We start from the raw sequence: 55615 nt of genomic DNA, 5'->3' as shown, positions 1-55615 counted from the left end.
GCTGCGGGTCGACGTCGTGTGCCGGGATGCCGCCCGCGTGCTCTGCCTCGAAGGCCGCGAACGCCACGGCCATCGCGTGGCGTTCCTCGCGGTCCACGTGCCGGCGGAAGTCGGTCAGGCCCTGACGCTCTTCTTCGGCCATGTGGTCGCCGTTGACCTCGTTGACCTCGGCGACGGCGCGGAGCCATTCGACCGAGCCCACCGGGTGTTCGTCGACTGCGGCGACCGCATCGCGGATCTCGTTGTGGTCGTGGACGGCGTCCTCGGTCTCCTCATCGGGCGACTCCTGGGCGATGCGGTCCTTCTGGAGCTTCAGCAGGCGCGGGTAGAAGAGCTTCTCCTCCGCAGCCGCGTGCACCTCGAGCAGGATGCGGAGGCGCTTCCACACCGACCCGAGGGCTTCGGCATCGTCTGGGGAGATTTCTTCGAGCATGCCGAACATGCGGCGCTGCTCGTGGTGATCATTCAGGATGACCTCGGTGATGTCCACATGCTCTCCTTCTGTCACGGCCACTCTGCCAGTCGTGCCCGCGTCCGGCAATCGGGAATCTACGGTCGGCGCCCCTGCGGGCAGAGGCCGGACGACCGTCCGCAGCGTCCTGCGGGCGCGCCGTTCCGCGGCCTCCTCGGAGGCTCCGTCTTCAGCGATCGAGCACTGAGTCCGCAATCTGCTGCGCGGCTTGGTCCGCCGTCAGGTGGGTGGTGTCGACGACCTCTGCTTCAGCGTGCAGCCAGGCGCGGGCCGCCTCGGCGTACGGCTCCAGGTAGGCGAAGCGGAACGTTGAGGGGCCGAGGACCTTGTCGTTCTGTATGCGGTCGCGGAGCGTCGCCCGATCTGCGTGCAGCACGAAGTGGCGGATAGGTATGCCATGCTCGGCAAGGCCGCCGCTGATCTCCCGCCAGTAGCTCTCGACAAGGACGGTCATCGGCATCACGAGGGTGCCTCCGGTGAACTCGAGCACGCGCCGGGCGGTTTCGACGACGAGTGGCCGCCACGGCTCCCAGTGCTGGAAGTTCTCCGTGGCAGGAAGTCCAGGCGTGATGTCCATCAGCACCTCACCGACCTTCTCAGCATCGAGCACGCGCGCACCGGGCAGCAGTTCCTGCACCAGCTTGCTCGTCGTGGTCTTTCCCGCCCCGTGGGTCCCGTTGATCCAGACGATCATGGCTTCCTCTCTGCAGGGGCCGGCGGAGGTCCAGCGTTGACCCTGTAGCTGTTCTGGGCGCCCCCGATGAACCCGCGGCCCGTGGCCGAGCGCCCAGCGCCTGCCGGCGCGACGGTCCCATCCAACGGAGTCTAGAGTCACCGGCCTCGGCGCGCCGGTCCCACGCTCCACGGAGCGAGCCGTACCGGGAGGGGCCGAAGATCACCTCCCAGGTCCCCTCGAGCTCGGCCCGCAGCTCGTCAGGCCAGCCGTCGAAGGAGAGCTGGGAGCAGTTCCGGGACAGCATCCTCAGGCGCCGCATCCAGGCGGGCATCGAGGGCGGATTCACCTCGTCCCCGGAGGAGACCGTCATCGACCTGTACAAGATCATGCCCTGACACTCCGGACGGCCGCGTCATGCAGGCCCCGAACGGTCCACGGGGCAGCAGAGTCCGCCCATCCCGTTGGGCGCGCACACCCCCGGCAGGGCCGAAGGCGCTGGGAAGGACGAGGCCTCCTACGCTTCCCCGGGCAGAAGGCCCGGCAGCCCGACCGCCAGCCCTCACCTGCGCGGGCCCTGCCTGCCCCGCTCGGCCTGAGCAATGTACAGGGCTGCCTGCGTCCTGTTGTCAAGGCCGAGCTTGGACAGGACCATAGAGACGTAGTTCTTCGCTGTCTTCTCCGCCAGAGCCATGTCGTCGGCGATCTGCCGGTTCGTCATGCCCTGGCCGAGCAGCTCCAGCACCCGGGACTCCTTCCGCGTCAGGTGGTCGTAGACCCGCGGTGGCGGGGCCGACTCGATCGCCCCTGAAAGGATCCTGTCCTCCTCCTGGGGGTCGAAGAGCACCTCGCCCGCCGCGACGCGCCGGACCGCGGCGGCGATGTCCTGCCCCCGGAGCTCCTTGAGGAGGTAGCCGGACGCCCCGGCCAGGACCGCGTTGCGGAACCCCTGATCGTCGTGGTCCTCGGCCAGGATCAGACACCTGATGCCCGGGTCGACGGACCGGACACGCCGGCAGACGTCGATCCCCGGCCCGCCCGTCGGCCGCTCATCGAGCACGGCCACCTGGGGGCGCGCGGCGGGAATCCTCGCCGCCGCTTCTGCGGCGGTGCCGCTCTCTCCCACGACGACCATGCCCTGGTCTTCGAGCAGCTCCCTCAGGCCCCGCCTTGCCACCTCGTGGCCGTCCAGGATGTACACCCGGATCGCCTCGTCACTGCTGTCCACGTTGCGCGCCTCTGGCTCAGCCCTGCTTGGAACGGGCGGCAGCCGCCGTGGCGGCGTGAGGGGTGCGGCACACGCCAGGAGTTCCCGTTCAAGGGGTCTCACGGAAGGGGAGCCAGTCTGGTTCAAAGCTCCCCCGTGGGCGCGATTCTTGACCCGCGGCCATGCTAGGGACCGCCCGTCTTGACGGGCGAGTACAAGACGTCAGACCACCGCTCCCACCGGAATTCGCCCGCATCCGGCACCGTCTTGGGCGTGGTCCCGCAGCCGATGGAATCCTGCCGAGGCCCCGGATTCCTTGGGGTCTGCCGCCTCTTGACGGCGGCGCATGCCGGGAGGACAGTGCCGACCGTAAGGGGTTCGGTCCGGGGAGGTCCTTCGGCGAAAGGAGCCCGCAATGGCATGGCGGCTCGAAGGCACGTACTTCGAAAACTGCAACTGCGACATGGTGTGCCCGTGTACGGCCTCGGGCCTCACAGCCCCCGCCGACAACGACCGGTGCGATGTGCTGCTGGCCTTCCACATCGACACAGGCGAAATTGACGGAGTCGATGTCGGCGGCCTGACCGTCGTCGTCGTGGCGGACACCCCTGCCCTGATGGGCGAGGGCGGCTGGCGGATGGGGGTGCTGATGGATGCCGCGGCATCGCCGCGGCAGGCTGAGGCGCTCGGCGCCGTCTTCGGCGGCCAGCGCGGCGGACCGATGGAAGGCCTCGGCCCGCTGGTCGGCGAGATGCTGGGCATGGAGTCCCGCGAGATCGCCTACGCAGACGACGGCCGCGAGCACCGGGTGAAAGTCGGAGACGCCGTCGACATCACAGCGGAGGACTTCGTCTCCCCGCTCGACCCCACCGGCGCGGGAGTAAAGGTCAGCGGCGTCGGCTTCCCCGCCGACACCCTGGCCGCCGGGCGCGCCACCGCGTCCACCGTGGACGTCTTCGGGCTCACGTGGGACAACACCGGGAAGAACTCCTTCTCGGCACCCTTCGCCTGGTCAGCCTGACATGGCGGGGCAGGCACACCTGGCCGCCCGCAACCGCTCGGCTCTTCTCGTGCTGCTCGGCTGCGCGGCCATCGCCTGGTACTTCACCGTCCTCGGGACCGGGGAGATGCCCCCGGGTCCCGGGACGATGGGCCTGGACCTCGCGGGCTTCCTGCTCGTGTGGTCCCTCATGATGGCCGCGATGATGCTCCCGGCGCTGGCCCCGCTTGCCACCGCCTACCTCCGATCTCTCCGGGCGGTACCCGAGGTTCCTCTGCGGGCGGCGCGGACGGCCGCGCTCGTGGCAGGCTACCTGGTGTCCTGGGCCGTCTTCGGAGCAGGCGCCTTCGTGCTGGCGCTGCTCGCCGCAGAGCTGGCGACGGCGGCCCCCGAGGCCGCAGCCTGGACCGGAGCGGGAGTCGTGGCAGGCGCCGGGGTCTACCAGCTGACTCCGCTGAAGGACTTCTGTCTGCGCCACTGCCGCTCCCCCATCGCCTTCCTCCTCCACGTCGCCGGCTTCAAGGGCCCCCTCCGCGACCTCCGCGTCGGCATCTACCACGGCGTCTACTGCATCGGATGCTGCTGGGGCCTGATGGTCGTGCTGACCGCGGTCGGCCTGACGAACCTTGCATGGATGGCGGCCATCGCCGCGACCGTGCTGCTGGAGAAGACCTGGGGCCACGGCCGAGGACTGAGCAGGACCGTCGGCGTTGCACTCATCGTCTTCGCATTCTTTGTGCCCGCGAACCCTGCCCTGCTGCCCGGCCTGCACGCACCCGCCCAGATGCAGGCCGCGGCTTCCGTGGCCCGAGAGGCCTGACGCCACTCCCGCCCTGGCAGCCGCGCGCGAACACAGCTCCGGGGACGCGGGATCGGCCCGCGGAACTGGAGCAGGACGGCTGTTCCATGGAGCGGTGCTTTCGGGTCTTTGTACGGGGACACTCTCCGCCCTCAGGCCATGTGGACGTGTTCGTCGAGCAGATCCGCCACGATTCGCGGGTTCAAGGCGTCGGGGGATCCCGGCGTTCGGGTTGGGCGAGGCCGAGCCGCTGGTTGCGGTCAGCTCTGGGGTTCTGCGGCCTGTTCGGGTTGCAGGAAGCCCTTGGTGGGGCGTCTCCCTTGCCGGTGGACTGCTCCTTCTTCTGCACCCGGCGGGCCCATGCGACGGTGACGATGGGCAGAGCACGGCCGAGACCACGACCGAGGCGGCGACGAGGACCGTGGCATGCTGTGCGGCGGGGGCGTAGACGGGGTTGGCGGCGGCCACGACGGCGGCGGCGAGCCCGGCGATCCCGTCGCCGCCGGTGACTTTGTCGGCCAGGAGCAGCACTGCGCCGCCGACGAAGACGACGAACAGGCCCAGGGCGATGCCGAGCAGTCCTGCGTCGAGGACTGCGGTGAGGTTGATGGTCAGGCCGAGGGCGAGCGCACCGGTCCTCCGCCTCGAGGCCGCGGCCCCGCCCGCCGCGGGCACGGAGGCGCTGAACGCGCAGAACACGTGGGAGAGAGAACGGACCCGTTACTCGGAAGAGGTCCCGGTGGCCTTCATGCGGACATGGGTCCCGCCCGGGCTCTTCCCGCACCTCGCCCAAGGGCTGCTCGAGGACGCCTCCCTGCTGGCCCTCATGCGCGAGCACGGATACCACCCGGCAGGAGGCCCCAGACAGGTCCAGGCCGTAACCGCAGATCCCGGCCTGTCCCAGAAGCTGAACACGAGCCCGCGCTAGCCCTTCTCCTGCTCGAGGGTGTCACCCGCGAGGCGCTCGGCTACGGCCCCGAATGGTTCAACGTCTGGCACGCCCCGAACACCGTCTTCGATGTCGACGCACAGGTGACCTCCCAGCCCGCATCCATCTCCCAAGAGCATCTCCGGCGGCTGCGCACCCTGACTCAGCAACTGGAAACGGAGCTGGCAGCGCTCGACCAGACAGCCCGTTGGCCCCCTCTCGGGCAGATGGGCCCCCGGGGCGATTTTGTGGGGAGGGCCAGCCGCCGGTCCTGTCAGGATGCCTTGACGAGGGCCGTCCGGGCCGTGACCCTGACACTATGGCCAGGTACAGCGGCTGCACCGTCACCCACCGAGCCCTCACCGGACCAGGCCACGCTCCTCCCAAATGACCGATCAGGCGTGGCAGCAGGAGCTGCTGCGCTGCGACCAGGAGATCCAGCAGGAGTGTGACCACACCGAGCTGGAGACGGCCAGTGAGGCCCGCAAGGCCGGTCTCTCGTGGCCTGCCACGCTGCATGGGAGCACTGGCGCGAGCTCGACGAGACGCTCAAGCGCGACTGAGGAACCGCCCATCGCGCGGCGCACCCAGCCTTCCGGGCCGGCTGCCTCCCGGCGGCTAGCTTGGCGACGTCGGACGGCCCTGCGGGCCGGTTCAAGAGGGGGATGGGACATGGACAGCTACAGGCCGCGCAGCGCGGTCGCCGCGATCGTCACCGGGCTCTTCCTGTCCTGGCTCGTGGCGCCGGTGGTCGGGGCATTCGGGTTCCTCATCGCCAGCACCCCGAACCCCAACGCGCTCCAAGTCGCCCTCCCGATCTACTCCCTCGCCGGAGGGTTAGCCTTCATCGGGTTCATCTGCATCCTGGTGGGCATCCTCCGCGCGCTGCGGACCATCGACTTCCTCGGCCGCCGCGAAGCCGCCCGAATGGAGGACGAGGACTACGGCGCCGGCTACGCCGACCGCTGACCCGGGGAAACCGCGACGCCTCAGAGCCTCAGTCCGTGAAGCGCACAGCCTCCACGACGTCCTCAGCGCGCAGCTCGTGCACGCTGGCCTGCCAGGCCAACTATGCCGCCGACGGGGCCGCCGCAGCCCACTTCAAGCGCGCCGAGCACGCCCACGAGCCAACGCCCTCATCACGCCGCACGCGGGCGGGAACGCCTCGGCCTTGGAGGCCCGCATCCGCGGGCTCCCGTCCCGCTACGGCGCGGCCCTCGCCAGAACAGGACCTTCCCTGCGGACCGGGCTTCGTTGCGCCGCCGCTGGAGTCGTGGGCAATCAGCGCGGACCAATGAAGGACAGGTAGGTGTTCCAGCTATGCGTCGAACGTGCTGGTGCTCCTGATGCGGGTCCTCACTCGTGCCAGTTGGTAGCGTTCGAACTGGTTCTGGACCAGCTGAGGATGGCCTTTGGAGGTCGGAACGGATCAATTCAGTGCTGGGCGGTCACTGCGAGGAAGATGCCCGGACCCCACCACGCTGCACCATCGGGGAAGGGGTATTGCGGGAACATGGTGTAGCCAGAACGATGACTTCCAGGACCGGAATAACAGCGCAAGGGCGTCCCAGTCTCCCGAGGCGTACGCTGCCTCTACAACCAGAGAACACCCAAACGAAATGGAGACCGCCCATGCACGCCGTGCTCGAGTACACCTACGCGGACAACTACCTCGAGAGCCGTGAGCAGCACCGCGCAGACCATCTCCGTGCCGGGTGGGAGTCGGCCGAGCGTGGCGAGCTTCTGCTGGGCGGAGCCGTGGGCGAACCGCCCTTCAAAGGGTTGCTGATCTTCACCGGCGAGAACGCGCTGGATGCGGCGAAAGCTTTTGCCTCAGCAGACCCCTACGTCATCAACGGCGTGGTCACGTCGTGGACCGCCAGCCCGTGGACAACCGTCATCGGAGACGAAGCGGCCACACCCTTGCGCCCCTAACGGGTCCCGCGCCTCGCCGCAGGGCATATCGCGCCCAGGGCGGTCCGACCACGGAGGGCGTGTCACAAAGCGCTTTGCTTGGAATACGCCAGAATTCGGTGTTCGGCACTCGTTGTCATTGAGCGAAGAAAAGGTCCACGCACCTACCTTTGGCCGAAAGCAAGGACGGCTGGGCACAGCTACGGGGTCCTGACCGCGCCGGGGGTCAAGGCCGGGGCGGAACCTGGCCAGTCGGGACGGAGCGGCGGAAGGCGACCCCCGAGCGGGCGGCATCGACAGAGCCTTCCACGACGAGAGTCAGCCGGACCGGCCCCTTTCCCGAGCGAAGCGGTCGAAGGCCGCTGCAGGCACTTCCTCGGGCCACGGATGCCCCACCTCAGGAGGGTAGAGGAAGCGGGAGCAGCGACCGGGGCTGTGCAGGGGTGAGAGGTGCTGTGCGGCCGATGGAGCGCAGCCCCCCTTCGGCGTCCCAGGCTCCGAGGACGAACTGCCGGTCCCCAATAACAGCGGCGCAGACGGCGTCGATGTTCTCGCGGCGTTTGACCGTGGACCAGGTTCTCCTCTCCCCTCCCCTGTGGGCCGGGCGAGATCTTTGGCCAACGGTGTGGGCGAGTTCGTCCCACGACCGCCCCAGATGAGGGCTTCTCCGTCGAGCACGCGCCCGAACGGGATCTGAGCGGCGGCTGGGCCCAAGAGTCCAGGGAACCGTGTGCCGAGGCCGCGACCGTGGCGAAGGCAGGTCTCAAGGTATAACGCTCCCGCTCCCCGAACCTAGCTGCCTTGTCCGGGCTCATTGGCCACGTTGCCTTTCCTGCTTCGCACCGATGCCGCCGCCGGCTCTGCATAAAGCACAGGCCCTGCGTCGCGCCAGCGGGTGACGACCAGGCGACATCGCGTTGCGGTGGATCGCGGACCGCAGTGGGCTTGCGCAGTCTGGGCGCCAGTCAGAATTGGGGTTAGCATGATTGACATGAAATCCGGGGCGCCAGCCCGCAGCTATGTGATGACGAAGCGGGCTCAGTCCGCAGCGGCCACCGCCGAGCGCATCCTCGACGCGGCAGCGGGCGAGTTCGAGGACGGCACCCCCATCGTCGGCATCACACTCGAGGCCGTGGCCGCCCGCGCCGGCGTGAGCGTGCAGACCGTCCTGCGCCGCTTCGGCGACAAGGACGGCCTCTTCGCTGCCTCCGCGGAGCGGCAGGCGGCCCGGGTGGCAGCGGAGCGGGACCCGGCCGTGGCGGGCGACCTGGCCGGCGCCGTCGTCAATCTGGCCGGGCACTACGAGCGGGACGGCCGCTTGGCCCTGCGCCTGCTGGCCGAGGAGTCCTCCTCGCCGTTCATGGCAGCGGTCACGGGCGCCGGCCGGGCCTTCCACCGGTCCTGGTGCGAGCGGGTGTTCGCGCCCTTCCTCGACGGGCTGGAGGGTGCCGGCCGCCGGCGCCGCCTGGCCCAGATCGTCGCCGTGTGCGACGTTTACGTCTGGAAGCTGCTCCGGCTGGACGCCGGACTGAGCCCGCAGGCGTATCGCGAGGCGCTCCTCGAGCTCCTCGAGCCCCTCACCCGGAGGCCATGATGTCCCGCATCCTCGCCTACACCTCTCCCGCCATCGGCCACCTCTTCCCCATGGCGCCGCTGCTCCTCGAGCTCAAGCGGCGCGGGCACGAGGTGCATGTGCGCACCCTCGCTGACCAGGTCGACCTCATGCGCGGCCTCGGGCTCGCCGCCGAACCGATCGACGCCCGGATCGAGGCGATCGGCCACCACGACTTCGGCGCCCGGACCACCTTGGAGGCCTTGTCGGCATCCGTTGACGTCTTCGTCCGCCGGGCCGCGGTCGACGGCGGCGACCTCGCCACGGCGGCCGCCTCGATCGGCCCGGACCTGACGATTGTCGATTTCAACTCCTGGGGCGCCCGCGCAGCCGCCCAGGCCCGGGGCTGGCCGTGGGCCGCCTTCTGTCCCTACACCCCGCCGGTCACCTCGAGCGGCACACCTCCGTTCGGTCCAGGGCTCCCTCCCCTCGCCGGTCCAGTGGGATTCCTCCGGGACCGCCTGCTGCGCCCTCTCATCATGGGCCAGCTCGAGAAGCGGTTCCTCCCCGGCATCAACGCAGTCCTCGCCGCCAACGGAGTCCCGACCGTCACGAGCGCCGACCAGTTCTTCCGGTCCGCACCCCTGACCCTGGTCGCGACCTCCGAGCCCTTCGAGTACCCCCATCCCGACTGGGCGCCCGACCTACGCCTTATCGGAGCCCTCCCGTGGGAGCCCCCAGCGGAGGCACCGGAATGGGTCGAGGAGCCGGGTGCCCCCTTCGTCCTCGTCACCACCTCCTCCGAGTACCAGGCCGACGAGGCCCTGGCCCGGGCCGCAGTCGAGGGTCTGGCCGGCGAACCCTACCGGGTCGTCGTGACGATGCCCGCCGGCGTGCCGGACCTCAGGCCGCTGCCGGCCAACGTGCGGGTCGAACGATTCATCCCACACGGGCCAGTCCTCGCCCGCTCGGCCGTGGCAGTGACCCATGGCGGAATGGGCGCCACCCAGAAGGCACTCGCCGCCGGCGTCCCCTGCGTCGTCGTGCCCTTCGGACGCGACCAGCTCGAGGTCGCCGCCCGAGTCAAACACGCCGGCGCGGGGATCCGCGTCCCCAAGGGCAGGCTGACCCCATCGCGGCTGCGCGAGGCCGTGCACCGCGCTGCCGGGATGGCGGAGGGCGCCCGCCGCACCGCCGCAGGCTACCGGGCAGCAGGAGGAGCTGCGGCAGGGGCGCAGGCAGTCGAGGCACTCATCGCCCGGCATCCGCAGCCCAGAACAGCGCTGAAGCGCCCCGACCTCACATGACTCCTCCTTGGCGTGCACAGCACAGGATGCCGCTGATCGGGAATCCGGACCGAATCTCACGAAGGTCCGTATTTCGCTGGCCCTCGGGAGAGCCGTTCCACGAGGTCGGCCAGAGGCTTTGCGGTCCAGCGGGGAGATAAGGCCGGAGTCAGCGTTATGACAGCTGGTGGTTGTCCCGGTCCTCTTCCTCACCTCGCGCCGGATGACGTCCAGCACGGCCTCCGAGAGGACGAGACCCTGTAGTCGGCGAAGTCCTGGCGGACCATGTACTCGGTGGTGAGGTCCGCGTACTTGTCGTACCCAAGGCCCTCGCCCAGCAGATCGGTGATCAGTAGGCGCGTGTCCCCCTTGGCCTGCATGGGGGAAGCAGGCGCGTCCTCACGCGGGTCCTCAGCTACAGCGTCCTCAGCACGGGGTGCCGCCGCGACGGCTTCCTCCCCCGTCACGGCCTCCTCTGCGAGGATTGCGGCGGTGCCGATCGCGGCCTCGGCAGGCTTCCCGGCCCTGGACGGGGCCTGGGTGGGGTCCGCAGCCTCCTCGGCTCGGGACGGGCTCGGCCAGTTCCGGTGGGAGCTGCGAGTACGGGCCCACGACCCCCATTGAGGCCTGGGCGATGATCCACCGGATCGTGGCGGCCCAAGGCTCTACGGCTGGGTGGTCCGCCCCCGGTGCGTCCAGAGTGCTCACCACGGCGAGAACCTCCAGGACCTCGACGGTCGGCACCTCGTGCCCGTTCTCGGCCACCGCATCGGCACGCACCGGACCGCCAGAGCGTGGACCGCGGATCGCTCGAGTGAGACGAGGCCAATTTCGCCCATGAAACAGCGGCCTACCTGGAAGTCATCCAAATAGGCCGCTTGTCTCTTGCGTATAAGGTCCGGTTCTTTCACCTAGACCTGTTCTTCCCAACAGGAGGAACTCAGAACTCCCAGTCCTCGTCCTCCGTGTTGACGGCCTTGCCGATCACGTAGCTCGAACCCGAGCCGGAGAAGAAGTCGTGGTTCTCGTCGGCGTTCGGGGAGAGTGCCGAGAGGATCGCCGGGTTCACGTCCGTGACGGACGACGGGAACATGGCCTCGTAGCCGAGGTTCATGAGCGCCTTGTTGGCGTTGTAGTGGAGGAACTTCTTGACGTCCTCGGCCAGGCCCACCGGGTCGTAGAGGTCGTGCGTGTACTGGACTTCGTTCTCGTACAGCTCGAAGAGCAGCTCGAACGTGTAGTCCTTGATCTCCTGGCGCTTCTCCTCCGAGACCTTCTCGAGGCCCTTCTGGAACTTGTAGCCGATGTAGTAGCCGTGCACGGCCTCGTCGCGGATGATGAGGCGGATGAGGTCGGCCGTGTTCGTCAGCTTGGCGCGCGAGGACCAGTACATGGGCAGGTAGAAGCCGGAGTAGAACAGGAAGCTCTCGAGCAGGGTCGAGGCGACCTTGCGCTTGAGCGGCTCGTCGCCCCGGTAGTAGTCCATGACGATGTGCGCCTTGCGCTGGAGGTTCTCGTTCTCGAGGCTCCAGCGGAACGCGTCGTCGATCTCCTTGGTCGAGCACAGGGTCGAGAAGATCGACGAGTAGCTCTTCGCATGGACCGACTCCATGAACGCGATGTTCGTGTAGACGGCCTCCTCGTGCGGAGTGATGGCGTCCGGGATGAGCGAGACGGCGCCGACGGTGCCCTGGATCGTGTCCAGGAGGGTGAGGCCCGTGAAGACCCGCATCGTGAGCTGCTGCTCCTGCGGCGTCAGGGTCGCCCAGGAGGGCACGTCGTTGGACAGCGGCACCTTCTCGGGAAGCCAGAAGTTGTTGACGAGGCGGTTCCACACCTCGACGTCCTTCTCGTCCTGGATGCGGTTCCAGTTGATCGCCTGGACGTGGTCGAGGAGCTTGAGCTTCTCGGGGGTCATCGCTGGTCCTTTCGAGCGGATCCGAACAGAGGGGGTGCCACCACTAGAGCATGCAGCTGACGCAACCCTCCACCTCCGTGCCCTCGAGCGCGAGCTGGCGGATGCGGATGTAGTAGAGCGTCTTGATCCCCTTGCGCCACGCGTAGATCTGGGCCTTGTTGATGTCCCGCGTCGTCGCCGTGTCCTTGAAGAACAGCGTGAGCGAGAGGCCCTGGTCCACGTGCTGGGTGGCGGCCGCGTAGGTGTCGATGATCTTCTCGTAGCCGATCTCGTACGCGTCCTGGTAGTAGTCGAGGTTCTCGTTCGTCAGGTAGGGGGCCGGGTAGTAGACGCGGCCGATCTTGCCTTCCTTGCGGATCTCGATCTTGGAGGCCACCGGGTGGATCGACGAGGTCGAGTTGTTGATGTAGCTGATCGATCCGGTCGGCGGGACGGCCTGGAGGTTCTGGTTGTAGATGCCGTGCTCCATGACCTCGGCCTTGAGCGCGCGCCAGTCCTCCTGGGTGGGCAGGTGGACCTTGGCGAACAGCTCCTTGACCTTCTCGGTCTGCGGGACCCACTCCTGCTCGGTGTACTTGTCGAAGAACTCCCCCGAGGCGTACTTGGAGTTCTCGAACCCGCCGAACGCCTGCCCGTGCTCCTTGGCGAGCAGGTTCGAGGCCCGCAGCGCGTGGTACAGCACGGTGTAGAAGTAGATGTTCGTGAAGTCCAGGCCCTCCTCGGAGCCGTAGTGCACCCGCTCGCGGGCGAGGTAGCCGTGCAGGTTCATCTGCCCGAGACCGATCGCGTGCGACTTCGAGTTGCCCTCGGCGACCGAGGGGACGGACTGGATGTAGCTCATGTCGGACACGGCCGAGAGGGCACGGATCGCCGTCTCGATGGAGCGGCCGAAGTCCTCGGAGTCCATCGTCTTGGCGATGTTCATCGAGCCGAGGTTGCAGGAGATGTCCTTGCCCACCGCGGCGTACGTGAGGTCCTCGTTGTACTCGCTCGGCGTGGACACCTGCAGGATCTCCGAGCAGAGGTTGCTCATGGTGACCTTGCCGGCGATCGGGTTGGCCCGGTTCACCGTGTCCTCGAACATGATGTACGGGTAGCCCGACTCGAACTGGATCTCGGCGAGGGTCTGGAAGAACTCGCGGGCGTTGATCTTGGTCTTCTTGATCCGCGCGTCGTCGACCATCTCGTAGTACTTCTCCGTCACGGAGATGTCCGAGAACGGCTTGCCGTACACACGCTGGACGTCGTACGGCGAGAAGAGGTACATGTCCTCGTTCTTCTTCGCCAGCTCGAACGTGATGTCCGGGATCACGACGCCGAGGGACAGGGTCTTGATGCGGATCTTCTCATCCGCGTTCTCCCGCTTGGTGTCCAGGAACCGGTAGATGTCCGGGTGGTGCGCGTGCAGGTACACCGCGCCGGCGCCCTGGCGTGCCCCGAGCTGGTTGGCGTAGGAGAAGGAGTCCTCGAGCAGCTTCATGACCGGGATGACGCCGGAGGACTGGTTCTCGATCTGCTTGATCGGCGCCCCATGCTCGCGGATGTTGGTCAGCGAGAGGGCCACGCCGCCGCCGCGCTTGGAGAGCTGGAGGGCGGAGTTGATGCCGCGGGCGATCGACTCCATGTTGTCCTCGATGCGCAGCAGGAAGCAGGAGACGAGCTCGCCTCGCTGCTTCTTGCCCGCGTTGAGGAACGTCGGGGTTGCCGGCTGGAAGCGCCCGGCGATGATCTCGTCGACGAGCTGGGTCGCGAGCTGCTCATCGCCGCGGGCGAGGTGGAGCGCCACCATGCACACGCGGTCCTCGTAGCGCTCGAGGTAGCGCTTGCCGTCGAACGTCTTGAGCGTGTAGGAGGTGTAGAACTTGAACGCACCGAGGAAGGTCTCGAAGCGGAACTTCTTCTTGTACGCGCGGCCGAACAGCTCGCGCACGAAGTTCATCGTGTACTGGTCGAGGGTCTCGCGCTCGTAGTAGTCCTTCTTGATGAGGTACTCGAGCTTCTCGTCCAGGTCGTGGAAGAAGACCGTGTTGGTGTTGACGTGGTCCAGGAAGTACTGGCGCGCCGCGTAGCGGTCGGCCTCGAACTGGATCCTGCCGTCCTCGCCGTACAGGTTCAGCATCGCGTTGAGCTCGTGGTAGCCCAGGCCCTTGTAGCTGGCGGGCAGCTCCTTGGGATCTGCCGTCACGGCGACTGCTGGCTCTTCGAGAGTCGTGTCCAAAATGCGTCCAATCCTTCGGTGACCCGGGCCACGTCGTCGGGCGTGCCCATGAGTTCGAATCGGTAGAGGTGGGGGACGTGGCACTTGGCGGCGACGATGTCTCCCGCCGCACAGTAGTTGTCCCCGAAGTTCGTGTTGCCGGCACTGATGACGCCCCGGATGAGCGACCTGTTGTGCGGGTCGTTGAGGAATCTGATGACCTGCTTGGGCACGGATCCCGCTCCCCCGGTCCCCCCGTACGTCGGGACCACGAGCACAAAGGGCGCCGTGGCCCTGAGGGCCGCATCACCCTGGTGAAGGGGGATCCGCGCGGCCTCCAGGCCGAGCTTGTCGATGAACCGGCGAGTGTTGCCCGAGACAGAGGAGAAGTAGATGAGTCGCGCCGACGTGGGGCGGGATCCGGCATCCGAACCCGTGGCCCCGGCGTCGGCCGCGGCGAGGACCTGGGAGGTCATCTCAGCGCGCTCCCTCGTTGGGACGGTGGAGTCGGGGCACGCCCGACGCCGTGGGTCAGGCCACCGAGGCTGCCGAGCTGCCCTCGGCGATCGCCGCGATCTTGTCCGGGCGGAAGCCGGACCAGTGGTCGGCGTCCGTGACGACGACGGGCGCCTGCATGTACCCCATGGCCTTGAGGCGCTCGAGGGCCTCCGGGTCCTGGGTGACATCGACGCTCTGGTAGGCGATGCCCTTCTTGTCGAGGGCACGGTAGGTCGCGTTGCACTGCACGCAGGCCGGCTTCGTGTAGACCGTGACGTTCATGAATCCTTACCCCATTCTCCAAAGCTTCCCCAGCCGAGGCGTTCGCCGCTGCCGCACCGACGGCCGCCCTGACAGCCCTGTGATCCAGTCCTGCGCACCTCGGTGCCCTCGATACTACATGTAGTGCACCCTGCTGCCGAGGACCCCAAGATGTTGTCTTACAAGTATGTCATTCCTCACCCCGTGAGTCCACAGCCGACCCACATTTAATGCACCGCCGGATGCCCGTATTCCCGCCCTTCAGGGCCCTGCGTCCACAGGCTGTGGATGCCCGGTTCCCACACCCGAGCCCGGGGGCGTGTCGCCCATCCCACGGCGTGTCGCGGTGTGTCGTAGGCTGGGCGGGTCGCGGCCGGAAGGAGACGACGTGGTCAACCCTGTGCACCTGACGACCCTCATCGAAGTGGTCCGCCTCGGCTCGTTCGCCTCGGCCGCCGCCCAGCTGGGGTACACGCCGTCGGCCGTGTCGCAGCAGATGGCCGCGCTCGAGCGCGAGACCGGCGTCGAGCTCTTCCGGCGCACGCCGCGCAGCATCGTCCCGACCGAGGCCGCCCTCGTGATGATCCGCCACGCCGAGAAGGTCCTCACGGACATCGACGCGCTCAAGGCGGCGACGGCCCGCGCCGCGGACGCGGCCGGGCGGGAGCTCCGGCTCGGCATCTTCCCGAGCCTCGCGACCTACGTGCTGCCCCGCGTCCTCAGCGGCGAGCGGTGGCGCCGGCTCGGACTCGACCTGCACGTGTCCGTGGCCGAGCCCGGGGACACCATCCGCAGGCTCGCCTCGGGCGGCGGGCTCGATGTGGTCCTCGTCTACCAGGTGGGCCAGAGCGGCCTCGCCTGGCCGCACACCGCGGAGCGACTCTGGATCGGCGACGACCCCTTCCACGTGGTCCTGCCGCAGTCCTGGGGCATCGCCGACGGCGCCCGGGTCACCGCGGACCAGCTGGGCGGGATGCCGTGGATCGTCCACCACCCGGGCACGTCCGACGCGACCGTGATCGACCGGCTCTTCGCCGGCTGCGGCCTCGCCCCGCGGGTGGTGGCCTACAGCGACGACTTCAACGCGAGCCTCGGGCTGGCCTCGGCGGGGCTGGGCGCGGCCCTGGTGCCCGAGCTCGCGCTCCAGGCCACCCCCGAGGGGGTGGTGCTCGTCGACGTGCCGGAGATCCGGCTCGCACGGAACATCTTCGCCCTCCGACCGCACGCCGCCGCGGACTCCGCCACCCGGCTCTTCCTCGACCTCGTGGCCGAGCAGCTCGCGGCGCTGCCCGTCCGCGCCGCGCGGGCCGGGCGCGGACCGGCGGACCGGTAGCGTGTCCGCCATGGCCCGCGCGTTCATCGGCACCTCCGGCTGGCGGTACGCCAGCTGGCGCGGCGACTTCTACCCGAAGGGCCTGCGGCAGGCGGACGAGCTCGCCTACCTCGCCGGCCGGCTCACCTCAGCCGAGCTCAACGGCTCGTTCTACTCCCTCCAGCGGCCCTCCTCCTACGAGGCGTGGAAGGCCGCCGTCCCGGAGGGGTTCGTGTTCGCGGTCAAGGGCAGCCGCTACATCACCCACATGCTCCAGCTGCGCGGCGCCGAGACCGCGCTCGCAAACTTCCTCGCCTCCGGCGTCCTCGCCCTCGGCGACACCCTCGGCCCGGTCCTCTGGCAGCTCCCGGCGAGGATGGCGTTCGACGCAGAGCGGCTGGCCGAGTTCTTCGACCTCCTACCGCGCACCACGGCGGACGCGGCGGCCCTCGCCGCGCGCCACGACGCCAAGGTCCCCGACGACAGGGCCCTCGTCGAGGCTGCCGCGGACGGCCCCATCCTGCACGCCGTCGAGCCCCGCCACGAGAGCTTCGCCGGCGCCGAGGCGCGGGAGCTCTTCGCGCGGGAGGGCATCTGCATGGTCGCCTCCGACAGCGCCGGGACGTGGCCGGAGGTCGACGCGGACACCTCCGGGATCCGGTACGCCCGGCTGCACGGCGAGAGCCGCCTCTACGGGGGCGGCTACTCGGAGGCCTCGCTGGACCGGTGGGCCGGGCGCGTGCGGGACTGGCTCGCCGCCGGCCGCGACGCCTACGTCTACTTCGACAACGACGCCGACGGACGGGCCCCGCACGACGCGGCGGCGCTGCTCGCGCGGCTCGCCTAGGGACGCTGGCCTGCCGCGCCGGTGCGGGCTTATCGTTCTGTCATGGAGACGGCAGTGAGCCAGCACTTCGGTGAGATCGCCCTCGCGCCCAGCGCCGGGAGGGCTGTGGCCGGCAGGTTCACCCTCGACGGCGTCCCCGTCGAGCTCGACCTCAACATCACCGCCCAGGACCGGCTGGACGAGGCGGCGCTGCACAAGGTCGACTACCGCCTCCGCTTCCTCCCCGAGCTCGTCGAGTCCGTCCGGGAGCTCATCAGCCAGCAGCTCGAGGACGAGGACAGCGCCGCGGAGCAGTACCGGCGGTTCCACTGCCAGAACGTGGACGACGGCGAGGTCCGGTCCGTCTTCGGCGTGGACCGTGCCCGGGACATCACGGACGAGGTGTTCCTCAAGGCCCTCCGGGTCGCCCATGTGGGCATCTACCCGGCCCAGCCTGAGCGGTACTTCGTGCTCGACTTCACCCTCGGCGAGCACTTCACGGACGAGGTGCTCGTGGCCGCGGCGGACGCCGACGGCGTGGTCGACGACGAGGTGCTCTGGGACTGAGTCCCGCCGGACACGGCTGCGGGGCCCCCGGCGCGCCGGGGGCCCCGCAGCGTGTCACCGCACTCAGACGGCCGAGGACACGTCCGCGAGCGCGGCCCGGGCCACCTTCGCCGCCGTCACGAGGTTCCGCAGCGAGGCCTCGGTCTCCTCGTAGCCGCGCGTCTTGAGCCCGCAGTCCGGGTTGACCCACAGCTGCCGGGCGGGGACGTGCTCGACGGCCCGGGCCAGCAGCTCCTCGATCTCCTCCTGGCCGGGTACGCGGGGCGAGTGGATGTCGTAGACGCCCGGGCCCACGCCGCGCCCGAATCCGTGCGCCTCGAGGTCGGTGACGACCTCCATGCGGGAGCGGGCGGCCTCGATCGAGGTCACGTCGGCGTCGAGGCCGTCGATCGCGTCGATGATCACGCCGAACTCCGAGTAGCACAGGTGCGTGTGGACCTGGGTCGCGTCGCCGGCCCCGCCCGTGGCGAGCCGGAAGGCCTTGACGGACCAGTCCAGGTACGCGGGGCGGTCGGCGGCGCGCAGGGGCAGGAGCTCCCGGAGGGCCGGCTCGTCGACCTGGATGATGCGGATGCCGGCGTCCTCGAGGTCGGCGATCTCGTCGCGGAGGGCGAGGGCCACCTGGTTGGCGGTCTCCGCGAGCGGCTGGTCGTCGCGCACGAATGACCACGCGAGGATCGTGACGGGGCCCGTGAGCATGCCCTTGACGGGCTTGTCGGTCAGGGACTGGGCGTAGGCGGCCCACGGGACGGTGATGGGCGCGGCGCTCTCCGCGTCGCCCCAGAGGATCGACGGGCCGGCCTGCCGGGAGACGTCGCCCCACAGGATGGAGGGGCGCGTGCAGCGGGAGCCGTAGGACTGCACCCAGCCGTGGACCGTCACGTCGAACCCGTCGAGGTGCTCTGCGAAGTACTGGACCATGTCGTTGCGCTCGGGCTCGCCGTGGACGAGCACGTCGAAGCCGAGCTCCTCCTGCAGGGCGATGACCCGGGCGATCTCGTCCTTCATGAGCCGCTCGTACTCGGCCTCGTCGATCGCGCCCTTTGTCAGGCGGGCGCGCGCGCTGCGGACCTCGGCGGTCTGCGGGAAGGAGCCGATGGTCGTGGTGGGCAGCGGGGGCAGCTCGAGCACGGCCTCCTGGGCCTGGGCGCGGACGCCGTACCCGGAGCGGGAGAAGTCCTCGGCCGTGAGGGCCGCGGTGCGCTCGCGGACCTCGGGCCGGCGCACACCCGGCGCCTCGGCGCGGGTGGCGAGGATCCGCGAGGACTCCGCCAGGGCCGCGTCCTGGGAGCCCGGAGCGGCGAGGTGGCCGGCGAGTGTCACGACCTCGCGCACCTTCTGGTCGGCGAAGGCCAGCCAGCTGCGCAGCTGCGGGTCGAGCTGGGTCTCCTCCTCGGCGTCGTGCGGGACGTGGAAGGTCGAGGTGGACGTCGCGACGGCGACCTCGAAGCCGTGGCGCGCGCCGGCCTCGCGGAGGGCGTCGAGCGTGGCGGCGGAGGCTGCGAGGTCGTTGCGCCAGATGTTGTGGCCGTCCACGACCCCGGCCACGACGGTCTTGCCGGCGAACTGCCCGAGGTTCGCGGGCAGCTGGCCCTTGAACAGGTCCAGCGCCACGGCCTCGACGCCCGTCGCGGCCACGGCGGCGGCCTGTTCGCCGAGGCCTCCGTACGGGGCGGAGAGGAGGATCGCCGGGCGCCCGGACCCGGCGGCCGGCGCCGTGAGGGCGGCGTAGGCGCGCCCGACGGCGGCGCTCACCTCGGCGGGCGAGGTGCCGCCGGGGAGGTCGAGGTCGGCCGCCAGGGCAGGCTCGTCGAGCTGGACCCACGGCGCGCCTGCGGCGGCGAGCTTCTCGAGGAGCTCGGCGTAGACCGGGAGGATGTCCTCGAGGCGGGACAGCGGCGCGAAGCCGGCCGGCGCGCCGTCGGACGCCTTCGACAGCCCGAGGAAGGTGACGGGCCCGACGAGGTAGGGCCGGGTGACGGTCCCGTGCGCCAGGGCGAGCGAGAACTCCTCGACGATGCGCTCCGAGGAGAGCGAGAACTCGGTCTCGGGGCCGATCTCGGGCACGAGGTAGTGGTAGTTGGTGTCGAACCACTTGGTCATCTCCAGCGGCTGCTGCTCGGCGGTGCCGCGGGCGAGCGTGAAGTAGGCGTCGAGGCCGAGGCGGCCGTCGCCGTCGTGCAGCGTCCCGAAGCGCGCCGGGACCGCGCCGAGGGCGACGAGCGTGTCGAGGACCTGGTCGTAGAAGGAGAAGGTGCCGGGGACGGCGGCGGTGCCGGTCAGGCCGAGCTCGGCGAGGCGGTCCACGGTGGCGAGCCGGAGCGCCTCGGCCGAGGCCTCGAGCTCTGCCAGGGAGCTGGCGCCGGCCCAGTAGGCCTCGACGGCCTTCTTGAGCTCGCGGCGGCGGCCGATGCGCGGGTAGCCGAGGACGGTGGCAGACGGGAACTGGGCAGGGGTGTGCTGGGCAGTCATGGTGGAGTCCTTGGTGGTGGAGAGGTCAGGGGGTCAGACGGCGGCCCGGTGGCGGGCCGCGAGCAGCGGCCGGCGGGGCCGCGGGAGGTCGAGCCGGGCGAGGACGTCCAGCGCCGCGCCGTGCTCGTTGAAGGTGTAGAGGTGCAGGCCCGGGGCGCCGGCGGCGAGCGCGGCCTCGGCCAGGCGGACGCTGGCCTCGGTGCCGATCCTGCGGACCGCCGCCGCATCGCCGCCGGCGGCACGGAGCCTGTCGACGAGCGCGGGGTCGGGGGCGACGCCGGAGAGCTGGGCGAGCTTCTCGACGCGGCGCAGGCTCGTGAAGGGCATGATCCCCGGGATGATGGGGATCGTCACCCCCGCGCGCCGTGCACGGTGCACGAGCGAGGCGTACTGCTCGGCGCGGAAGAAGACCTGCGTGATGGCGAAGTCCGCCCCCGAGCGCTGCTTGGCCAGGAGCACCTCGATGTCGTGGACCTCGCTGGGCGATTCCGGGTGGCGCGTGGGATACGCCGCCACGCCGATCGCGACCTTGCCGGCCGCGAACTGGGCGCACCGGCGGCCCTCGGCCCGTCGGATCAGCTCGATGAGGTCCTGGGCGTGGCGCAGCGCGCCGCGTGGAAGGGCGCCGTCCCGCGGGGCGTCCCCCCGCAGGGCGAGGATCCCGCGCACGCCTCGGTCCAGGAGCTCGTTGACGACGCCGGTGAGCTCCTCGGGCGTCCCGCCGACGCAGGTGAGGTGGGCCAGCGGGCGCAGCGTGGTCTCGAGCTGGAGGCGGTCCACGAGGTCCAGGGCGGTGTCGTGGTTGGACCCGCTTGCCCCGTACGTCACGGAGACATAGTCGGGATCGGTGGCCTCGAGCTCGCGGATGGTGGTCCACAGGCTCTGCGAGGCCGCCGGGCTGCGCGGTGGGAACAGCTCGTAGGAGAGGGCGATGGGCGCCGGTGCTGCGGCGCCGGGTACGTCGATGAGGGTCGGTGGTGACATCTGCATCCTTGGGTGTCCGGTCTGCACTGGCGCGCCGGGGCACGGCGCATCGCCAGGGCAGGGTTCTTCAGGGATCGCAGGGAAGGTCCGCTCCTAGAGCGCCGCCGCGGCTGGCGCTGTACGACCAGGACTGGTCCCTGCGGCAAATGTCAGGCCCACACGGGGGCACCCACATCCCCGCTGAGGGGGATCGCTGACACGTTGCACGAGCAACTTGCCTACGAGCCTAGAAAGGCAGGCACGGCTCCATCAAGCCCCCGCCGGAATGTGTCCTGCAGTGACGGAATGTGACTGCTACCAGGGCCTGTCGACCGGGGCCGACGGCGGGCTGTCGAGGTAGTCGTTGCGCTGCTGCCCGTCCGAGCGCTGCTGCTGGCCGGCCTGCGACTTGCGCTCGAGGTTCCGCAGCCGCTGGTCCTCGGGCGTCTGGCCCTGCCCGGGCGACGGCGCCGCCGAGGGCGCGGGCGCCTGGCCCTGCGGGCCGGGGGTGCCCTGCTGCCCGGGCTGGTCCTGCTGGCGGGGGGGTCCGGCCGGCTGGCCAGAGGGGCCAGGGGCGCCCTGCTTGCCCTGCAGCCGCTCCTTGGCCTCGCCGAGCCTCTGGCCCTGCTGCTGCTGGTTCTGCGGGCTGTTCTGCTGGAAGCAGCCCTGCGGGGCGGCCTCGGCCACTGCCTCCCCGTCGCGGTAGAGCATCCCCGCCTTCGCGGTGTCGCCCGCGTCCCGTGCCGCGTCCCCGAGCTTCTCGATGGTCAGCACCAGGTTGACCCGCACCGTGCACTCGTCGTCGGGACCCGTCCGGCGCAGCGCCTCCTCGAACTCCGCGCGGGCCCGCGTCCAGTCCCCCGCGACGACGGCGGCGTCGCCGGCGGCGAAGTGGGACTTGTGCGTCTCGACGACGTCGAGGAACCCCATGCCCGCCGCGCCTGAGGCGACGCCGGCGGCGTCCTTGCCGTCGAAGGCCACGATGGCCTCCTGGGCGTAGGCGTTCATGCCCAGCAGCTTGGCGGCCGCCAGGAGGGCGACCAGGACGAACGGCAGGCCGCCCAGGAGCAGCCGGGACCGGCGCTGCAGCCGTGCAGCGCGCCGGTCTGGGCTCTCCTCGGCGGGACCCGGTCGGCTCCGGGGGCGCCGTCCCAGCAGCGCCGTCATCCCGGCCTCCGCACCGGCAGGACCTCCAGCAGCGCACGGCCCGACCGGACGACCTCGGCCAGGGTGAGGCCGAACGCCGCCAGGGCGAAGATCCAGTAGAGCTCGAATCGGCCGAACAGCCCCGACTCGGCGGTGGGCCTCAGGGTCCCGGGCTGCGCCTGGACGAGGGCCGCATCCACGGCGTCCCCGGGACCGCGGTGCACGTAGGGGACCCCGAGCTGGCCCGCGAGCCCGCGCAGGGCGTCCTCGTCGATCCGGCTGACGGCGTCCGCGCCGGTGGTCGGGTCGAGCAGGTACGGCTGCTCGCCCTGCGCATCCGGCGCGTTCTCCCGCATCCGGCCGCCGGAGGCCGTGCCGTACCCGAGCACCGCTCCCCCGCTGACGAGACCGCGGTCGATCCCCATCGGGGCCGGCGCGCCCGCGCTCGTCTGCTCTCCGTCGCCGAGGTAGAACACCACACGCTGGCGCTCCGGGGCGTCGTGGGCCGATGCCTCGAGTCGCTGCCGCAGGGCGTCGGCGCCCGCGGTGATGCTCGAGCCCTGCGAGTACACGTAGTAGGCGGGGCGCATGGTCTCGGCGGTCGTCTCGAGGGCGGAGGTGTCCGCGCTGAGGGGCATCCTGACGCTGCCCCTGGTGTCGAACGTGATGACGGCGAACTTGGCCCCTGCGAGGCGCTCGGCGATGGCAGCCATGTCCGCGCGCATGCCCTCGAGGCGGGGCCTGCCGCCGTAGTCCTCCGCGGCGGAGCTCGTGGTGAGGTCGACGACGAAGAAGACGTTCACATCGCTCGCGGCGCCCTGCGCCTCGGCGCCGGGAATGCCCGGCCGCCACACGGCCGCGACGAGGAACACGGCCAGCAGGCACCGGAGGATCCACGGCACGCGCGGCCGGCCCGCGGCCAGGGCGCGCCAGGCGGCCCAGCCCACGGCGCCGAGGACGAGGATGCTGGCCGCGAGGGCGGCCCACCAGGGGATCACGGGCAGGACCGTCATGTCCGCGCCCTCCACAGGCCCAGGGCGAGCACCAGGCCCGCGGCGAGGGCGATGCCCAGCGGCACCTCCGGCTTGTCTGCGACCAGTCCGCGGGCCGCGGCCTTCGTGGCGGTCGCCTCGCTCGCCTGGATCTGGGCGATGATGCTGCGTGCGGCGGTGGTGCTCCGCAGCGGGAAGTAGGTTCCGCCGGTGGACTCGGCCGCGGTGCGCAGGCCGAGGGTCTCCTGGGTGGGGGTGGTGCTTCCGAAGTCGGCGGGGTTGAGGGCGTAGACCTTGACCTGGCTCGAGGTCGCGAGGTCGGCCGCCTGCTGCAAGGTGAAGATCGGCCGTCCGGCGAGGTAGTTGTCCGTCGAGAGGATGACCGAGCGGGAGCGCTTCTCGGTGCCGAGGCGCGGGAAGTTCATCACGCACGCAGCCAGGCCGTCGCCGATCAGGGACGTGCCGCGCCCCTCGGAGGTGCCCTCGAAGAAGGACGGGTCGCCCCCGCGCTGGTCGAAGGCGGTCTGGGCCCGGCCCAGCTGCTCCTCGATGTAGGAGTAGTCGTCGGTGAGGGGGAAGACCTGGACGCCGCTGCCGTCGAAGATCGTCATGCCGATCCGCTCGCCGTGGAAGTCCCGGACCATGGAGGCGAAGACGTCCACGATCGCCGAGTCGGCCCGGCTCATCGACCCCGAGGTGTCCAGGCACAGGATGATGTCGCGGCTGCGCTGCTCGGGCCGCTGGGAGGAGGCGAGGATCGGCCGGGCGGCCGCGACGAGGAGCGCCCCCGCGAGGACGAGGGCGGCGCCGACGACGACCGCGAGCCAGATCCGCTGCCTCCGCACGAGCCGCCGGTAGCTCGGCAGGGCGGCGAGCCGGTCGCCGTGGGCGACCGGAACGGCGTCGTCCGTGCCCTTCCGCCTCCACAGCACCACGGCTGCGGCGCCGAGGAGGGCCAGCACCCCCGGCACCAGGAGCCATGCATAGTTCAGATCCACGAGCCCACCACCGTCCGGGCGGCGCCGAGGGCGGCCTCGGCATCCGGCTCCCCCGGGGCGGAGAACTCGCCCGGGTAGAAGCGCTCGACGGCGGCGGCCACCGCCGGGACCGGCTGCCGGCGCAGTTCCTCGAGGGTCATGCGGGAGGCCCCGACGCCGGTGGCCTCCTGCACGAATCCGCGGACGATCCGCGAGAGCTCCTGGGCGGCGGTGCGGGAGCCGATCTCCCCGGCCTCGAGCAGTTCGGCGATCTCCTCGATCCTGCCGAGGTACACGCGGCGGAGGCCCGGCGAGGCGTGGAAGCGCGGGATGGACGCGTCCGCCACGGGCCGGGGCGGCCGGGTGCTGACCACGGCGTAGCCGACCCAGCCGACCGCGGCGGCCGCGAGCGCCAGGCCCAGGAAGAGCCAGAAGCCCGAGTAGGCGAGGGGTCCGTAGAACGGGGTGTCAGCGGGCACGGCGGTGCCTCTCCAGGAGCCGGAAGATGCCCGGGAGGACCTCGTCGACGGAGCCGAGGCGTCCCTCGACGATGCCGAGGCGGTTCAGGATCCGCTCCCGGCGCTCGGTGCGCTCGGCCATGAGGCGCCCGTACTCGCGGACCACCTCCTCCTCGGCGGCGAGCCGGCCGAGGAGGAGCGCGCCGCCGTCGACGTCGTAGCTCCGCCGTGGTGCGGCGGCGCCGACGAGTTCGGCGTCCAGGACGGTGATCCAGAGGATCTCGTGCTGGACGGCGAGGCGAGCCAGGAGCGCCTCGTCCTCGTCGTCCAGGACTGCTTCGTCGGCGACGACGACGAGGAGGCCCCGGCGCCGGACGGTGCGGGCGACGTGGGCGAGCTGGGCCGTGAGGTCGCTGCGGGACGCGGAGGTGCCGGCGGAGGACTGGAGCCGGCGCAGGATCTGCTCGAGGTGGGCCTGGCCCGTGCGGGGCGGGTGGGCCGCGGTGGCCGAGGAGTCCCCCGCGACGAGGGCCAGCTGGTCCCCGTGGCGGTACGCGAGGTAGCCCATGACGCCGAGGGCCATGAGCATGATCTCGCGCTTGGGCTCCCCGCTGCGGGACACCGCCGCCATGCCCCGCCCGGTGTCCGCCACGAGGACGACCGTCTGCTTGCGGACGGCCGCGTACCTCCGCACGAGGGGCGCTCCGACGCGGGCGGACGCCTTCCAGTCGATGTCGCGGATCTCGTCGCCGGGCGCGTAGGCACGCAGGTCGTCGAAGTCGAGGCTGCGGCCGCGGAACACCGCACCGTATTCGCCGTCGAGCATCGTCCGCGCCCGGCGGTGGGCGAAGATGAACATCTTCGAGGCGACCTTCGCCACGAGGCTGGTCCGCATTGGGGGCGCCCTAGGGTGTCTGCACGGCGGCGACGAGGGCGTCGATGACGGTCTCCACGAGCACGTGGTCCGCGGCGGCCTCGAAGCCGAGGATGACCCGGTGGCGCAGCACCCGGTGCGCGAGCGACTTGACGTCCTCGGGGACCACGTAGTCGCGCCCGGACAGGAGGGCCGCCGCCCGCGCCGCGGCGGCGAAGGCGATCGAGGCGCGGGGGCTCGCGCCGAACTCGATGTAGCCCGCCAGACGCGGGTCGATGTACTGGTCTGCGTGCCTGGTCACGTACGTCAGCCCCACGATGTAGCGCACGATGGCGGGGTCGAGGTACACCCGGCGCGCGGCGGCCTGGAGCTCCGCCACCTCGCTGAGGTCCGCTGCTGGCCCGGTCGAGGCGTCAGCGGCGTAGACGCCCCGGTCGATCCGGTGGAGGACTTCGGCCTCCTCCTCGGGCGTCGGGTAGTCGAGCACGTCCTTGAGCATGAACCGGTCCATCTGCGCCTCGGGGAGCTGGTAGGTGCCCTCCTGCTCGATGGGGTTCTGGGTGGCGAGCACGAGGAAGGGCTCCGGGAGCCGGTGGACCTCGCCGCCGATGCTGGTCTGGCGTTCCTGCATCGCCTCGAGCATGGCGCTCTGCGTCTTCGCGCTCGACCGGTTGATCTCGTCGAGGAGCACGATGTTGGCGTGCACGGGGCCGAGCTGGGTGGTGAAGCTCGCGTCGCGTGCGTCGTAGACCTGCGTGCCCACGATGTCGCTCGGCAGGAGGTCGGGGGTGCACTGGATGCGCCGGAAGGAGCCCCGGATCGAGTCCGCGAGCGTCGAGGCTGCGGTCGTCTTGGCGAGCCCGGGAACCGATTCGAGCAGCACGTGGCCGCCGGTGAGGAGGCCGATCAGCAGGGTCTGCCGCAGGCGGTCCTGGCCGACCACCTTCGCCTCGAACTGGCGGGAGACGGCGGCGATGACCCGCGCCGCCTCTCCGAGCTCGCCGGCGCTCAGCGGCGGTGCCGGCGGCACCCCGTCGACGTGCTGGAGCATGGCGTCCCCCTCCTGTGCCCGCACCGCCTGGGCGCCTGCGCCGGCGGCTTGGTGCCCATGCTACCCGCCGAGCAGGAGCCGCTCTGCCCTCGGCGCGAGCGCACGCTCCAGCACGAGGCACGCGGCCCCCACGGCGCCGACGTCCTCGCCCAGCCCGGTCCCGGCGATCTCGACCCGGTAGATCCCCCGGGCCGCCAGGAGGCCGTTGACCATGTCGGGCAGCACCTCGAGGCAGAAATCGGCCACCGGTGCCCAGAAGGGCCCGCCGAAGACCATCCGGTCGACGTCGAGGAGGTTGCCGACGACGGCGGCGGCCCACGCGAGTTTCCGCGCGGCCGCGCTCAGGATCGTGACGGCGTGCTCGTCGCCCCTGCCGGCGAGGCCGCTCAGGTGCGCGAAGGCCTCCTGGAAGTCCCCGGCCGTGGGCTCGTCGCCGAGCGGGAGGAGCACCCCTGCCTCGATGGCCTCGCCGACGAGCCGCACCGGCTCGAGCACGGTGGCGATCGTCCCGCGCATCCCGCACCCGTCGAAGCACTCCGGGCCGTCCGGGTCCACGATGATGTGCCCGATCTCGCCGGCGTTGCCCGAGCTGCCCCGGTAGACCTCGCCGCCGAGGACGAGGCCGCAGCCGAGCCCGGTGCCCAGGTAGAAGAAGGCGAAGCTGTCCGCCCCGCCGGGTGCCCCGGTCCAGGTCTCCGCGACGGCGGCGCCGGTGACGTCCTTGTCCATGATGGCCGGCAGGCCGGTGGCCTCCTGGACCATCGCCTGCAGCGGGACGTCGACCCAGCCGCGCAGCAGCGGCGGACCGACCACGGCGCCGCGGTCCAGGTCGATCGGCCCGGGTGCTGCCACGCCGACGCCGGCCACGAGCTCGCGGGCGATGCCGGAGCGCTCGAGGAGCCCCTCGACAGACCGGGCGATCGCGGCGACGACCTCGTCCGGCTCGTGGCTGCGGGGGGTCACGAACATCTCCTTCTCCACGATCCGGCCCACGAGATCGAGGAGCACGACGGTGACCAGGCTCGGATCGAGGTGCACCCCGAGGGCGTACATGCCCTGCGGGTTGAGCCTGAGGATCGTGCGCGGCTTGCCCGGCCCGGAGCCCTCCTTCCCGGCCTCGACGATGAGCTTCTGGTCCAGGAGGCGGCGCGAGATGTTGGAGATGGTCTGCGGCGACAGCCCGACGATCTGGGCTAGCTCGACCCGGCTGAGGCCGGACTCGGACCGGCGGATGGCATCGAGGATCACGGTGAGGTTGAAGTCGCCCATGCGGGGCAAATTGGTCCCACGTCGGGCGGCTGACTGGCGGGTCTCCGTCACTGGGTCCTCTCGGCAGAATCACGGACGAGCTACTTCGGAGTACGTTACCGTGGAGGCCATTGTCCCACCGCCGAACCGAGGATCATGCATGCCGGCGACTTCCGTACCAGAGCAGGAAGTCCCTGTCACCGCAGATCTGGTGGCCGGGCTCCTGGCAGACCAGCATCCTGACCTCGCCGACCTGGCGCTGCGGCCGGCCGCCGTCGGCTGGGACAACCTCGTCTTCCGCCTCGGCGGCGACCTGTGCGTGCGCCTCCCGCGGCGGACGCTCGCCGCCCCCCTGCTGCTCAAGGAGCTCGAGGTCGTCCCGGCTGCGGCGGCCCGGCTCGCGGCGGCCGGCGTCGACATCGGGCTGCCGCTGCCCGTGCGCCGTGGCCGTCCGGGACGCGGCTACCCGTGGGACTGGAGCGTGTGCCTCTGGGCGGACGGCCTCCCCGCGCTCGCGGTCCCGGCCCGTCTGCGGGGGGCCGCCGCCGCCCGGCTGGCGTCCTTTCTCGTGGCGCTGCACGCTCCCGCGTCCGCGGGGGCGCCGGCGAACCCGTTCCGCGACGGCGGACTCGACTCGATCGACGCCGCCGTGCGCGGGCGCCTCGCGCGCGCGGCCGCTCGGGCGGATGCGAACGCCCTCGCGCGGCTCTGGAACGGGTTCAGGAGTGCCGCTGCGCACCAGGGCCCGCGCCGGTGGGTGCACGGGGACCTGCACCCCGGCAACGTGCTCCTCGGCGCGGACGGCCGGCTCAGCGCGGTGATCGACTTCGGCGACGCATGCGCCGGCGACCCGGCCGTGGACCTCGCGTGCGCGTGGCAGCTCTTCGGCTTCCGGGACCGGGCTGCCTTCAGGGCGCGGCTGGGTGCCGCCTACGACCACGCCTGCTGGCTGAGGGCGGCCGGCTGGGCCCTGCACTTCGGCCTCATCGCGGCGGTGACGGAAGGCAGCGATCCTGCCGTCGCGGCCAGCGGGGAGGACACGCTCGCCGAACTCCTCGGAGACTTCGCGGTGAACGGGCCGGCCGCCGGCGGCTAGGCCCGTGCCACGTCCTGCACGACCTCGTTGCGGCGCAGGAAGAAGGGCTTGAACGGTGGGTCGAACCGGGCGAACCGGGGCGCCCCCGAGGGCTCGAGGCCGGCCGCGGCCATGGCCTCCCGCAGCTCCCTGGCGTGCCGGGCGAACGCCGCCCCGGACCCGCGCCCGGAGAAGCGCAGCGCGGCGGCCGTGGAGGCCGGCACCGACCGGATCCGCACCCGCGGATCGGCGGGCACCGGCGCCGACTCCTCCGTGATGCCGGCGGGGAGCACGAACGCGACCACGTAGGCGCCCTCCTCTGGGGCACCCCGGCCGGCGGCACCGGCGTCGAGCGGTCCGCTCTGGAGCACGGGGGCCGTCATGGCCACCTTCTGGGACGGCAGGCGGCCTGGACCGGCCTCCTGCACCACGGGCGCGGTGATGGCCAGGGGCTGCCGGGCCGTGTTGCTGCCGCTGATGTAGTTGAAGAGGCGGCGGAAGGCGGCGTTGCCCGCCCTGTCGAAGGATGCGCTCACCTCGACCTCCGCCACGGTGTGGGCGGGGTAGCGACGCAGCTCGAAGTCCGCGTAGCGGCGGAGGAGCTCGTAGGGCTGCTGTTCGGTCATGGCCCCTCCGACGGTACGCCGGGAGCCGGAGGACGAGAAGGGCCTTCCGGGCGGGAGTCCGCGCCGGGGGCGTCCCGGGCGGCGGCGCGGCGCACGGAGCGTGTCACGGTGAACTTCCGGTTGCGCCCGGCCACCTCCGTCCTGCCCACCGCCCGCTGCAGCGCGGCCCGGTAGCCCAGGTGGCTGTTGGCCACGCACCACAGCTCGCCGCCGGGCTTCAGGAGCCGGCCGGCTGCGGCGATGAGCTTGAGCCCCGCCCCGGCGTGGACGCTCGCACCAAGGTGGAAGGGCGGGTTGAGGAGCACGACGTCGGCGCACGCCTCCGGCAGGTCTTCCCCGGCGTCGTCGTGCTCGACGGCGACGCGGCCGGTTACCCCGTTCGCCTCCACGGTGGCGCGCGCCGAGCGGACCGCCGCGGCGGAGCGGTCGGTGGCCACGACCCGCGCGCCGGGGTGCCGGAGGGCGTAGGCGGCCGCGAGGGCGCCGGTGCCGCAGCCGAGGTCCACGGCAGTGGTCGCGGGGCCGCCGGGGATCCGGTCGAGGAACCCGAGCAGGAAGCGGGTGCCGAGGTCGAGGCGCGCACCGGCGAACGCGCCGCCGTACGCGCACAAGGTCAGGCCGACGTCGCCGTGCGCTGCGCATACCGGGAAGGGCGCCAGCTCGGGGACGGGGCGCGGCCCGGCGGCGGTCAGGAGCCGGGACTTGTGCACCGCGAGCTCCGCCGCCACCTCGGTGAAGCGGGCGGCGAGGACGCCGTTCATGGCCAGCGTCATGTGCTTCACGCGGCCGCCGGCGGCCAGCACGACGTCGTCGGCCGCCCAGCGGGCCACCGCGTCGGCCAGCTCCTCGAGCTCCGCGAGGCCCCTCGGCAGCTGGGCGAGGACGAGCCGGGCGCCCGTGAGCAGGCCGGCGTCCAGCTCGTGCTCCTCGTAGCTGCCCGCCAGCCCGAGCGCCACGGCGTTGCCCGCGAGCGCGGCCCGGCCGGTCACGAGGTCCTGGTGGACCCGGACGCCGGCGTACCCGGCGGCGGCGAGCTGGAGCGTGATAGCGCCGTAGGCGTCGCCGATGACGGCGATCTCCCGCCCGGCGAGTCCGCGCGCCCCCGCCTGCTCGAGGCCGCGGGCGCCGAGGAGCCTGTCGGTGGCGTCGAAGGCCTGCAGGTTGGGGGCTTCGACGTCGGGGCGCCGGCGCAGGTCCTCGAAGGGGAAGGCGGTCCTGTGGGGGTCGTGCACCTGTCCACCCTAGCGGCGCGCGAGCCAGCCGAGCGCTGCCTGTGCCGCGCGGTAGCCGGACATGCCGTGGCTTCCCGGCCCGGGCGGGGTGGCCGCGGAGCACAGGTACACGCCGGGGACCCCGGTCGCGTAGGGGTTGGCGGCCAGGCGCGGGCGTGCGAGCAGCTGGAACCCCGAGGTGGCGCCGGTGCCGATGTCCCCGCCCACGTAGTTGGCGTTGTGGGCCTCGAGCGCCGCGGGCCCGCGCACGGCGGTGGCGCGGATCCTGGCTCTGAACCCGGGGGCGAACCGCTCGATCTGGGCGGTGAGCGCCTCCGTCGCGTCGCCCGGGTACGCCTGCGGGACATGGGCGTAGGCCCAGACGGGGTTGATGCCGTCCCGCGAACGCGAGGGATCGGCGAGGTACTGCTGCCCCACGAGCACGAACGGCCGGGCGGGCATCCGGCCCCGGGCCACCTCAGCCTCCGCCGCGGCGATCCCCTCGAGCGTGCCGCCGAGGTGCACGGTGCCGGCCCGGCGGCAGTGCTCCGCCTGCCACGGGACGTCCCCCTCGATGGCGAAGTCGACCTTGAAGGCCGCGGGCCCGTGGCGGTAGCGGGTGTAGGCCGAGGCCGTGCCGGCGGGGAGGCGCCGGGCGAGGAGCCGGGCCGCGGCCCCGGGGGCGAGGTCGAGGAGGACGAGGTCCGCCCCGTCGAGCTCGCCGGCCTCCGTGACGGGGGCCCCCGTCTCGAGGGTCCCACCGAGCTGCGAGAGCCGGGCGGCGAGCGCGGACGCGATGGCGCCGGAGCCGCCCTCGGCGACGGGCCATCCGACGGCGTGGGCGGATGCGGCGAGGACGAGCCCCACGGAGGTGGTCAGAGGCGCGTCCAGGGGCGCGAAGGCATGCGCGGCGATGCCGGCGAACAGGGCGCGGGCCTCCTCGCCGCTCCACCGGCGGGCCGTGAGCGTTGCCGGGAGGACGGCGTCGGCGCCGAATCGGGCGAGGGCGAGCGGATGCCGGGGCACATGGAGCAGCGGGCCGAGGAATTCGCCGACGATGGTGCCGAAGCCTCGGGCGGCGCGGCCCACGAGGGCGTCCCACGCGGGGCCGTCCGCGCCGAGCCCCTCCGTGGTGCGGCCCAGGTCCTGCCACAGGACTGCCTCGCGGCCGCCGTCGAGCGGGTGGGAGAGCTGGACCTCGGGCCACAGCCACCGCAGGCCGTGCTCCTCGAGCCCCAGCCCGGTGAGGAACGGCGACGCGGCGGCCAGGGGGTGGAAGGCCGAGCAGTCGTCGGCGACCACCCCGGGAAGGGTGGGCTGGGAGGAGCGGCATCCGCCGCCGATCTCGTCCTGGGCCTCGAGCACCCGCACCTGGACGCCGTGGGCGGCCAGGTGCACGGCTGCGGCGAGCCCGTTGGGCCCGCTGCCGACGACGATGGCTGTGCTCACCCTCCCATCCTGCCACCGGCACTGGCGGGGCGTGCTGCGGAGCGACATCATCCCAGCATGGGCGTGGATCGGTGGCGGGCGCGCGGTGCAGCGGCGGCTCGCCGGCTGCAGCGCCGGATCCCCCTCGCGCCATGGCTGCGGCACTACGAGCCGCGCTGGCTCCGCGACGACGTCGTGGCGGGAGCAGGGCTGTTCGCGCTCCTCATCCCGGCGGGCATGGCGTACGCGCAGGCCGCGGGGCTGCCGCCGGTCACCGGGCTCTACGCGACCGTCGTCCCGATGGCGGTGTACGCGCTCGTCGGCCCGAGCCGCGTCCTCGTGCTGGGGCCCGACTCGGCGCTGGCGCCCCTCATTGCGGCGTCCGTCCTGCCGCTCGCGGCCGGCAGCGCCGAGCGGGCGGTCGCACTCGCGGGCCTCCTCGCCCTGCTCATGGGCGCGCTCATGGTGGCCGGCTCCCTCCTGCGGCTGGGGGTGGTGACGCAGCTGCAGTCGCGGCCGATCCGGCTCGGGTACCTCAGCGGGCTCGCCCTCGTGGTCTTCGCCTCGCAGCTGGCCACGCTGACCGGGCTCCACGCCTCGGGCGCCACCCCGTGGGAGCAGCTCGTGGCCCTGGCCGGGGCGCTCCCCGCGGCCAATCCGGTCTCGGTGGCCGTGGGCGCAGGGTCGCTCGCCGTCATCGCCGCGGCCGGCCTGCTCGGATGGCGGCTCGCGGGGATGCTCGCGGCCGTGGTCGGCTCCGCGGCGGCCACGTGGCTGCTCGGCCTCGGCACCCGCACCGCGGTGGCCGGCGCCCTCCCCTCCGGGCTGCCGCCCCCGCCGTTCCGCGGCGTCGTCCTGGAAGACGCCCTGGCGCTGGTGGTCCCGGCGGCCGGGATCGCCCTCATGACGTTCGCTGACTCGGGCGTGCTGTCGAAGAGCCTCGCGTCGCGGTACGGCGGCGACGTCTCGGGCAACCGGGAGCTGGGCGCGATCGGGCTGGCGAACGCCGTGACCGGGCTCCTCGGCGGCCTGCCCGTCTCGGCCAGCGGGTCGCGGACGCCGGTGGCCCTGGCGGCGGGGGCCCGCAGCCAGCTCACGGGCGTCGTGGCAGCCGCCCTCGTCCTGGCGTTCATGCTCCTCGCCCCCGGCCTCACCTCCTACATTCCGACCGCGACGCTCGCGGCGGTGGTGATCGTGGCCGTGGTGGGCCTCGTGGACGCGCCCGAGATCGTCCGGCTCGCGCGGATGAGCCGGAGCGAGGCCGCGGTGATGCGGCCGCCTTCGTGGGCGTGACGACGCTCGGTGTGCTCCCGGGCATCCTCGTCGCGATCGGGCTTGCGCTGCTCGAGTTCGTCCGCCGCGCGTTCACCCCGTACCGCGCCGAGCTGGGCCATCTCGATGAGGTTCCCGGCTACCACGACCTCTCCCGGCACCCCGAGGGCACGCGGCTCCCCGGCCTCATCCTCGCGCGGTTCGACGCGCCGCTCTTCTTCGCCAACGGCTCGGTGCTCACGGACTTCCTCCGTTCGCTCGTCAAGGCCGCGGGGCGGCCCGTGACCCACGTGGTCCTCGCTGCCGAGCCGATCACGGGCATCGACACGACGGCGCTCGAGGAGCTCATCGAGCTGGACGAGTGGCTCGCCCAGCGCGGCATCCAGCTCGTGTTCGCCGAGCTGAAGGGCCCCATGAAGGACAGGCTCGTGCGGTTCGGCACCCGGGCGAGATTCGGCGTCGACCACTTCTACCCGACGGTGAGCGCCGCGGTGCGGACCCTCCGCGCCGACCGCGACGACCCGGACAGGCACGACGGCGTGCAGGAGCCTCCCCCGCCTGCCCCGCCCGCCGGCTGAGGCGGGCCGAGAGCACGGCCGCGGCGGTCGAGAGCACGGACGCGGCGGTCAGGACCCAGCTGACGGGCTGGCCGAAGGGCTCCTTCCCCTCGTTCAGGTGTGCAGCACGGGCGGGTGCAGATGGGCCCACGGACGGACGGCCTCGAGCTGCGCGGCCAGTGCCATGAGACGCGCGTCCTCCCCCGGGCGGCCGAGGAAGGCGACGGCGAGCGGGAGCCCGTCCCCGTCCAGGCCCGCGGGCACGCTCATCGCCGGGCCGCCGGTGATGTTCGCGTACTCGGCGTCGAACATGAGGAAGCCGCCGGCGGCCGCCTCCCCGCGCAGGGGCTCCTCGTCGGTGCCGGTGAGCGTCCCGAGCGGCACCGGCGGGCCGCCCATCGTGGGCGTGAGCCAGACGTCGACGTCGGCGAAGAACCCGGCGGCGCGGCGGGCGAAGCGCTGGAGCTCCTCCACCCCGGACAGGTATTCCCCGGCGCCGATGCGGGCGCCCCGATTGAAGAGGGCGCGCGTGGACGGCTCGATCTCCCCGTCCGCGGGCGGCCGGCCGGTCCGCCGGGTCCAGTACGCGCACACCCAGGCGGAGGCCGCTCCGTAGACCGCTCGGATCGCCCGGTGCCCGCTGCGGCCCAGCGGATCCGGCGCACCCTCGATGACCGTGTGGCCGAGCCGGGCGAGCAGCGCGACCGTGTCCTCCAGCGCATCGGCCCAGGCCGGATCGACGGGCTGCCCGGCGTTCGGCCGCGCGGTCGCGGCGACCCGCAGCGTCCCGGGCCCCGCCGCGAGCGCCTCGGAACAGCCGCCTGGGCGGCCGGCAGCGGCGTACGGGTCGCCGGGGGCGGGCCCGGCGACGGCGTCGAGGAGCGCGGCCGAGTCGCGCACCGAACGGGTGAGTGCGTGCTCCGCGGCGAGCCCGCCCACGATGTCGCCGTACTCGGGGCCCTCGGGCACGAGGCCACGGCTCGGCTTGAAGCCGAACACGCCGCACCAGGCCGCCGGGTACCGGATCGACCCGCCGAGGTCTCCGCCGTGGGCGAGCGGCACGATACCTGCAGCGACGGCGGCCGCGGATCCGCCGCTCGAGCCGGAGGTCGCCCGCGCTGGGTCCCAGGGGTTGCGGACCGGCCCGTGGAGCGCCGGCTCGCAGTGCGGGGCGAGGCCGAACTCGCAGGTGGCAGTCTTGCCCAAGGTCACGAGGCCGGCGCGGGCGTGCCGCAGGGCGAGCTCCTGGGTGTGGGCCGAGACGGTGCCCTCGGTCCAGCGCGGGCCCTCGCGGAAGGGCGTGCCCGCGATCTCGAGCGCAAGGTCCTTGACCAGGAACGGGACCCCGGCGAAGGGCGCGCCCCCAGCGGGCGGCGGGAGGCCGGCGTCATGCGCGGCCACCGGCGGCCGCGGGAGCGCCCCGCCCGGCCCGGCCTCCCACACGAGCGCGTTCAGCCCCGGGCCGAGCCGGCGGATGCGTTCACGGGCCTCGGCCTCGAGCTCAGCAGGGCTCGCCCGCCCTGACCGCACCAGGTCGGCCTGCGCGAGCCCGTCGCTCCAGCGCAGTTCCTCGTCCACAGGTCCCAGAGGACCACCGGGCCGACGGCGGCGCAAGGGCCGGTGCGGCCGCCGCGGATCGGACCGCCTAGCTGGCGCCGCGGCGCACGAACTCGGCCGTCTGCCGGGCGAGCGGGGCGACGACCTCCTCGGGGCTCCGCTTGGCGCCCCTGACGGCGAAGGAGTGGTCGCCGCCCTCCTGCCATGCGAGGGCGGCCGTGGGGAGCTTCGCGACGACCGCCTCGAGCAGGTCCGCCCCGGCGAGCGCGTCGCGGGTGCCGGAGAGGAACAGCATCGGCAGCGTGATCCCGTACAGGTGCTCGTCGCGCAGCTTCTCGGGCTTCCCGGCCGGGTGCAGGGGGTAGCCGAGGAACACGAGCCCGGCAGGGGCCATGGCGCCCTCGGCGACCGCGAGGGAGGCCATGCGGCCGCCGAACGACTTGCCCGCGGCCCACACCGGCTCCCCGGCGGAGCGGCGCCGCGCCTCCTCGAGGGCGGCCGCCCAGACGGGGATCGCCTTCGGGGCCCTGTCGGGCAGCTTCTTCCCCGCCTCCCTGTAGGCGAAGTTGAACCGCAGGGTCGCCAGCCCGAGCGCGTTGAGGGCGTCGGCGTACGCGACCATGAACGGGTGGTCCATCCCCGCACCGGCGCCGTGGGCCACCACGACGGTGGCGTCCGCCCCCTCCGGGCGGGCGTAGACACCGGAGACGTCGGAGAGGGGGGTCGGGATCGTGAGGCGCTCGCCATGTTCAGCCATGCGACTATCCTGCCGTTCATGGACCTCGACGTCAGGCCGATCCCCAAGCCCCAGCGCAAGCGGGCAGTGTTCGCGGCGTTCGCGAACCTCGCCGTGGACGAGTCGTTCATGCTCGTGACGAACCTCGACCCCGGGCCGCTGCGGGCGGAATTCGAGGACGACCAGTACGGCGCCTCCTCCTGGGAGTACCTCGAACGCGGGCCCGTGTGGCGGATCCGGGTCACGCGGACCGCCTCCACTCCCCTGCCGCGGGTGCTCGCCGACACCCGCTCCCTGGCGCAGGCGGACGACGTCGACGCCTCGGGTGCCGTCTTCCGGCTCACCATGGGCAACCGCGACCTCGACTCCAACGTGATCGCGCTGCCGCCGCACGGGAGCATCGGCGAGCATGTGGGTCCGGACCTCGATGTGCTCCTGCATGTGATCGCCGGGGACGGGACGCTCACGACCGAGGACGGCGACGTGGCGCTGGCGCCGGGGGCGCTCGTGTGGCTGCCGAAGCGGTCGCGCCGGCAGTTCGCCGCCGGCGCCGGCGGCCTGCGCTACCTCTCCGTGCACCAGCGCAAGCCGGGCCTCGGCCCCACCCGCCGGCCGTGGTGACGGCTGCGCGGCGGCCCCGCCGGGCGTGGTCAGCCTGAGAGGTTGCCGATCATGGCCTCGAGGGCGCGGAGGGTGCGCTCGTACTCGCCGTCCTCGAGGCCCCGGAGGGTCACCTCGCGCAGGCCGTTGACCGTGTCCCGCGCTCCGTGGAGCTCCATGCGGCCCAGATCAGTGAGCCGGTAGACCCCGCCCTTCTCCGCGACGAGGCCGCCGCCGAGCAGCGGCTCGAGGTGCCGCTCGCTCGTCTCCTCCGCCCCGTCGTCGAGCAGGGGGGCAATGGCCTCGTCGAGCTGGGCCACCGTGGCCTGGGTGTCCGCCAGGACGTTGAGCAGCTGCCATTGGCGCCGGCTGAGCCGGTGCCTCTCGAGCGCCTCGTCGAAGCGGGCCTCGAGCAGCCGGTCCAGGGTCCGCAGGAGGAAGCCGATGGGGCGCTGGGGCTCTTGCATGGCGTCACTCCCGTGCCGGGTGCGGGTCGGTCGAGACCACTATGCGCCGCCCGGAGGGGTGCGGCTAGGGACCTCAGTCCGTCCGCCGCGTCTGGGCCCGGACCTCCCGGCCAGCCGACTTGACGGTCTGGGCAAGGCTTGCGGCCGCGGCACCCTCCCCGTCAAGCACTGCGGAGGCGAGGTCCTCGACCAGGTCTATGTATTCGGTGAGCTGCACGCGTCCATCGTCGCGGCCCGACAGGTACCGGCAGCCGAGGCACGGGTGAACGGCCGGTGAAGGTCTCGTGGAGACCTGCGAAGAGGACCGCCTCGTGGGCGGCATAGCCACCGGATCACGCCCGAGGGAACTACGCCGCCACGCGGAGGCTTCCAGATGAGTCTCGGGGCCCTATCGCCACAGGTGATCCGGTCGTACCCTGCGCGTGTAGGGACCGCTGGTACCCCTGCCAAGGGTCCGCGCTCACGGCGCTTCGCCCGCTCGCGCCCCGGCAGCTGTGGCAGCGCAAGCAGCAACACTTGATCGGAGTGCAAGAGATGACCGCAACATCAGCGCACAGCGCGGCAACGACCCCGGTCGCTGTTGGACCAGCATTCGCCGATCCGGCTGCGCTTGGCCTAGGTGCCTTTGCCATGACAACCTTCGTCCTCAGCCTTGCCAACGCGAACGTCGTCCCGACGGCGGGCTCGGCTGTGCTCGGTCTGGCCCTCTTCTACGGCGGACTCGCGCAGGTCGCGGCCGGGCTCTGGGAATTCGCCAAGGGGAACACATTCGGCGCGACCGCGTTCTGCTCCTTCGGATTCTTCTGGGCGTCCTTCTGGTGGCTCGAGATAAACCCGGAGGTTGCCAGCAAGGCCGGGCCTGCCGGCGTCGGCGCCTACCTCCTCGGCTGGACGATCTTCACCGCCTATATGACAGTCGCCGCGATCAGGACCAATGGCGTGGTCCTCGCAGTCTTCGTCATGCTGACCCTGACGTTCCTTGCCCTCACCATCGGTGCCTTCTCGGGTTCCACCATCTTCGACCGCATCGGGGGCTGGCTCGGCATCATTACCGCGATCCTGGCGTGGTACGGTTCGTTCGCGACCGTCGTCAACGCGACCTGGAAGCGATCACTGCTTCCGGTCTGGGCAGCACGGTAGGCAGCAGGATGGCCACCGCCCCAGATGGGCCGCGTCCCTCTCCCTTGGAGAACCTGACAACCGAGGAGCGCGTCTTCCCTCCGTCGCCCGAGTTCGCCTCAGCCGCCAACCTGCACAAGGACGCCTATGCCGAGGCCGAGCGCGATCCGCTCGCATTCTGGGCCCAGCAGGCCGAGCGGCTCACGTGGTCGAAGAAATGGGAGACAGTCCTCGACTGGTCGAATCCCCCGTTTGCCAAATGGTTCGTCGGAGGGCGCCTGAACGTTGCGTACAACTGCCTCGACCGGCATCTGGAGGCGGGCCTCGGGGACCGTGTGGCGTTCTACTTCGAGGGCGAGCCGGGCGACACCCGCACCATCACCTACGCGGAGCTCACCGCAGCGGTGTGCCAGGCGGCCAACACCCTGGCGGGCCTCGGGGTTAGGGCCGGTGACCGGGTAGCCATCTACATGCCGATGATCCCGGAAACCGTCGTGGCCATGCTCGCGTGTGCACGGCTCGGGGCTCCGCATACGGTCGTCTTCGGCGGATTCTCTTCCGAAGCGCTGCAGGCCCGCATCTTGGACTGTGACGCGCACGTCGTCATCACGGCCGACGGCGGGTACCGCAGGGGCAACGCCTCGGCGCTCAAGCCTGCGGTCGACGAGGCGCTCGTGGACTGCCCGGACGTGCACAGTGTGCTCGTGGTGCGGCGCACGGGTCAGGACGTGGGGTGGGTGGAGGGACGCGACCACTGGTGGCATGAGACGGTCGAACAGGCCGACATCCACCACGATCCGGAGGCCTTCGACGCCGAGCATCCGCTCTATGTCATGTACACCTCTGGCACGACCGGGAAGCCCAAGGGCATCCTCCACACCTCTGGCGGCTATCTGGTCGGCTGTTCCTATACCCACTGGGGCGTCTTCGATCTCAAGGCCGACACCGACGTCTTCTGGACGGCCGCGGACATCGGCTGGGTGACGGGGCACAGCTACATCGTCTATGGGCCGCTCAGCAACGCTGCGACGTCCGTGCTCTACGAGGGGACCCCCGACGCCCCGCACCGGGGCCGGTGGTGGGAGATCATCGACAAGTACAAGGTCTCGATCCTCTACTGCGCGCCCACGGCCATCCGCACCTTCATGAAGTGGGGCGAGGACATCCCCGGACGCTTCGACTTGGGCTCGCTCAGGGTGCTCGGTACCGTCGGGGAGCCGATCAACCCCGAGGCATACGTCTGGTATCGCGAGAACATCGGCCACAGTCGAGTGCCGGTAGTCGACACCTGGTGGCAGACCGAAACCGGCATGCAGATGATCAGCCCCCTTCCGGGTGTCACGGCGGCGAAGCCGGGCGCCGCCATGCGCGCACTGCCCGGGGTCTCTGCCGATGTCGTGGATGACGAGGGCCGCCCCGTCCCGAAGGGGTCCGGAGGCTATCTTGTGCTGACCGAGCCGTGGCCGGCCATGCTGCGGACGATCTGGGGAGATGACAGGCGGTACGTCGAGACCTACTGGTCGCGGTTCCCTGGGCTGTACTTCGCCGGCGACGGGGCCAAGCGCGACGAGGACGGCGACATCTGGCTGCTCGGACGCGTGGACGACGTCATGAATGTCTCCGGGCACCGCCTCTCGACAACAGAGATCGAGTCGGCCCTCGTGGCGCATCCGAAGGTAGCCGAGGCCGCGGTCGTGGGGGCCTCGGATGAGGTGGGCGGCCAGGGGATCGTGGCGTTTGTCATCCTCCGCGCAGACGCGGGCGACGGCGGACCCGGCGTCGTGCAGGAACTGCGCGAGCACGTCGAGCACGAGATCGGCAAGATCGCGAGGCCGAGACAGATCATGATCGTCCCTGAGCTGCCCAAGACGCGGTCAGGAAAGATCATGCGCCGGCTCCTGCGCGACGTCGCAGAGCAGCGCCCGATCGGCGACGTCACGACCCTTGCGGACTCGACCGTCATGGAAACCATCAAGGCCAACCTCGCTGCGAGAGCTGAGGGGCAGGGCTAGGCAGCGGGGCGGATGCTCTCCTCGGCAAACGTGTGAGGCCGCCCATCGGGCGGCCTCACAGCTCGGATGCACTGATGATGCGAGCAACTCTGTGGAGGTAAGGGGATTCGAACCCCTGACCTTCTGCATGCCATGCAGACGCGCTACCAACTGCGCCATACCCCCGTGGAGCTGAGGGGACTCGAACCCCTGACCCCCTGCATGCCATGCAGGTGCGCTACCAGCTGCGCCACAGCCCCGGAAGTCGGTTCCGGACGCGTGATCACGGGCCTTCAGAGCCCTTCACCCCGTCCGGAGCAACTCAATTATCTTAGAGCCTCGCGGCCCGTCCGCACAAATCAGCGGCGGCCGCCGCGCGGCGTCGTGGGTCAGCCCTCTTCGACGGTGACCGGCACGGGCAGCGTGCCGGCGTTGTGCTCGCCCAGCCGCCACCGGAGCGTCCCGTCATGGTGCGGCCGGCGCTCCTCGAGGATGGACCACGAGCAGTTCGAGAGCCCGGCCAGCGCGCCCCAGAGGTCGTGCGGGAGGCCGAGCAGGTGGGCGAGGCCCACGCGGATGGCGCCGCCGTGGCTCACGACGACGAGGGTCCCGTCCGCGGGCACGCCGGCGAGGGCGCGGTCCACCGCACGGTGGACCCGGGCCGCGACGTCGAGGCGTGTCTCGGCCCCTCCTGCGGCGGTGTTGACGTCGCCGTCCTCCCAGCGGTGGAGCGCCTCGGGATCCATGCTCCGGATCGCGTCGAACGTATGCCCCTGCCAGACGCCGGCGTTGGTCTCCCGCAGCCCGCTGTCCACCTGCACGGTGAGGCCCGTGACTGTGGCGAGGGCCTCGGCGGTCGCCCGCGTTCGGTCCAGGTCGGAGGCAACGATGGCGGACGGGGAGAGCGATGCGAGCCGGCGCGCGGCCCGCTCGGCCTGCCGGAGTCCCTCCTCGTTCAACGGGATGTCGGTCTGCCCCTGGAACCGGCCGGCGGCGTTCCAGTCGGTGCGCCCGTGGCGCCAGAACACGATGCGCCGCAGCGCCCCGCGCGCGGCGTCGGGGTGCACCGCCCTCAGCCCGCGGCGGAGGCCGAGGCCCCCGCGTCATCGAGGCCGAGGTCCACCACCGGGCAGTCCTTCCACAGGCGCTCGAGCGCGTAGAAGGCACGGTCCTCGCTGTGCATGACGTGGACCACGACGTCGCCGAAGTCGAGGAGGACCCAGCGGCCCTCGGACCGGCCCTCGCGGCGCACGGGGCGCCGATCGAGCTGGACGATCAGCTCGTCCTCGATGTTGTCCACGACCGCGTTGACCTGGCGCTCGGTCTCCGCCGAGGCGATGACGAAGATGTCGGTGATCGCGATGCGTTCGCTCACGTCCACCGCCACGATGTTCTCGGCCAGCTTGTCGGCTGCGGCCCTCGCGGCCGTACGGGCCAGCTCGACGGCCGTCTCTGTTGCGCTCACTCTTCTCCTTGGAGGCTTGCTGCTGCCGGGGGCTACTTGCCGCCCAGCACGATCATGATGATGGCGACGATGAGGGCGAGGATGCCGATGGCGCCGATGGCGAGGAGCACGAGGCGCTCCCGCTGGGCACGGCTCACGCCCGCATGCGCGGAATCGAGGGGGTCCAGCCCGTGGGCACTGCGCGCCGAGACGGGCGCGCCCTCGGACATCTCCCCGCGGGGCTGGGCGCGGCGGAGGTCCACGGGGCGCGAGCCGGTCGGCGCGCCCGCCGCCCGGGCCTGGCGCGCGTTCTTGCCGGTCACCACGGGCACGTGGGTGGTGGTGGGCGGCTTCATGACGGGGTGCGGGACCCCCGGCACCCGGACGAACTCGAGCGGGGTCACCATTGCGAGGTTGTCGGTCGCCGCGGGGGCGGGCGCCTTCCGGGCCGGGGCCGCCGCTTCCTTCCGCGATTCCTCCGCCAGCCGCTGCTTGGCCTGCGCCCGCCGGTTCAGCACGGCGGCGCGCTCGGCCATGGCCACCTGCTCGGCGAGGAGGGCCGGGTCGACTTCGGTGCCGGCCCTGCCGCGCTGGGCCTCCAGCATGGCCGCCTGGTTCTTGGCCTGCTCCTTGAGCAGTTCGCGCGCCGCGGCGATCTGCTCGTGGCTGAGCCTGCGGAACGACCCGGTCTCCGGGCCGAGCGCCGGGGTCACGGTCAGTCCCTGCGGCACGATGCCCTGCATCGCCGTGGGAGGGGCAGGGTCGACTCCCGGGATGGGCGCTGTCCCGGGCGCACCGGGACTGTGCGGCGGGGGGACCACCGGCAGGGACTGGGCCGAAGGGGCCGGGGCGCCGCTGGCCGCGCCCTGCGGCTGGCCGGGCGCCTCGGGCACGCCGGCGACCGGCGGGATCTTGCCGGTCTCCCGCTCGCGGATGGAGCGCCGGGTCGGGAAGGATTCCCGGGAGCTCTGGGCGGCCTGCTCCTTCTCCGCGAGCTCGCGGAGGACCCGCTGGGCGGCGCGGTCGCGGGCGCGGGCCTGGGAGCTGCGCTCGGGCGACCCGGGCTCAGCGGCGCGGGTTCGGGGGGCGGGGCGTCCGGTGGCGGACGACGGCGCATCCCCGCCGCGCGCTGCCGCTGCGGCCGCGCCGTGGGCAGCCGCGAGGGCCTCGGAGCGGGCACGGGCGGCTGCGGCAGCCGCCTCGGCCTGCCCGCGCGCCTCAGCCTCGGCCTGTTCCGGCGTCAGCTGCTCCTGCGGAGCCGAGGCGAGTGCAGCCTGCTGGGCCAGGCGACGCTCGCGCCGGCTCGTGATCGGCCTATCCTCGTTGCTCATGCCTGCTCATCGCACAGCGGCCGCTGTGCTCCCTGCCTCTCCGTTCTCGTCCTGCGCGTGGCCGTCGCCGTCGTCCGACGGCTGGCCCTTCCCACGGTAGAGGCCGTACTTGGCGATGTACTGCACCACGCCGTCGGGCACCAGATACCAGACCGGCTCGGCCACCGCCACGCGGGCGCGGCAGTCCGTCGAGGAGATCGCCATCGCGGGCACCTCGAGCAGGCTGACATCGGTGCGGCCGAGGTCGTGCAGTTCATGCCCGGGCCGGGTCACTCCCACGAAGTGGGCGAGGCTCCACAGCTCGTCGACGTCCTTCCACCCCACGATCTGCGCCATGGCGTCGGCGCCGGTGATGAAGTACAGGTCGGCCTCGGGCCGCAGCCGCCGCAGGTCGCGCAGCGTGTCCTTGGTGTACGTCGGACCTGGGCGGTCGATGTCCACGCGGCTCACGGTGAACCGCGGATTCGATGCGGTCGCGATCACCGTCATGAGATACCGGTGCTCGGCGGCGCTGACCGTGCTCTTCGACTTCTGCCATGGCTCCCCCGTCGGCACGAACACGACCTCGTCGAGGCCGAACTTCGACGCCACCTCGCTGGCGGCGACGAGGTGGCCGTGGTGGATCGGGTCGAAGGTCCCGCCCATGACTCCGAGGCGATGGCGGCGCGCGCTCCCGGACTGCTCTGCTGGGGCCAAGGCGAGAGGGTTCAGTGGCCCTGGCCGCGGTCGTGCTTGTTCGGGTGCTGGCGGTGCGGGTCCGCGTGCTCGTCGACAGGCTCGTGGCGGCGGCCGAGGTTGGTGTAGGAGACCGTGACGAACATCAGCACGGCGAAGATCACGAACATCGTCACGCCGATCACGAACGGCGGTGCGATGAGCGGAGCGGGCTCCTCGTGGCCGGCGGCCTCCGCGCTCACGTTGACTGCGGTGCTGATCAGCGTTGCCAGCATGGTCTCCCCTTCAGGTCGTAACTCTCAGATGCAGGATCTGGACTGGGTTTCATCCTACCCCGGCGGATCAGGCCCGGACCTGCCCCTCGCCCTGCACGATCCACTTGGTGGTGGTCAGCTCCGCCAGGCCCATCGGGCCGCGGGCATGCAGCTTCTGGGTGGAGATCCCCACCTCGGCGCCGAGGCCGAGCTCGCCGCCGTCCGTGAACCGGGTCGAGGCGTTGACCATGACCGCGGCCGAGTCGACCTCGGCGATGAACCGCTCGGCGTTGGCGAGGTCGTTGGTGATGATCGCCTCGGTGTGGCCGGTGCTCCAGCGGCGGATGTGTGCGATGGCCTCGTCGAGTCCGTCCACGGTTGCCACCGCGAGCTCGAGGTCCATGTACTCGGTGGCCCAGTCGCGGTCGGTGGCCTCGTCGGCGGCCACGTCCGCGGGCAGGGCCGCGAGGGTGCGGCCGTCGACGTGGAGGCGCACGCCCCGCTCCGCCAGGGCCCGCGCAACGGCCGGCAGGACCGTGGAGTCCTTGTGGACGAGGACGGTCTCGACCGTGTTGCACACGCTCGGGCGCTGGGTCTTGGCGTTGACGAGGATCTCGACCGCCATGCGCTCGTCGGCGCTGGCGTCGACGAACACGTGGACGTTGCCCTCGCCGGTCTCGATGACGGGCACGGTCGAGTTGAGCACCACGTTCTGGATCAGCTCGCGCCCGCCGCGCGGGATCAGCACGTCCACCCGGCCGCGGGCCTTCATCAGGGCGTTCCCGCCCTCGCGCCCGTAGGCGTCCACGCTCTGCACGGCGTCGTCGGGAAGGCCCACGGCGGCCAGGGCGTCCCGGATGATGCCCAGCAGGGCAGCGTTGGTGCGGCCGGCGGCGCTGCCGCCGCGCAGGATCACGGCGTTGCCGCTCTTGAGGGCCAGCCCGGCGATGTCCACCGTCACGTTGGGGCGCGCCTCGTAGATCGCGGCGACCACGCCCATCGGCACGTTGACCTGGCGGACACGGACGCCGTTGGGCAGGGTCTGGCCGCGGACCACGGTGCCCACGGGGTCCGGGAGCCCCGCGAGGGTCTCGAGGGCGTCGACGAGCCCATCGATACGGGCGGGCGTGAGGGCGAGCCGGTCGAGCAGCGCCGCAGACGTGCCGTTGGCGCGCCCCGCCTCGAGGTCCTCGCGGTTGGCAGCGAGGACCGCCTCCTCGTGCTCCTTGAGCGCGGCGCCGACGGCGCGCAGCGCGCGGTCCTTCCAGGCCCGGTTGGCGCGGGCCAGGACCCGCGAGGCTGCCCGTGCACGGTCGCCGATCGCGTGGACGGCCGTCTCGACATCCGCCGGCGCGACCACGGCCTGTCCGGGCGCCGGCGTGGCCGGCCCGGTGGCAGCGGTGGTCTCGTCGGGGACGGAGGCAGGCGCGGTCGCGCGCGCGGTGTCGGTCATGGCACCAGTCTACCGAGGGGGGCCGCCGCGGGCCCGGCCCGGCGTCACACGAGCACGAGGTCGTCGACGTGGACGACGACGCGCTCGTACTCGGGCCCGAGCTCGCGCCCGAGGTCCTTGGTCGAGCGGCCCAGCATGGCGGGAAGCTCGTCAGCGGAGAAGTTGACCAGCCCCCGGGCGAGGACGTGGCCGGCCTGGTCCGCGATCTCGACCGGGTCGCCGGCCTCGAACTCCCCCGAGACGGCCGTGATGCCGGCGGGCAGCAGCGAGCGGTGACGCTGCCCCACGGCGCGGACGGCGCCGTCGTCGAGCGTCAGGGTGCCCCGGACGGCGGCGAGGTGCTCGAGCCAGAGCAGGCGCACCGGCTTGCGCCGGCCGCTCACGCTGAACCACGTGCCGACGTCCTCTCCGGCGAGGGCCCGCCCCGCGGCGGCAGTGGACGTCACGAGGGCCGGGATCCCCGAGCTTGCCGCGATGGTCGCGGCCTCGACCTTGGTGGCCATGCCGCCGGTGCCGAGCCCGGCCTTGCCGGCGCTCCCGATCCGCACCCCGTCCAGGTCCGCGGTGTCGCGCACGTGCTCGATCCGCACGCCGCCCTCGGCCGGCGGCCCGGTGTACACGGAGTCGACGTCGGAGAGCAGCACGAGCGCGTCGGCGTGCACAAGGTGGGCCACGAGGGCGGCGAGCCGGTCATTGTCGCCGAAGCGGATCTCGTGGGTGGCCACGGTGTCGTTCTCGTTGACCACCGGGACCACGCCGAGGTGCAGGAGCTTCTCGAGGGCCCGGTGCGCGTTCTTGTACTGGGTGCGGCGCACGAGGTCGTCTGCGGTGAGGAGCACCTGGCTGACCGTCACGCCGTGCGCCGTGAACGCCTGGGTGTAGCGCGCCATGAGGAGGCCCTGCCCCACGCTCGCCGCCGCCTGCTGGGTGGCGAGGTCCTTGGGCCGGCGCGCCAGCCCGAGCGGGGCCAGGCCGGCGGCAATGGCGCCCGAGGAGACCAGGACGATCTCAGTGCCCTCGTTGGCTCGCTCCGCGAGGGTATCCACGAGGGCCTTGAGGGCCTTCTCGGAGATGCCGCCGCGGAGCGTCGTGAGGGACGAGGAGCCGACCTTGACCACGATCCTGCGGGCCTCGGGCAGCCATTCGCGCCCGCGCGCGGTGGCCTCAGAGGTCGTCGTCGTCATCAACCCACTCCCCCTCGGCGGCCTCCTCGGCCGCGACGGCGTCCTTCTCCGGTGACCGCCGGCGCGAGGACTCGGTCCAGATGCCCGCGCGCCGCTCGGCCTCGAGCTCCTCGCGCGCCGCGGCCCGCGCGGCCTTGCGGTCCTCGTAGTCCTCGCGCTTCTGGGCGCGGGTGGGGCGCTCCCAGTCGGCGAGGCGCAGGTCGGTGCCGCGGGGTCCGGTGAGGACCTCGGCCCCGGTCATCATGGTCGGCTCCCAGTCGAAGACCACCGCGTTGTCCTCGCCGATCACCACGGTGTCCCCGGGCTTCGCGCCCACCTTGAAGAGCTGGTCCTCGACCCCGAGGCGGTTGAGCCGGTCAGCGAGGTACCCGATGGCCTCCTCGTTGGTGAAGTCGGTCTGCTTGACCCACTTCTCCGGCTTCTCCCCCAGCACCCGGAACAGCGGCTCGAGGTTGCGCTCCTCGCGCCGGATCGTGAATCCGGCCTCGTTCACGGCGCGCGGACGCAGGACGGTGGGGGCGACCTTCGGCGGGGCGGCCTGCACGGCGTCGCGGGCGGCCTGGACGATCTCGGCCATCGCGAAGCCGAGGGGCTTGAGGCCTGCGTGGCTCGTCGCCGACACCTCGAAGACCCGGTAGCCGCGGCGCTCGAGCTCCGGACGGACCATCTCGGCCATGTCCTTGCCGTCGGGAAGGTCGGTCTTGTTCAGGGCCACCAGCTTGGGACGGGCGTTGAGCGGCTGCGCCTGCCCGTCGACTCCCGCGTAGCTCATGTCCACGGCGTACTTCTCGAGCTCCTGCTCGATCACGTCGAGGTCATCGATCGGGTTGCGGTCCGCCTCGAGGGTCCCGCAGTCGAGGACGTGGACGATCGCCGCGCAGCGTTCGACGTGCCGGAGGAAGTCGTGGCCGAGGCCGCGGCCCTCGCTCGCGCCTTCGATGAGCCCCGGGACGTCGGCGATCGTGAAGCGCACGTCGCCGGCCTGGACCACGCCGAGATTGGGCACGAGGGTCGTGAAGGGGTAGTCGGCGACCTTCGGGCGCGCGGCCGACATGGCGGCGATGAGGCTCGACTTGCCCGCCGAGGGATACCCGACGAGGGCGATGTCCGCGATGGACTTGAGCTCGAGGACGATGTCCCGCTCGTCCCCCGGGATGCCGAGGAGCGCGAACCCGGGCGCCTTCCGCTTGGCGGAGGAGAGCGCGGCGTTGCCGAGGCCGCCCTGGCCGCCGGCGGCGGCCACATACTCCGTGCCCTCGCCGACGAGGTCCGCGAGGACCTTGCCGTCGCGCGACTTGACCACGGTGCCGTCCGGCACGGGCAGCACGAGGGTGTCGCCGGTGTGCCCGGCGCGCCAGTCGCCCATGCCGGGGCCGCCGTTCTGGGCGTGCCGGTGCGGCGAGTGGTGGTAGTCGAGCAGCGTCGTCGTCTGGTGCGAGACGCGCAGCACGACGTCGCCGCCGTTGCCGCCGTTGCCCCCGTCGGGGCCGCCGAGCGGCTTGAACTTCTCCCGTTTGACCGAGATGCAGCCGTGGCCGCCGTTCCCGCCCGAGACGTGCAGGACTACGCGGTCCACGAAGCTCGCCACTTCATTCTCCTTAGGTCTTCGGGCCTGTCACCCGATTCTAGTGCTGGGTCCTCCAGCGAGTGGGCCGTGGCTCCCGCCCCGCGCAAGGGGGCGGAGACACAGCAAAGGGTGGAGCGGACCACTGGCCCACTCCACCCTGTGTCAACGGACCGCGCCCCGGGGGCGCAGCCGCTGGTGCCTGTCTTCTGCTACGCAGCGACGACGATGTCCACGATCCGGCGGCCGCCACGGGTGCCGAACTGGACCGCGCCCGCGGTCAGAGCGAAGAGGGTGTCATCCTTGCCGCGCCCCACACCGTTGCCGGGGTGGAAGTGCGTGCCGCGCTGGCGGACGATGATCTCGCCGGCGTTGACGGCCTGGCCGCCGAAGCGCTTGACGCCGAGGCGCTGCGCGTTCGAGTCGCGGCCGTTGCGGGTGGAGCTTGCGCCCTTCTTGTGTGCCATGAGCTGTGCCTCCCTGAGGAAATCTAGAGTCTGGGTGAACCCGGAGGTTCAGGCGTTGATGCCGGTGATCTTGACCTTGGTCAGCTCCTGGCGGTGGCCCTGGCGCTTCTTGTAACCGGTCTTGTTCTTGTACTTCTGGATGATGATCTTCGGGCCGCGGAGGTCTTCGAGGACCTCGGCCGTGACCGTCACCTTGGCCAGCTCGGCAGCGGCGGAGGTCACCTTCTCGCCGTCGACCAGCAGGAGGGCGGGCAGCTCGATGGTGCTGCCGGCCTCACCGGCCACGCGGTTGAGGGTGACGAGGTCTCCGACGGACACCTTCTCCTGACGGCCGCCGGCGCGGACAATCGCGTACACCACTGGGGAACTCACTTCTCTCGACTGATATTTCCAAAAGCTCTTTGCGCGCGGCGCCCGGCGTCCGTGCACAGCACGGCGCGTCGAGCGCCCAAGTGTGCTTCTGCCGTGAGTCCGCGAGGGGAATCCCTGGGAGTGAATACCCAAGTGACGGCGCAAGCACCGAGGATCAAGAATACGCTAGTCCTCTGTCCGGCCGCAAATGAGGCCTATCCGGCCACTGCATGCCGGAAAAGCACGCCCGCCCAGTGTATCCCACCGGGTGGGCATGCCCGGTCAGGCGAACCTGCGCGGCGCGTCGAAGAACTCGCGCTCGTAGACGGCGGACGCCGTGAAGGCCTCGCGCATAGCCGCACGCTCGCCCGCCGAGGCGCGCCGGCCCGCGGCGTCCGTGTAGGCGATAGCCCGGCGCGTGGCCGCCGCGAAGGCCTCGTCCGCGTAGGTGCCGATCCACGCCCCATACGGGTGCCCGTCCTGGTCGGGCCGGGCGGCATGCCGGGCGTGCAGCGCTGCGCCGACCTCGGCGTAGATCCAGTAGCACGGCAGCGCTGCCGCGGCGAGCACGGCGTAGCTGCCGAAGGCGGAGGCCGCGAGGAGGTGGTCCACGTAGGCCTTCGTCACCGGGCCGGGGACGGCACCGCCGGCGCCGGTGCCCTCCGCCCCCGCGCCGCCGGCGTCGTGCGCCGCGACCGGGTGGCGGGAGAGCCAGGTGCGGTGCAGCTCGGCCTCGACCGCGAGGCAGACCCGGGCGCCCTCCGCCCAGAAGGCCTGCTCCTCCTCGCTCGGGGCGAGGGCACTCGCCCGGGCCAGCACGCGGGAGTACCCGTTAAGGTACAGGGCATCCTGGGTCAGGTAGTAGGCGAAGTGGCCCTGGGGCAGGGTCCCGTCGTCGAGCTGGGCGATGAACGGCAGCGCGTCGATCTCGGCCCGGACCTTGGCGGTGTCGCGCCAGAGGCCGTCCGTGAACTCGCCCTCGGCCAGGGGGACGGAGGCGGCCACGTGGTGGAAGTGGTGCACCGGGCCGTGGCCGCCGCCGACCTCGAGCTCGCCGGAGGCCGCCAGCGCGCCGCGCAGCCACTCCTTCACCACCGCCAAGGAGCGTGCCCAGTCCCCGGTGCGGGCCTGGACCGTGGCGAGCGCGGAGGAGAGCGAGCAGCCGGTGCCGTGCGTGTTGCGGGTGGCCACGCGCTCGCCCTCGATCTGGACGACGACCGGGTCGGCGCCGCGGCGGGCGTCGACGATCGCGTCGGGACAGGCGGCGCCCTCGAGGTGGCCGCCCTTGACGAGGACTGCTCCCCCGGTCCGCTCGGAGAGCCTGCGGCCCTGGTCGAGCGCCTCCTCCCAGCCCGTCGCCGTGTCCTCCCCCAGCAGCGCCCCCAGCTCGGGGAGATTGGGCGTGACGAGGTGGGCGTGGGCGAGCAGGCCGCGCAGCGCCTCCTCGGCGTCCGCGGCGAGGAGCCGGTCGCCGCTCGTGGCCACCATCACCGGGTCGAGCACGACGACGGCCGGCTGCGTGCGCCCGAGCCAGGCGGCCACCGTGCGGATGACCGAGGCGTCGGAGAGCATGCCGATCTTCACCGCGTCGACGCGGATGTCGCTGCCCACGGCCTCGAGCTGGGCGGCGAGGAAGTCCGCGGGCGGGGTGTGCACCGCGGTGACGCCGCGGGTGTTCTGGGCGGTCAGCGCCGTGATGGCGCACATGCCGTAGCCGCCCATCGCCGCAATGCTCTTCAGGTCGGCCTGGATGCCGGCTCCGCCCGACGGGTCGGAGCCGGCGATGCTCAGGACACGGGGAACGGCGCCCACGCCTGCTACAGCTCCGACGCCGGGACGCCGACGCCCAGGATCATGGGACCGCCCTCGTCCTTCGGAGTGTCCGGCGTGGCCTTGCCGGCCTGGGCGGGTGCCGTGGGCGCTGCCGCGGAGCGGGTCTGGCCCCCGACGGCGCCGGCCGTCTCCTCGACGCGCGTCACCTCCGCCGAGCCCTGGCCACTGCGGGCACCGCGGCTGCGGCGCTTGCGGCCCGGACGCGGCTCGGCCTCGTCGGGCACATGCCGCTCCCCCGTCAGCTGGTCGAACGCCTGGCTGAGCGCGTCCAGGCTCAGCGCGGGCGCGGGCGCCGGGGCCTCATGCGGCAGGTCGCCGTGCGGGATCTCGATCCGCTCCCCGCCGATGGTGAGCACGGGCCGGCCGTCCTCGCCCTCCGAGGTGGCGCGGACGGGCGGTGCACCGTGGGTCGCCTCGGCCCGGGCCGCGGGGGCCGACGAGGCCAGGGCTCGCACCGGCTCCGGGGCGTGGCCCGTTCCGGTGTGCTCCGCGCCGGTGCCCGCGGCACCGTGGCCGGCGGACGCGGCGGCGGGAGCTTGCTGGACGGGTGCCTGCTCCGCGGGGACGTGCTCGCCGCCGTCGGGGTGCTCGGCGTGGGCCGGCTGGTCGCCGTCGTGCACGTGGGCCGCATGGGCCGCGGCCGCCACGGCGGCCAGTGCGGCCCGGGTGGCCTGGGCGCGGGCCTGGCGCTCTGCGTCGTCGACCGGCGGGGCGGCCGGGGCCGGAGCGGGCGCCGGTGCCGCCTGGGCCTCGGGCTGCTGCCCGGTGCCGCGGCGGCGGCGCTTGCGCCCGCTGCCGGAGGCCGGGGCCTCGGTCCGGGGTGCGGCCTGGTGCTCGGGGGCGGGGGCGGCCGGGCGGCTGCCCCGCTCGACGGGCTCCTCGTGCGTGATGACGCCCCGGCCGCCGCAGACCTCGCAGTTCTCGCTGAAGACCTCGAGCAGGCCGGTGCCCATGCGCTTGCGGGTCATCTGGACGAGCCCGAGCGAGGTGACCTCGGCGACCTGGTGCTTGGTGCGGTCGCGACCGAGGCATTCGACCAGCCGGCGCAGGACGAGGTCCCGGTTGGACTCGAGCACCATGTCGATGAAGTCGATCACGATGATCCCGCCGATGTCCCGCAGGCGCAGCTGGCGGACGATCTCCTCCGCGGCCTCGAGGTTGTTCTTGGTGACGGTCTCCTCGAGGTTGCCGCCCGAGCCGGTGAATTTGCCGGTGTTGACGTCGACCACCGTCATCGCCTCGGTGCGGTCGATCACGAGGGAGCCGCCGGAGGGCAGGAAGACCTTGCGGTCGAGCGCCTTGTGGATCTGCTCGTCGATACGCCAGTGGGCGAAGACGTCCTCGTCGGACTCGTACTTCTCGAGCCGGCCGAGGAGGTCGGGCGCGACGTAGGTGACGTAGGCCTCGATGGTGTCCCACGCCTCCTCGCCGCTCACGATGAGCTTGGAGAAGTCCTCGTTGAAGACGTCGCGGACCACCTTGATGGTCAGGTCGGGCTCGCCGTACAGGAGCTCCGGCGCGAGCACCTTCGTCGAGGACGCCTGCTCCTGGATCGACTCCCACTGGGCCCGGAGGCGGTTGATGTCGTGGGTGAGCTCTTCCTCGCTCGCACCCTCGGCCGCGGTCCGCACGATCACTCCGGCGTCCTCGGGGAGGCGGTCCTTGAGGATCTTCTTCAACCGGGCGCGCTCGACGTCGGGCAGCTTGCGGGAGATGCCCGTCATCGATCCGCCGGGCACGTACACGAGGTAGCGGCCGGGCAGGGAGATCTGGCTCGTGAGGCGGGCGCCCTTGTGGCCCACCGGGTCCTTGGTCACCTGGACCAGGACGGAGTCGCCGGACTTGAGCGCGTTCTCGATGCGACGCGGGGCCCCGTCGAGGCCGGCCGCGTCCCAGTTGACCTCGCCCGCGTAGAGCACGGCGTTGCGGCCGCGGCCGATGTCCACGAAGGCCGCCTCCATGGACGGCAGCACATTCTGGACCCGGCCGAGGTAGACGTTGCCGATGAGCGAGTCCTGCTGCGTCTTGGAGACGAAGTGCTCGGCCAGCACGCCGTCCTCGAGCACCGCGATCTGGATGCGGTCGTCCTTCTGCCGGACCACCATCTGGCGGTCCACGGACTCGCGGCGCGCCAGGAACTCGGCCTCGGTGATGACGTGGCGGCGGCGCCCCGACTCGCGGGACTCGCGGCGGCGCTGCTTCTTCGCCTCGAGGCGGGTGGATCCCCGCACGCTCTGGACCCGCGTGCTCGGGGCTTCCGACGGCGTGCGGGGCGCCCGCACCCGGGTCACCGTTCCGGGCGGGTCGTCGTCGAGACCGCCCTCGAGCTCGAGGTCGGCGTCGCCGCGGCGGCGGCGCCGGCGGCGGCGGGAGGTGATCTCCTCGGACTCCTCGCCCGGCTCGCCGTCCTCGGTGTCCTGCTCGTCGCTGGACTCGGTGCCGCGCGTGCGGCCGCGGCGTCCGCGTCCTCGGCGGCGCCGGCGGCCGGACAGCTCCGACTCCTCGTCCTCGTCGTGCTCCTCCTCGTGGTCCTCCACGGGCTCGGCAGCGGCGACGGGCCGCAGCACCGTGCTCAGGTCGGGGGCCTGGAAGATCATCGACGTCGGAGAGATGGGCTCCCTGAAGAGAGTCGCCAAGCCGCTCTCCGCAGACTCCTCAGCCTCACCGTCGGCGGTTTCGGGCGCGGGGGCCTCCTGGCGCAGGGCGGCAGCCGCGGCGCCGTCCGCCGCAGGGGCGGCGTGGGGCACGGCGTCCCGCCGGGCCGCCTCGCTGGCGACCCGCTCCTTGGCGACCGGCGCTTCGGCGGACGCCTCTTCGGCCGGGCGGGGCTCGTCGGCGACGGCGGCCTGCACGCCCTGGGCGGGGGCCTCGTCGGCTGCGCCCGATCGGGCAGCCGACCGGCGGCGGGCGCGGACCGAGCTCTTGGCCCGCGAACCGGCGGCCGGAGCAGCGGCGGGGGCCGCTTCCGGCTCTTCAGTGTGGTCGTCGCCGGCGGCGCGCTCGGGACGACGGGTCTCCTCCTTGACGGCCGCGGCGCGGGCCGAGGTCCGGCGGCGTCGCGATGTCGGGGCCTTCTGGCCGGTGGGCTCGGCGCCGTCGGCGTCCTTCGCCTCGGCGATGGGCCCGGCGTCCTTCCCTGCGGCGTCGGCCTGCGCGGCGTCGGCCTGCTCGGGTGCCGCGTCCTCGCGGGGCGCAGTGTCCGCGGGGGCGCCCTGCTGCTCGGCAGGAGACTGCTCGGCAGCACCCTGCTCGGTGGGAGCGTCCTTGGGTGCCGCGGCGGCGCGCCGGCTGCGGGTCGCCCGCTTCGGCTTGGCCGGCAGTTCGGCCGCCTCAGTGCCCTGGGCCTCCGGCGCGTCGGCCGTTGTGGCGCCCGCCTCCGCAGTCTCCTGGGCAGTTTCCTGGACGGCCGGCGAAGCGGCCGGGCTCGAGGCGCTGCGCCGCCGGGTGGTGCGCCGGGGCTTCTGCTCGGCCACCGTTGCGTCGTCCGGGGCCGCGGCGCCGGGCTGCTGTTCCATATCCATCTGTGCGTACTCCAAAGCCGCCCCGTCCGTCCCCACATACGGCGGCCGCGGCGGCGCCACGAGTCGGCACCCGCAGGCGCCGACGAAGTCAGTCCCGTGCCCCCGCGGGAGTCCCGCGTGGGCCGGCGCCGCGTTGGAACCCGCCAGCGGTCGAGGCCGGGCAGGTGCCGCTCTGGCCCGCGCATCCCGGTCGGGATCGGTAGATCCGGACGGGAACGGGGCGGCGGTCTTGTCGCTGAGCACCGGACCGGGCACTGCATGTGGATCAGCGTCCGGCCAATGGCATTGTCTCACACGCCGGCCCGGCATGATCGGGAAGGGCGCGCCTGTGCACCGCCGCGCCGTGCCCGCCGCGCCCCGCCAGTCGCCTGCCTGCTGGAGACACGGCTCCAGTGATCGCCCAGACGGGCCGCCTAGAATCGGAGCATCCCGCAGGAAGGACTTCCATGACTCCCCAGAGCGGCCCGAGCCGGGCCACGACCGCGTCCGGGCCCGATCAGGCCGGGACGGGCGCGACCGCCGCCGTCCCCGACAGCGGCGCGCATGCCATGACCCGCACGGTCCCGTTCGCGTGGCTCCTGCTGGTCGGGAGCGTGGTCGGCTGGCTGGCCTCGGGCGAGCTGGTCCTCGAGAAGATCGAGAAGCTCATCAATCCGAGCCACACCACGATCTGCGACGTGAACCCGTGGATCTCCTGCGGCGAGGTCATGAGCACCTGGCAGAGCTCGCTCTTCGGCTTCCCGAACATGTTCATCGGGATCGTGGCCTTCGCCGTCACGATCACCGTGGCCATGGCGCTCCTGGCCGGGGCCCGGTTCAGCCGGTGGTTCTGGGTGGGCCTGCAGGTCGGCGTCACGCTCGGGTTCGTCTTCGTCGTCTGGCTCTGGAGCCAAGCCCTCTACGCGATCGGGATCCTGTGCCCGCTGTGCATGGTCGTGTGGGCCATGATGATCCCGATCTTCGTCTGGACCACGGCCCGCAATCTGGCCCACGGCGTCATCCCCGCACCGGCACGGCTCGCCAAGGGCTTCGCCGACTGGGGCTGGGTGACGGTCGCGGTGCTCTACATCGCGGTGATCGCGACGATCTTCTTCCGCTTCCTGAACCTGTTCGTCCCGTCCACCATGTAGCCCCGCCCCTCTCCGTTCCGGGTACGCATCTCGTCGCCTTTTCGGCGTTCCGGGTACGACGACGGCCCGGGGGGGGCGCGGGGGGGGCGGGCGCGCCCCGGGGGAGGAGAGGGTTGGGCACGAAGGGGGGGCCGGGCGCGGGGGCCCCCCCCCCGGGGCGCCGGCGGAGTGGTGAAAC

At 72.1% G+C, this 55615-nt stretch carries 53 protein-coding genes, 2 tRNA genes and 1 pseudogene (1 of these 56 cut by a window edge); 17 read left to right on the top strand and 39 right to left on the bottom strand.

Annotated features, from left to right (window positions below; genetic code table 11):
- From J2W20_RS16845 to J2W20_RS16835, 3 genes are all read right to left on the bottom strand, one after another.
- Positions 1-490, bottom strand: the 5' portion of a protein-coding gene (locus tag J2W20_RS16845; RefSeq protein WP_307008039.1) for a hemerythrin domain-containing protein. It extends 23 nt beyond the left edge of the window; the window shows 490 of its 513 coding nt (coding positions 1-490); the start codon lies at positions 488-490; its stop codon lies beyond the left edge, outside the window.
- A gap of 151 nt (positions 491-641) precedes the next feature.
- A complete protein-coding gene (locus tag J2W20_RS16840; protein ID WP_307008037.1) occupies positions 642-1166 on the bottom strand; it encodes an AAA family ATPase in 525 nt (174 codons plus the stop codon).
- 541 nt (positions 1167-1707) lie between these two features.
- Entirely contained in the window at positions 1708-2373 is a 666-nt protein-coding gene (locus J2W20_RS16835) for a LuxR C-terminal-related transcriptional regulator (protein ID WP_307008035.1), read from the bottom strand.
- 394 nt (positions 2374-2767) lie between these two features.
- Here J2W20_RS16835 and J2W20_RS16830 point away from each other — a divergent pair, with 394 nt between their 5' ends.
- Both J2W20_RS16830 and J2W20_RS16825 read left to right on the top strand, forming a co-directional pair.
- Positions 2768-3373, top strand: a complete 606-nt coding sequence (locus tag J2W20_RS16830; RefSeq protein ID WP_307008033.1) for a DUF1326 domain-containing protein — start codon at positions 2768-2770, stop codon at positions 3371-3373.
- Position 3374: 1 nt separating this feature from the next.
- The gene (locus J2W20_RS16825; RefSeq protein WP_307008032.1) at positions 3375-4172 is read left to right on the top strand and encodes a DUF2182 domain-containing protein; all 798 of its coding nucleotides are present in this window, start codon (positions 3375-3377) and stop codon (positions 4170-4172) included.
- A 414-nt stretch (positions 4173-4586) separates the two neighbouring features.
- On the opposite strand, the pseudogene J2W20_RS16820 reads toward J2W20_RS16825, so the two are convergent.
- Positions 4587-4826: pseudogene (locus tag J2W20_RS16820) on the bottom strand (2-keto-3-deoxygluconate permease); the annotation flags it as partial.
- Between J2W20_RS16820 and J2W20_RS16815 the strand changes: the two are divergent.
- The 5 genes from J2W20_RS16815 to J2W20_RS16795 all read left to right on the top strand — a co-directional run bounded on the left by J2W20_RS16815 (position 4759) and on the right by J2W20_RS16795 (position 9852).
- Positions 4759-5079, top strand: coding sequence for a UTRA domain-containing protein (locus J2W20_RS16815; RefSeq protein WP_307008031.1), 321 nt, complete (start codon positions 4759-4761; stop codon positions 5077-5079). The pseudogene J2W20_RS16820 and the gene J2W20_RS16815 overlap by 68 nt on opposite strands.
- Positions 5080-5751: 672 nt before the next feature.
- Positions 5752-6048 (top strand): hypothetical protein, encoded by a 297-nt coding sequence (locus J2W20_RS16810; RefSeq protein ID WP_307008029.1) that lies wholly within the window; start codon positions 5752-5754, stop codon positions 6046-6048.
- A gap of 663 nt (positions 6049-6711) precedes the next feature.
- On the top strand, positions 6712-7014 hold the full coding sequence (locus tag J2W20_RS16805; RefSeq protein WP_307008028.1) for a YciI-like protein: 303 nt from the start codon (positions 6712-6714) through the stop codon (positions 7012-7014).
- A 970-nt stretch (positions 7015-7984) separates the two neighbouring features.
- Positions 7985-8587, top strand: coding sequence for a TetR/AcrR family transcriptional regulator (locus tag J2W20_RS16800; protein ID WP_307008026.1), 603 nt, complete (start codon positions 7985-7987; stop codon positions 8585-8587).
- Entirely contained in the window at positions 8584-9852 is a 1269-nt protein-coding gene (locus J2W20_RS16795; protein ID WP_307008025.1) for a glycosyltransferase, read from the top strand. The genes J2W20_RS16800 and J2W20_RS16795 overlap by 4 nt, the downstream gene beginning before the upstream one ends.
- A 188-nt stretch (positions 9853-10040) precedes the next feature.
- On the opposite strand, the gene J2W20_RS16790 is transcribed toward J2W20_RS16795, so the two are convergent.
- From J2W20_RS16790 to nrdH, 5 genes are all read right to left on the bottom strand, one after another.
- Positions 10041-10211, bottom strand: a complete 171-nt coding sequence (locus tag J2W20_RS16790; RefSeq protein ID WP_307008023.1) for a hypothetical protein — start codon at positions 10209-10211, stop codon at positions 10041-10043.
- Between the two features lie 560 nt (positions 10212-10771).
- Positions 10772-11749, bottom strand: a complete 978-nt coding sequence (gene nrdF, locus J2W20_RS16785) for a class 1b ribonucleoside-diphosphate reductase subunit beta (RefSeq protein WP_307008021.1) — start codon at positions 11747-11749, stop codon at positions 10772-10774.
- A gap of 43 nt (positions 11750-11792) precedes the next feature.
- A complete protein-coding gene (gene nrdE / locus J2W20_RS16780) occupies positions 11793-13913 on the bottom strand; it encodes a class 1b ribonucleoside-diphosphate reductase subunit alpha (RefSeq protein WP_307008089.1) in 2121 nt (706 codons plus the stop codon).
- Positions 13914-13930: 17 nt separating this feature from the next.
- Complete coding sequence (nrdI, locus tag J2W20_RS16775) at positions 13931-14422, bottom strand: class Ib ribonucleoside-diphosphate reductase assembly flavoprotein NrdI (protein WP_307008020.1); 492 nt, start codon at positions 14420-14422, stop codon at positions 13931-13933.
- 55 nt (positions 14423-14477) lie between these two features.
- The gene (gene nrdH, locus J2W20_RS16770) at positions 14478-14726 is read right to left on the bottom strand and encodes a glutaredoxin-like protein NrdH (protein ID WP_307008019.1); all 249 of its coding nucleotides are present in this window, start codon (positions 14724-14726) and stop codon (positions 14478-14480) included.
- Between the two features lie 367 nt (positions 14727-15093).
- On the opposite strand from nrdH, the gene J2W20_RS16765 reads away from it, so the two are divergent.
- From J2W20_RS16765 to J2W20_RS16755, 3 genes are read left to right on the top strand one after another with little or no spacing between them, the layout of a single operon-like run.
- Positions 15094-16038 (top strand): LysR family transcriptional regulator, encoded by a 945-nt coding sequence (locus tag J2W20_RS16765; protein WP_307008018.1) that lies wholly within the window; start codon positions 15094-15096, stop codon positions 16036-16038.
- 10 nt (positions 16039-16048) lie between these two features.
- Positions 16049-16864 carry a DUF72 domain-containing protein gene (locus tag J2W20_RS16760; RefSeq protein WP_307008017.1) on the top strand — a complete coding sequence of 272 codons (816 nt, stop codon included), beginning with the start codon at positions 16049-16051 and terminating at the stop codon, positions 16862-16864.
- Positions 16865-16906: 42 nt separating this feature from the next.
- Complete coding sequence (locus tag J2W20_RS16755; RefSeq protein WP_307008016.1) at positions 16907-17410, top strand: DUF2004 domain-containing protein; 504 nt, start codon at positions 16907-16909, stop codon at positions 17408-17410.
- Positions 17411-17473: 63 nt separating this feature from the next.
- On the opposite strand, the gene metE is transcribed toward J2W20_RS16755, so the two are convergent.
- The 9 genes from metE to J2W20_RS16710 all read right to left on the bottom strand — a co-directional run bounded on the left by metE (position 17474) and on the right by J2W20_RS16710 (position 27612).
- Positions 17474-19882: a 5-methyltetrahydropteroyltriglutamate--homocysteine S-methyltransferase gene (gene metE / locus J2W20_RS16750; protein ID WP_307008015.1), complete on the bottom strand. Its 2409-nt coding sequence runs from the start codon at positions 19880-19882 to the stop codon at positions 17474-17476.
- Between the two features lie 33 nt (positions 19883-19915).
- Positions 19916-20866, bottom strand: coding sequence for a methylenetetrahydrofolate reductase (locus J2W20_RS16745; RefSeq protein ID WP_307008014.1), 951 nt, complete (start codon positions 20864-20866; stop codon positions 19916-19918).
- A 294-nt stretch (positions 20867-21160) separates the two neighbouring features.
- Positions 21161-22012, bottom strand: coding sequence for a hypothetical protein (locus tag J2W20_RS16740; RefSeq protein WP_307008012.1), 852 nt, complete (start codon positions 22010-22012; stop codon positions 21161-21163).
- Positions 22009-23004, bottom strand: a complete 996-nt coding sequence (locus tag J2W20_RS16735) for a VWA domain-containing protein (protein WP_307008010.1) — start codon at positions 23002-23004, stop codon at positions 22009-22011. The genes J2W20_RS16740 and J2W20_RS16735 overlap by 4 nt, the downstream gene beginning before the upstream one ends.
- The gene (locus J2W20_RS16730) at positions 23001-23981 is read right to left on the bottom strand and encodes a vWA domain-containing protein (protein WP_307008009.1); all 981 of its coding nucleotides are present in this window, start codon (positions 23979-23981) and stop codon (positions 23001-23003) included. The genes J2W20_RS16735 and J2W20_RS16730 overlap by 4 nt, the downstream gene beginning before the upstream one ends.
- Positions 23972-24439, bottom strand: coding sequence for a hypothetical protein (locus tag J2W20_RS16725; protein ID WP_307008007.1), 468 nt, complete (start codon positions 24437-24439; stop codon positions 23972-23974). The genes J2W20_RS16730 and J2W20_RS16725 overlap by 10 nt, the downstream gene beginning before the upstream one ends.
- Complete coding sequence (locus J2W20_RS16720; RefSeq protein ID WP_307008005.1) at positions 24429-25313, bottom strand: DUF58 domain-containing protein; 885 nt, start codon at positions 25311-25313, stop codon at positions 24429-24431. The genes J2W20_RS16725 and J2W20_RS16720 overlap by 11 nt, the downstream gene beginning before the upstream one ends.
- 10 nt (positions 25314-25323) lie before the next feature.
- The gene (locus tag J2W20_RS16715) at positions 25324-26343 is read right to left on the bottom strand and encodes an AAA family ATPase (protein ID WP_307008003.1); all 1020 of its coding nucleotides are present in this window, start codon (positions 26341-26343) and stop codon (positions 25324-25326) included.
- A 60-nt stretch (positions 26344-26403) separates the two neighbouring features.
- Positions 26404-27612, bottom strand: coding sequence for an ROK family transcriptional regulator (locus tag J2W20_RS16710; RefSeq protein WP_307008001.1), 1209 nt, complete (start codon positions 27610-27612; stop codon positions 26404-26406).
- Positions 27613-27751: 139 nt separating this feature from the next.
- On the opposite strand from J2W20_RS16710, the gene J2W20_RS16705 reads away from it, so the two are divergent.
- Positions 27752-28687 carry a phosphotransferase gene (locus tag J2W20_RS16705; RefSeq protein WP_307007998.1) on the top strand — a complete coding sequence of 312 codons (936 nt, stop codon included), beginning with the start codon at positions 27752-27754 and terminating at the stop codon, positions 28685-28687.
- On the opposite strand, the gene J2W20_RS16700 is transcribed toward J2W20_RS16705, so the two are convergent.
- Genes J2W20_RS16700 through J2W20_RS16690 form a run of 3 tightly spaced genes read right to left on the bottom strand, consistent with a single transcriptional unit; the run spans position 28684 to position 31952 of the window.
- Positions 28684-29292 carry an SOUL family heme-binding protein gene (locus J2W20_RS16700; RefSeq protein WP_307007997.1) on the bottom strand — a complete coding sequence of 203 codons (609 nt, stop codon included), beginning with the start codon at positions 29290-29292 and terminating at the stop codon, positions 28684-28686. The two genes, J2W20_RS16705 and J2W20_RS16700, sit on opposite strands and share 4 nt — an antisense overlap.
- Complete coding sequence (locus tag J2W20_RS16695; RefSeq protein ID WP_307007996.1) at positions 29289-30524, bottom strand: class I SAM-dependent methyltransferase; 1236 nt, start codon at positions 30522-30524, stop codon at positions 29289-29291. Before J2W20_RS16695 ends, J2W20_RS16700 begins: the two co-directional genes overlap by 4 nt.
- A 9-nt stretch (positions 30525-30533) precedes the next feature.
- A complete protein-coding gene (locus J2W20_RS16690; protein ID WP_307007994.1) occupies positions 30534-31952 on the bottom strand; it encodes a phytoene desaturase family protein in 1419 nt (472 codons plus the stop codon).
- A 57-nt stretch (positions 31953-32009) separates the two neighbouring features.
- Here J2W20_RS16690 and J2W20_RS16685 point away from each other — a divergent pair, with 57 nt between their 5' ends.
- On the top strand, positions 32010-33224 hold the full coding sequence (locus tag J2W20_RS16685) for a SulP family inorganic anion transporter (protein WP_307007993.1): 1215 nt from the start codon (positions 32010-32012) through the stop codon (positions 33222-33224).
- The gene (locus J2W20_RS16680) at positions 33221-33781 is read left to right on the top strand and encodes an STAS domain-containing protein (protein WP_307007991.1); all 561 of its coding nucleotides are present in this window, start codon (positions 33221-33223) and stop codon (positions 33779-33781) included. Before J2W20_RS16685 ends, J2W20_RS16680 begins: the two co-directional genes overlap by 4 nt.
- A 93-nt stretch (positions 33782-33874) precedes the next feature.
- On the opposite strand, the gene J2W20_RS16675 is transcribed toward J2W20_RS16680, so the two are convergent.
- Positions 33875-35338 carry an amidase gene (locus J2W20_RS16675; protein ID WP_307007990.1) on the bottom strand — a complete coding sequence of 488 codons (1464 nt, stop codon included), beginning with the start codon at positions 35336-35338 and terminating at the stop codon, positions 33875-33877.
- Positions 35339-35405: 67 nt separating this feature from the next.
- Positions 35406-36074 carry an alpha/beta hydrolase family protein gene (locus tag J2W20_RS16670; protein WP_307007987.1) on the bottom strand — a complete coding sequence of 223 codons (669 nt, stop codon included), beginning with the start codon at positions 36072-36074 and terminating at the stop codon, positions 35406-35408.
- Positions 36075-36092: 18 nt separating this feature from the next.
- Between J2W20_RS16670 and J2W20_RS16665 the strand changes: the two genes are divergently transcribed.
- Positions 36093-36674 (top strand): DUF2249 domain-containing protein, encoded by a 582-nt coding sequence (locus J2W20_RS16665; protein ID WP_307007986.1) that lies wholly within the window; start codon positions 36093-36095, stop codon positions 36672-36674.
- A gap of 29 nt (positions 36675-36703) precedes the next feature.
- Here the strand turns inward: J2W20_RS16665 and J2W20_RS16660 are convergent, their stop codons facing one another.
- The gene (locus J2W20_RS16660) at positions 36704-37120 is read right to left on the bottom strand and encodes a MarR family transcriptional regulator (protein WP_307007985.1); all 417 of its coding nucleotides are present in this window, start codon (positions 37118-37120) and stop codon (positions 36704-36706) included.
- Between the two features lie 73 nt (positions 37121-37193).
- Positions 37194-37337 (bottom strand): hypothetical protein, encoded by a 144-nt coding sequence (locus J2W20_RS16655; RefSeq protein WP_307007983.1) that lies wholly within the window; start codon positions 37335-37337, stop codon positions 37194-37196.
- A 317-nt stretch (positions 37338-37654) separates the two neighbouring features.
- Here J2W20_RS16655 and J2W20_RS16650 point away from each other — a divergent pair, with 317 nt between their 5' ends.
- Both J2W20_RS16650 and acs read left to right on the top strand, forming a co-directional pair.
- Positions 37655-38260: an acetate uptake transporter gene (locus J2W20_RS16650; RefSeq protein ID WP_307008088.1), complete on the top strand. Its 606-nt coding sequence runs from the start codon at positions 37655-37657 to the stop codon at positions 38258-38260.
- Between the two features lie 8 nt (positions 38261-38268).
- The gene (gene acs, locus J2W20_RS16645; RefSeq protein WP_307007981.1) at positions 38269-40251 is read left to right on the top strand and encodes an acetate--CoA ligase; all 1983 of its coding nucleotides are present in this window, start codon (positions 38269-38271) and stop codon (positions 40249-40251) included.
- A gap of 92 nt (positions 40252-40343) precedes the next feature.
- Here the strand turns inward: acs and J2W20_RS16640 are convergent.
- The 14 genes from J2W20_RS16640 to J2W20_RS16575 all read right to left on the bottom strand — a co-directional run bounded on the left by J2W20_RS16640 (position 40344) and on the right by J2W20_RS16575 (position 54301).
- Positions 40344-40416, bottom strand: a tRNA-Ala gene (locus tag J2W20_RS16640).
- Position 40417: 1 nt separating this feature from the next.
- Positions 40418-40490 (bottom strand) — tRNA-Ala (locus J2W20_RS16635).
- A 129-nt stretch (positions 40491-40619) separates the two neighbouring features.
- Entirely contained in the window at positions 40620-41297 is a 678-nt protein-coding gene (locus J2W20_RS16630; protein ID WP_307007980.1) for a histidine phosphatase family protein, read from the bottom strand.
- 5 nt (positions 41298-41302) lie between these two features.
- On the bottom strand, positions 41303-41695 hold the full coding sequence (gene rsfS / locus J2W20_RS16625) for a ribosome silencing factor (protein ID WP_307007979.1): 393 nt from the start codon (positions 41693-41695) through the stop codon (positions 41303-41305).
- 32 nt (positions 41696-41727) lie between these two features.
- Positions 41728-43005 (bottom strand): hypothetical protein, encoded by a 1278-nt coding sequence (locus J2W20_RS16620; protein ID WP_307007978.1) that lies wholly within the window; start codon positions 43003-43005, stop codon positions 41728-41730.
- A gap of 6 nt (positions 43006-43011) precedes the next feature.
- Positions 43012-43701, bottom strand: a complete 690-nt coding sequence (gene nadD, locus J2W20_RS16615) for a nicotinate-nucleotide adenylyltransferase (RefSeq protein WP_307007977.1) — start codon at positions 43699-43701, stop codon at positions 43012-43014.
- An 11-nt stretch (positions 43702-43712) separates the two neighbouring features.
- Entirely contained in the window at positions 43713-43955 is a 243-nt protein-coding gene (locus J2W20_RS16610; RefSeq protein ID WP_307007976.1) for a hypothetical protein, read from the bottom strand.
- 67 nt (positions 43956-44022) lie between these two features.
- Positions 44023-45387, bottom strand: a complete 1365-nt coding sequence (locus tag J2W20_RS16605) for a glutamate-5-semialdehyde dehydrogenase (protein WP_307007975.1) — start codon at positions 45385-45387, stop codon at positions 44023-44025.
- 44 nt (positions 45388-45431) lie between these two features.
- On the bottom strand, positions 45432-46571 hold the full coding sequence (gene proB / locus J2W20_RS16600; protein ID WP_307007974.1) for a glutamate 5-kinase: 1140 nt from the start codon (positions 46569-46571) through the stop codon (positions 45432-45434).
- Positions 46552-48159, bottom strand: a complete 1608-nt coding sequence (obgE, locus tag J2W20_RS16595) for a GTPase ObgE (RefSeq protein WP_307007973.1) — start codon at positions 48157-48159, stop codon at positions 46552-46554. The genes proB and obgE overlap by 20 nt, the downstream gene beginning before the upstream one ends.
- Positions 48160-48347: 188 nt before the next feature.
- On the bottom strand, positions 48348-48602 hold the full coding sequence (gene rpmA, locus J2W20_RS16590; RefSeq protein WP_307007971.1) for a 50S ribosomal protein L27: 255 nt from the start codon (positions 48600-48602) through the stop codon (positions 48348-48350).
- Positions 48603-48650: 48 nt separating this feature from the next.
- Positions 48651-48962: a 50S ribosomal protein L21 gene (rplU, locus tag J2W20_RS16585; RefSeq protein ID WP_307008087.1), complete on the bottom strand. Its 312-nt coding sequence runs from the start codon at positions 48960-48962 to the stop codon at positions 48651-48653.
- A gap of 273 nt (positions 48963-49235) precedes the next feature.
- Entirely contained in the window at positions 49236-50765 is a 1530-nt protein-coding gene (locus J2W20_RS16580) for a bifunctional hydroxymethylpyrimidine kinase/phosphomethylpyrimidine kinase (RefSeq protein WP_307007970.1), read from the bottom strand.
- A 5-nt stretch (positions 50766-50770) separates the two neighbouring features.
- Positions 50771-54301, bottom strand: coding sequence for an Rne/Rng family ribonuclease (locus J2W20_RS16575; protein WP_307007969.1), 3531 nt, complete (start codon positions 54299-54301; stop codon positions 50771-50773).
- A 452-nt stretch (positions 54302-54753) separates the two neighbouring features.
- Between J2W20_RS16575 and J2W20_RS16570 the strand changes: the two genes are divergently transcribed.
- Complete coding sequence (locus J2W20_RS16570; protein ID WP_307007968.1) at positions 54754-55437, top strand: vitamin K epoxide reductase family protein; 684 nt, start codon at positions 54754-54756, stop codon at positions 55435-55437.
- Positions 55438-55615: the final 178 nt, after the last annotated feature.

Source organism: Sinomonas atrocyanea (assembly GCF_030812675.1).
GTDB classification, from domain to species: domain Bacteria; phylum Actinomycetota; class Actinomycetes; order Actinomycetales; family Micrococcaceae; genus Sinomonas; species Sinomonas atrocyanea_B.
This window is presented reverse-complemented; position numbering and strand designations above follow the sequence as displayed.

Coding starts and splice junctions, on each gene's coding strand:
- J2W20_RS16705 (WP_307007998.1), top strand. CDS start 27,752: ATGCCGGCGACTTCCGTACCAGAGCAGGAAGTCCCTGTCACCGCAGAT.
- J2W20_RS16755 (WP_307008016.1), top strand. CDS start 16,907: ATGGAGACGGCAGTGAGCCAGCACTTCGGTGAGATCGCCCTCGCGCCC.
- J2W20_RS16710 (WP_307008001.1), bottom strand. CDS start 27,612: ATGGGCGACTTCAACCTCACCGTGATCCTCGATGCCATCCGCCGGTCC.
- J2W20_RS16720 (WP_307008005.1), bottom strand. CDS start 25,313: ATGCGGACCAGCCTCGTGGCGAAGGTCGCCTCGAAGATGTTCATCTTC.
- J2W20_RS16735 (WP_307008010.1), bottom strand. CDS start 23,004: ATGACGGTCCTGCCCGTGATCCCCTGGTGGGCCGCCCTCGCGGCCAGC.
- J2W20_RS16685 (WP_307007993.1), top strand. CDS start 32,010: ATGGGCGTGGATCGGTGGCGGGCGCGCGGTGCAGCGGCGGCTCGCCGG.
- J2W20_RS16570 (WP_307007968.1), top strand. CDS start 54,754: ATGACTCCCCAGAGCGGCCCGAGCCGGGCCACGACCGCGTCCGGGCCC.
- J2W20_RS16605 (WP_307007975.1), bottom strand. CDS start 45,387: ATGACCGACACCGCGCGCGCGACCGCGCCTGCCTCCGTCCCCGACGAG.
- J2W20_RS16700 (WP_307007997.1), bottom strand. CDS start 29,292: ATGACCGAACAGCAGCCCTACGAGCTCCTCCGCCGCTACGCGGACTTC.
- J2W20_RS16830 (WP_307008033.1), top strand. CDS start 2,768: ATGGCATGGCGGCTCGAAGGCACGTACTTCGAAAACTGCAACTGCGAC.
- J2W20_RS16665 (WP_307007986.1), top strand. CDS start 36,093: ATGGACCTCGACGTCAGGCCGATCCCCAAGCCCCAGCGCAAGCGGGCA.
- metE (WP_307008015.1), bottom strand. CDS start 19,882: ATGACTGCCCAGCACACCCCTGCCCAGTTCCCGTCTGCCACCGTCCTC.
- J2W20_RS16610 (WP_307007976.1), bottom strand. CDS start 43,955: ATGCTGGCAACGCTGATCAGCACCGCAGTCAACGTGAGCGCGGAGGCC.
- J2W20_RS16805 (WP_307008028.1), top strand. CDS start 6,712: ATGCACGCCGTGCTCGAGTACACCTACGCGGACAACTACCTCGAGAGC.
- J2W20_RS16760 (WP_307008017.1), top strand. CDS start 16,049: ATGGCCCGCGCGTTCATCGGCACCTCCGGCTGGCGGTACGCCAGCTGG.
- J2W20_RS16650 (WP_307008088.1), top strand. CDS start 37,655: ATGACCGCAACATCAGCGCACAGCGCGGCAACGACCCCGGTCGCTGTT.
- J2W20_RS16840 (WP_307008037.1), bottom strand. CDS start 1,166: ATGATCGTCTGGATCAACGGGACCCACGGGGCGGGAAAGACCACGACG.
- J2W20_RS16790 (WP_307008023.1), bottom strand. CDS start 10,211: ATGCAGGCCAAGGGGGACACGCGCCTACTGATCACCGATCTGCTGGGC.
- J2W20_RS16795 (WP_307008025.1), top strand. CDS start 8,584: ATGATGTCCCGCATCCTCGCCTACACCTCTCCCGCCATCGGCCACCTC.
- J2W20_RS16715 (WP_307008003.1), bottom strand. CDS start 26,343: ATGCTCCAGCACGTCGACGGGGTGCCGCCGGCACCGCCGCTGAGCGCC.
- nrdI (WP_307008020.1), bottom strand. CDS start 14,422: ATGACCTCCCAGGTCCTCGCCGCGGCCGACGCCGGGGCCACGGGTTCG.
- acs (WP_307007981.1), top strand. CDS start 38,269: ATGGCCACCGCCCCAGATGGGCCGCGTCCCTCTCCCTTGGAGAACCTG.
- nrdF (WP_307008021.1), bottom strand. CDS start 11,749: ATGACCCCCGAGAAGCTCAAGCTCCTCGACCACGTCCAGGCGATCAAC.
- proB (WP_307007974.1), bottom strand. CDS start 46,571: ATGACGACGACGACCTCTGAGGCCACCGCGCGCGGGCGCGAATGGCTG.
- rpmA (WP_307007971.1), bottom strand. CDS start 48,602: ATGGCACACAAGAAGGGCGCAAGCTCCACCCGCAACGGCCGCGACTCG.
- J2W20_RS16660 (WP_307007985.1), bottom strand. CDS start 37,120: ATGCAAGAGCCCCAGCGCCCCATCGGCTTCCTCCTGCGGACCCTGGAC.
- J2W20_RS16670 (WP_307007987.1), bottom strand. CDS start 36,074: ATGGCTGAACATGGCGAGCGCCTCACGATCCCGACCCCCCTCTCCGAC.
- J2W20_RS16815 (WP_307008031.1), top strand. CDS start 4,759: ATGGTCAGGCCGAGGGCGAGCGCACCGGTCCTCCGCCTCGAGGCCGCG.
- nrdH (WP_307008019.1), bottom strand. CDS start 14,726: ATGAACGTCACGGTCTACACGAAGCCGGCCTGCGTGCAGTGCAACGCG.
- J2W20_RS16575 (WP_307007969.1), bottom strand. CDS start 54,301: ATGGAACAGCAGCCCGGCGCCGCGGCCCCGGACGACGCAACGGTGGCC.
- J2W20_RS16620 (WP_307007978.1), bottom strand. CDS start 43,005: ATGAGCAACGAGGATAGGCCGATCACGAGCCGGCGCGAGCGTCGCCTG.
- J2W20_RS16740 (WP_307008012.1), bottom strand. CDS start 22,012: ATGACGGCGCTGCTGGGACGGCGCCCCCGGAGCCGACCGGGTCCCGCC.
- J2W20_RS16810 (WP_307008029.1), top strand. CDS start 5,752: ATGGACAGCTACAGGCCGCGCAGCGCGGTCGCCGCGATCGTCACCGGG.
- J2W20_RS16800 (WP_307008026.1), top strand. CDS start 7,985: ATGAAATCCGGGGCGCCAGCCCGCAGCTATGTGATGACGAAGCGGGCT.
- J2W20_RS16745 (WP_307008014.1), bottom strand. CDS start 20,866: ATGTCACCACCGACCCTCATCGACGTACCCGGCGCCGCAGCACCGGCG.
- J2W20_RS16825 (WP_307008032.1), top strand. CDS start 3,375: ATGGCGGGGCAGGCACACCTGGCCGCCCGCAACCGCTCGGCTCTTCTC.